The organism is Nonomuraea sp. NPDC049625, from assembly GCF_040675285.1.
Lineage (GTDB): Bacteria > Actinomycetota > Actinomycetes > Streptosporangiales > Streptosporangiaceae > Nonomuraea > Nonomuraea angiospora_A.
Genome location: NZ_JBFAOQ010000004.1, coordinates 322,135 through 378,470 on the forward strand (window position 1 = coordinate 322,135; position 56,336 = coordinate 378,470).

General features: G+C 70.8%; 53 protein-coding genes and 1 pseudogene (1 of these 54 running past the window's edge). 37 read left to right on the forward strand and 17 right to left on the reverse strand.

Annotated features, from left to right (window positions below; all coding sequences use genetic code 11):
- Positions 1-47: 47 nt before the first annotated feature.
- Positions 48-1,598: a glycosyl hydrolase family 18 protein gene (locus AB0J87_RS19855; protein WP_363967855.1), complete on the forward strand. Its 1,551-nt coding sequence runs from the start codon at positions 48-50 to the stop codon at positions 1,596-1,598.
- A gap of 50 nt (positions 1,599-1,648) precedes the next feature.
- On the opposite strand, the gene AB0J87_RS19860 is transcribed toward AB0J87_RS19855, so the two are convergent.
- The gene (locus AB0J87_RS19860; protein ID WP_363967083.1) at positions 1,649-2,506 is read right to left on the reverse strand and encodes an aldo/keto reductase; all 858 of its coding nucleotides are present in this window, start codon (positions 2,504-2,506) and stop codon (positions 1,649-1,651) included.
- A 175-nt stretch (positions 2,507-2,681) separates the two neighbouring features.
- Here AB0J87_RS19860 and AB0J87_RS19865 point away from each other — a divergent pair, with 175 nt between their 5' ends.
- On the forward strand, positions 2,682-3,512 hold the full coding sequence (locus AB0J87_RS19865) for a hypothetical protein (protein ID WP_363967084.1): 831 nt from the start codon (positions 2,682-2,684) through the stop codon (positions 3,510-3,512).
- A 6-nt stretch (positions 3,513-3,518) separates the two neighbouring features.
- Here the strand turns inward: AB0J87_RS19865 and AB0J87_RS19870 are convergent, their stop codons facing one another.
- Both AB0J87_RS19870 and AB0J87_RS19875 read right to left on the reverse strand, forming a co-directional pair.
- Entirely contained in the window at positions 3,519-4,463 is a 945-nt protein-coding gene (locus tag AB0J87_RS19870; protein ID WP_363967086.1) for a hypothetical protein, read from the reverse strand.
- Positions 4,464-4,474: 11 nt separating this feature from the next.
- Positions 4,475-7,936, reverse strand: coding sequence for a serine/threonine-protein kinase (locus tag AB0J87_RS19875; protein ID WP_363967088.1), 3,462 nt, complete (start codon positions 7,934-7,936; stop codon positions 4,475-4,477).
- A gap of 229 nt (positions 7,937-8,165) precedes the next feature.
- Between AB0J87_RS19875 and AB0J87_RS19880 the strand changes: the two genes are divergently transcribed.
- The 9 genes from AB0J87_RS19880 to AB0J87_RS19920 all read left to right on the forward strand — a co-directional run bounded on the left by AB0J87_RS19880 (position 8,166) and on the right by AB0J87_RS19920 (position 17,982).
- Positions 8,166-9,167, forward strand: coding sequence for a LacI family DNA-binding transcriptional regulator (locus AB0J87_RS19880; RefSeq protein ID WP_363967090.1), 1,002 nt, complete (start codon positions 8,166-8,168; stop codon positions 9,165-9,167).
- 15 nt (positions 9,168-9,182) lie between these two features.
- Entirely contained in the window at positions 9,183-10,448 is a 1,266-nt protein-coding gene (locus tag AB0J87_RS19885; protein ID WP_363967091.1) for a sugar ABC transporter substrate-binding protein, read from the forward strand.
- Complete coding sequence (locus AB0J87_RS19890) at positions 10,445-11,320, forward strand: sugar ABC transporter permease (RefSeq protein WP_363967092.1); 876 nt, start codon at positions 10,445-10,447, stop codon at positions 11,318-11,320. The genes AB0J87_RS19885 and AB0J87_RS19890 overlap by 4 nt, the downstream gene beginning before the upstream one ends.
- Entirely contained in the window at positions 11,320-12,126 is an 807-nt protein-coding gene (locus AB0J87_RS19895) for a carbohydrate ABC transporter permease (RefSeq protein WP_363967094.1), read from the forward strand. Before AB0J87_RS19890 ends, AB0J87_RS19895 begins: the two co-directional genes overlap by 1 nt.
- Positions 12,127-12,136: 10 nt before the next feature.
- Positions 12,137-13,507: a sulfatase-like hydrolase/transferase gene (locus AB0J87_RS19900; protein WP_350736728.1), complete on the forward strand. Its 1,371-nt coding sequence runs from the start codon at positions 12,137-12,139 to the stop codon at positions 13,505-13,507.
- A 78-nt stretch (positions 13,508-13,585) separates the two neighbouring features.
- Positions 13,586-15,085: a multicopper oxidase family protein gene (locus AB0J87_RS19905; protein ID WP_363967096.1), complete on the forward strand. Its 1,500-nt coding sequence runs from the start codon at positions 13,586-13,588 to the stop codon at positions 15,083-15,085.
- A gap of 42 nt (positions 15,086-15,127) precedes the next feature.
- Positions 15,128-15,853 carry a TetR/AcrR family transcriptional regulator gene (locus tag AB0J87_RS19910; RefSeq protein ID WP_355201410.1) on the forward strand — a complete coding sequence of 242 codons (726 nt, stop codon included), beginning with the start codon at positions 15,128-15,130 and terminating at the stop codon, positions 15,851-15,853.
- Between the two features lie 124 nt (positions 15,854-15,977).
- A complete protein-coding gene (locus AB0J87_RS19915; protein WP_363967098.1) occupies positions 15,978-17,357 on the forward strand; it encodes an APC family permease in 1,380 nt (459 codons plus the stop codon).
- A 16-nt stretch (positions 17,358-17,373) separates the two neighbouring features.
- The gene (locus AB0J87_RS19920) at positions 17,374-17,982 is read left to right on the forward strand and encodes a GPP34 family phosphoprotein (RefSeq protein WP_363967100.1); all 609 of its coding nucleotides are present in this window, start codon (positions 17,374-17,376) and stop codon (positions 17,980-17,982) included.
- On the opposite strand, the gene AB0J87_RS19925 is transcribed toward AB0J87_RS19920, so the two are convergent.
- Complete coding sequence (locus tag AB0J87_RS19925) at positions 17,979-18,950, reverse strand: YafY family protein (protein WP_363967102.1); 972 nt, start codon at positions 18,948-18,950, stop codon at positions 17,979-17,981. The two genes, AB0J87_RS19920 and AB0J87_RS19925, sit on opposite strands and share 4 nt — an antisense overlap.
- Before the next feature lie 61 nt (positions 18,951-19,011).
- On the opposite strand from AB0J87_RS19925, the gene AB0J87_RS19930 reads away from it, so the two are divergent.
- From AB0J87_RS19930 to AB0J87_RS19945, 4 genes are all read left to right on the forward strand, one after another.
- Positions 19,012-19,584, forward strand: coding sequence for a DinB family protein (locus AB0J87_RS19930; protein WP_363967104.1), 573 nt, complete (start codon positions 19,012-19,014; stop codon positions 19,582-19,584).
- Position 19,585: 1 nt separating this feature from the next.
- A complete protein-coding gene (locus AB0J87_RS19935) occupies positions 19,586-20,023 on the forward strand; it encodes a VOC family protein (RefSeq protein WP_350736709.1) in 438 nt (145 codons plus the stop codon).
- Between the two features lie 73 nt (positions 20,024-20,096).
- Entirely contained in the window at positions 20,097-21,035 is a 939-nt protein-coding gene (locus AB0J87_RS19940) for a hypothetical protein (protein WP_363967106.1), read from the forward strand.
- 152 nt (positions 21,036-21,187) lie between these two features.
- Positions 21,188-22,510, forward strand: coding sequence for a glycoside hydrolase (locus AB0J87_RS19945; protein WP_363967108.1), 1,323 nt, complete (start codon positions 21,188-21,190; stop codon positions 22,508-22,510).
- Between the two features lie 57 nt (positions 22,511-22,567).
- On the opposite strand, the gene AB0J87_RS19950 is transcribed toward AB0J87_RS19945, so the two are convergent.
- From AB0J87_RS19950 to AB0J87_RS19965, 4 genes are all read right to left on the reverse strand, one after another.
- Entirely contained in the window at positions 22,568-23,386 is an 819-nt protein-coding gene (locus AB0J87_RS19950; RefSeq protein WP_350736700.1) for a carbohydrate ABC transporter permease, read from the reverse strand.
- Entirely contained in the window at positions 23,379-24,326 is a 948-nt protein-coding gene (locus AB0J87_RS19955) for a sugar ABC transporter permease (RefSeq protein WP_363967110.1), read from the reverse strand. The genes AB0J87_RS19950 and AB0J87_RS19955 overlap by 8 nt, the downstream gene beginning before the upstream one ends.
- Before the next feature lies 1 nt (position 24,327).
- Complete coding sequence (locus AB0J87_RS19960; protein ID WP_363967112.1) at positions 24,328-25,581, reverse strand: sugar ABC transporter substrate-binding protein; 1,254 nt, start codon at positions 25,579-25,581, stop codon at positions 24,328-24,330.
- Positions 25,582-25,653: 72 nt separating this feature from the next.
- Complete coding sequence (locus tag AB0J87_RS19965) at positions 25,654-26,781, reverse strand: ROK family protein (protein ID WP_363967114.1); 1,128 nt, start codon at positions 26,779-26,781, stop codon at positions 25,654-25,656.
- Between the two features lie 72 nt (positions 26,782-26,853).
- On the opposite strand from AB0J87_RS19965, the gene AB0J87_RS19970 reads away from it, so the two are divergent.
- Entirely contained in the window at positions 26,854-28,137 is a 1,284-nt protein-coding gene (locus AB0J87_RS19970) for a Gfo/Idh/MocA family oxidoreductase (RefSeq protein ID WP_363967116.1), read from the forward strand.
- 24 nt (positions 28,138-28,161) lie between these two features.
- On the opposite strand, the gene AB0J87_RS19975 is transcribed toward AB0J87_RS19970, so the two are convergent.
- From AB0J87_RS19975 to AB0J87_RS19985, 3 genes are all read right to left on the reverse strand, one after another.
- The gene (locus AB0J87_RS19975; protein WP_363967118.1) at positions 28,162-29,274 is read right to left on the reverse strand and encodes a 5-methyltetrahydropteroyltriglutamate--homocysteine S-methyltransferase; all 1,113 of its coding nucleotides are present in this window, start codon (positions 29,272-29,274) and stop codon (positions 28,162-28,164) included.
- A 6-nt stretch (positions 29,275-29,280) separates the two neighbouring features.
- Positions 29,281-30,720 (reverse strand): long-chain fatty acid--CoA ligase, encoded by a 1,440-nt coding sequence (locus AB0J87_RS19980; RefSeq protein ID WP_363967120.1) that lies wholly within the window; start codon positions 30,718-30,720, stop codon positions 29,281-29,283.
- A 96-nt stretch (positions 30,721-30,816) separates the two neighbouring features.
- A complete protein-coding gene (locus AB0J87_RS19985; protein ID WP_363967122.1) occupies positions 30,817-31,623 on the reverse strand; it encodes a PaaX family transcriptional regulator C-terminal domain-containing protein in 807 nt (268 codons plus the stop codon).
- Positions 31,624-31,712: 89 nt separating this feature from the next.
- Between AB0J87_RS19985 and AB0J87_RS19990 the strand changes: the two genes are divergently transcribed.
- The 8 genes from AB0J87_RS19990 (at position 31,713) to AB0J87_RS20025 (ending at position 38,546) form a co-directional block, all read left to right on the forward strand.
- The gene (locus tag AB0J87_RS19990; RefSeq protein ID WP_363967124.1) at positions 31,713-32,894 is read left to right on the forward strand and encodes an ABC transporter substrate-binding protein; all 1,182 of its coding nucleotides are present in this window, start codon (positions 31,713-31,715) and stop codon (positions 32,892-32,894) included.
- A 3-nt stretch (positions 32,895-32,897) separates the two neighbouring features.
- Positions 32,898-33,653: an ABC transporter ATP-binding protein gene (locus AB0J87_RS19995; protein WP_363967126.1), complete on the forward strand. Its 756-nt coding sequence runs from the start codon at positions 32,898-32,900 to the stop codon at positions 33,651-33,653.
- Positions 33,650-34,309: an ABC transporter ATP-binding protein gene (locus tag AB0J87_RS20000; protein ID WP_363967128.1), complete on the forward strand. Its 660-nt coding sequence runs from the start codon at positions 33,650-33,652 to the stop codon at positions 34,307-34,309. Before AB0J87_RS19995 ends, AB0J87_RS20000 begins: the two co-directional genes overlap by 4 nt.
- Positions 34,306-35,166 carry a branched-chain amino acid ABC transporter permease gene (locus AB0J87_RS20005; RefSeq protein ID WP_350736669.1) on the forward strand — a complete coding sequence of 287 codons (861 nt, stop codon included), beginning with the start codon at positions 34,306-34,308 and terminating at the stop codon, positions 35,164-35,166. Before AB0J87_RS20000 ends, AB0J87_RS20005 begins: the two co-directional genes overlap by 4 nt.
- Entirely contained in the window at positions 35,163-36,134 is a 972-nt protein-coding gene (locus tag AB0J87_RS20010) for a branched-chain amino acid ABC transporter permease (protein ID WP_363967130.1), read from the forward strand. Before AB0J87_RS20005 ends, AB0J87_RS20010 begins: the two co-directional genes overlap by 4 nt.
- Complete coding sequence (locus AB0J87_RS20015; protein ID WP_363967132.1) at positions 36,131-37,027, forward strand: alpha/beta hydrolase; 897 nt, start codon at positions 36,131-36,133, stop codon at positions 37,025-37,027. The genes AB0J87_RS20010 and AB0J87_RS20015 overlap by 4 nt, the downstream gene beginning before the upstream one ends.
- A 130-nt stretch (positions 37,028-37,157) precedes the next feature.
- Positions 37,158-37,904 carry a sulfite exporter TauE/SafE family protein gene (locus AB0J87_RS20020; RefSeq protein WP_363967134.1) on the forward strand — a complete coding sequence of 249 codons (747 nt, stop codon included), beginning with the start codon at positions 37,158-37,160 and terminating at the stop codon, positions 37,902-37,904.
- A gap of 162 nt (positions 37,905-38,066) precedes the next feature.
- On the forward strand, positions 38,067-38,546 hold the full coding sequence (locus tag AB0J87_RS20025; protein ID WP_363967136.1) for a S26 family signal peptidase: 480 nt from the start codon (positions 38,067-38,069) through the stop codon (positions 38,544-38,546).
- On the opposite strand, the gene AB0J87_RS20030 is transcribed toward AB0J87_RS20025, so the two are convergent.
- The 3 genes from AB0J87_RS20030 to AB0J87_RS20040 form a co-directional block, all read right to left on the reverse strand.
- The gene (locus AB0J87_RS20030; protein WP_363967138.1) at positions 38,471-40,354 is read right to left on the reverse strand and encodes an ABC transporter ATP-binding protein; all 1,884 of its coding nucleotides are present in this window, start codon (positions 40,352-40,354) and stop codon (positions 38,471-38,473) included. The genes AB0J87_RS20025 and AB0J87_RS20030 overlap by 76 nt on opposite strands.
- Positions 40,351-40,878, reverse strand: a complete 528-nt coding sequence (locus AB0J87_RS20035; protein ID WP_350736651.1) for a TlpA disulfide reductase family protein — start codon at positions 40,876-40,878, stop codon at positions 40,351-40,353. Before AB0J87_RS20035 ends, AB0J87_RS20030 begins: the two co-directional genes overlap by 4 nt.
- A gap of 99 nt (positions 40,879-40,977) precedes the next feature.
- Positions 40,978-41,151, reverse strand: a complete 174-nt coding sequence (locus AB0J87_RS20040; protein ID WP_363967140.1) for a hypothetical protein — start codon at positions 41,149-41,151, stop codon at positions 40,978-40,980.
- Between the two features lie 686 nt (positions 41,152-41,837).
- Between AB0J87_RS20040 and AB0J87_RS20045 the strand changes: the two genes are divergently transcribed.
- The 4 genes and pseudogenes from AB0J87_RS20045 (at position 41,838) to AB0J87_RS20060 (ending at position 46,305) form a co-directional block, all read left to right on the forward strand.
- Positions 41,838-43,229, forward strand: a complete 1,392-nt coding sequence (locus AB0J87_RS20045; RefSeq protein ID WP_363967142.1) for an endo-1,4-beta-xylanase — start codon at positions 41,838-41,840, stop codon at positions 43,227-43,229.
- A gap of 30 nt (positions 43,230-43,259) precedes the next feature.
- Positions 43,260-44,690, forward strand: a complete 1,431-nt coding sequence (locus AB0J87_RS20050) for a non-reducing end alpha-L-arabinofuranosidase family hydrolase (RefSeq protein WP_363967144.1) — start codon at positions 43,260-43,262, stop codon at positions 44,688-44,690.
- A 319-nt stretch (positions 44,691-45,009) separates the two neighbouring features.
- Positions 45,010-45,459: pseudogene (locus AB0J87_RS20055) on the forward strand (SDR family oxidoreductase); the annotation flags it as partial.
- Positions 45,460-45,804: 345 nt separating this feature from the next.
- Positions 45,805-46,305, forward strand: a complete 501-nt coding sequence (locus AB0J87_RS20060; RefSeq protein WP_363967146.1) for a profilin — start codon at positions 45,805-45,807, stop codon at positions 46,303-46,305.
- A 42-nt stretch (positions 46,306-46,347) separates the two neighbouring features.
- On the opposite strand, the gene AB0J87_RS20065 is transcribed toward AB0J87_RS20060, so the two are convergent.
- On the reverse strand, positions 46,348-47,382 hold the full coding sequence (locus tag AB0J87_RS20065) for a DUF5937 family protein (RefSeq protein ID WP_363967147.1): 1,035 nt from the start codon (positions 47,380-47,382) through the stop codon (positions 46,348-46,350).
- Between the two features lie 57 nt (positions 47,383-47,439).
- Here AB0J87_RS20065 and AB0J87_RS20070 point away from each other — a divergent pair, with 57 nt between their 5' ends.
- Positions 47,440-48,693: an MFS transporter gene (locus AB0J87_RS20070; protein ID WP_363967149.1), complete on the forward strand. Its 1,254-nt coding sequence runs from the start codon at positions 47,440-47,442 to the stop codon at positions 48,691-48,693.
- A gap of 221 nt (positions 48,694-48,914) precedes the next feature.
- Here AB0J87_RS20070 and AB0J87_RS20075 read toward each other — a convergent pair whose 3' ends face one another.
- Entirely contained in the window at positions 48,915-49,787 is an 873-nt protein-coding gene (locus AB0J87_RS20075; protein WP_363967151.1) for a winged helix-turn-helix transcriptional regulator, read from the reverse strand.
- A gap of 53 nt (positions 49,788-49,840) precedes the next feature.
- On the opposite strand from AB0J87_RS20075, the gene AB0J87_RS20080 reads away from it, so the two are divergent.
- The 8 genes from AB0J87_RS20080 to AB0J87_RS20115 all read left to right on the forward strand — a co-directional run bounded on the left by AB0J87_RS20080 (position 49,841) and on the right by AB0J87_RS20115 (position 55,837).
- Positions 49,841-51,136, forward strand: coding sequence for an MFS transporter (locus AB0J87_RS20080; RefSeq protein ID WP_363967153.1), 1,296 nt, complete (start codon positions 49,841-49,843; stop codon positions 51,134-51,136).
- Positions 51,137-51,322: 186 nt separating this feature from the next.
- Positions 51,323-51,538, forward strand: coding sequence for a hypothetical protein (locus AB0J87_RS20085; protein ID WP_363967154.1), 216 nt, complete (start codon positions 51,323-51,325; stop codon positions 51,536-51,538).
- 51 nt (positions 51,539-51,589) lie between these two features.
- On the forward strand, positions 51,590-52,429 hold the full coding sequence (locus AB0J87_RS20090; protein WP_363967156.1) for a helix-turn-helix domain-containing protein: 840 nt from the start codon (positions 51,590-51,592) through the stop codon (positions 52,427-52,429).
- Between the two features lie 68 nt (positions 52,430-52,497).
- Complete coding sequence (locus AB0J87_RS20095; RefSeq protein ID WP_363967158.1) at positions 52,498-53,079, forward strand: dihydrofolate reductase family protein; 582 nt, start codon at positions 52,498-52,500, stop codon at positions 53,077-53,079.
- A gap of 279 nt (positions 53,080-53,358) precedes the next feature.
- Positions 53,359-53,670, forward strand: coding sequence for a prevent-host-death protein (locus AB0J87_RS20100; protein WP_363967159.1), 312 nt, complete (start codon positions 53,359-53,361; stop codon positions 53,668-53,670).
- Positions 53,667-54,089, forward strand: a complete 423-nt coding sequence (locus tag AB0J87_RS20105; protein WP_363967161.1) for a type II toxin-antitoxin system VapC family toxin — start codon at positions 53,667-53,669, stop codon at positions 54,087-54,089. Before AB0J87_RS20100 ends, AB0J87_RS20105 begins: the two co-directional genes overlap by 4 nt.
- 386 nt (positions 54,090-54,475) lie before the next feature.
- Entirely contained in the window at positions 54,476-54,949 is a 474-nt protein-coding gene (locus tag AB0J87_RS20110; RefSeq protein ID WP_363967163.1) for a hypothetical protein, read from the forward strand.
- Positions 54,950-55,291: 342 nt separating this feature from the next.
- Positions 55,292-55,837, forward strand: coding sequence for a TIGR04222 domain-containing membrane protein (locus AB0J87_RS20115; RefSeq protein WP_363967165.1), 546 nt, complete (start codon positions 55,292-55,294; stop codon positions 55,835-55,837).
- Positions 55,838-56,051: 214 nt separating this feature from the next.
- On the opposite strand, the gene AB0J87_RS20120 is transcribed toward AB0J87_RS20115, so the two are convergent.
- Positions 56,052-56,336, reverse strand: the final stretch of a protein-coding gene (locus AB0J87_RS20120) for an acyl-CoA dehydrogenase family protein (protein WP_363967167.1). The gene runs 855 nt beyond the window's last position; the window shows 285 of its 1,140 coding nt (coding positions 856-1,140); the start codon falls outside the window, past its right edge; the stop codon is at positions 56,052-56,054.

Consider the following 56,336-nt stretch of genomic DNA (forward strand, 5'->3'; position numbering starts at 1 on the left):
ACAACGTCGCCGTCACCGGCTACGAGATCTACCGAGGCGGCACCCTCATCACCACCGTCACCGGCACCACCCACACCGACACCGGACTGGCCGCCAGCACCGCCTACAGCTACACCGTCCGCGCCCGCGACGCCGCCGGCAACCGCTCCGCCAACAGCAACACCGCCACCGCCACCACGACGGGCGGCGGCGGCACGGACACCAGCCCGCCGACCGTGCCGGGCAACCTGCGCTCGACCGGCGTGAGCGGCAGCACCGTCTCCCTCGCCTGGAACGCCTCCACCGACAACGTCGCCGTCACCGGCTACGAGATCTACCGAGGCGGCACCCTCATCACCACCGTCACCGGCACCACCCACACCGACACCGGACTGGCCGCCAACACCGCCTACAGCTACACCGTCCGCGCCCGCGACGCCGCCGGCAACCGCTCCGCCAACAGCAACACCGCCACCGCCACGACCACGGGCGGCGGAGGCGGCGGGAACAAGGTGCTCGGCTACTTCGTGCAGTGGGGCGTCTACCAGCGCGGATACCACGTCAAGAACATCGACACGAGCGGCTCGGCGGCCAAGCTGACCCACATCAACTACGCGTTCGGCAACGTGCAGAACGGCCAGTGCACGATCGGCGACAGCTACGCCGACTACGACCGCTTCTACCAGGCGGGCGAGAGCGTGGACGGCGTGGCCGACACCTGGGACGCGGGCGCGCTGCGCGGCAGCTTCAACCAGCTGCGCAAGCTCAAGAAGAAGTACCCGAACCTGAAGGTGCTGTTCTCCTTCGGCGGCTGGACCTGGTCCGGCGGCTTCACCCAGGCCGCGCAGAACCCCACGGCCTTCGCCAACTCCTGCTACAACCTGGTCGAGGACCCGCGCTGGGCGGACGTGTTCGACGGCATCGACATCGACTGGGAGTATCCGAACGCCTGCGGCCTCACCTGCGACTCCAGCGGCTCGGCGGCGTTCAGGAACGTCATGTCGGCGCTGCGCTCCCGCTTCGGCTCCGGCAACCTGGTCACCGCGGCCATCACCGCCGACGGCACGAACGGCGGCAAGATCGACGCGGCCGACTACGCGGGCGCCGCGCAGTACGTCGACTGGTACAACGTCATGACGTACGACTACTTCGGCGCCTTCGCGCCGCAGGGCCCGACCGCCCCGCACTCCCCGCTCACCTCCTACTCCGGGATCCCGACCCCGGGCTTCTACTCCGACGCCGCGATCCAGAAGCTCAAGGGCAAGGGCGTGCCGGCGAGCAAGCTGCTGCTCGGCATCGGCTTCTACGGCCGCGGCTGGGCCGGCGTCACGCAGGCCGCGCCCGGCGGCACCGCCTCGGGACCCGCGCCGGGCACGTACGAGCAGGGCATCGAGGACTACAAGGTGCTCAAGACGCGCTGCCCGTCCACCGGCACGGTCGCGGGCACGGCGTACGCGTACTGCGGCGGCCAGTGGTGGAGCTATGACACGCCGAGCACGATCGGCGGCAAGATGAGCTACTCGAAGAACCAGGGCCTCGGCGGCGCCTTCTTCTGGGAGCTCAGCGGCGACACCACGAACGCCGAACTCCTCACGGCCATGAAGTCCGGCCTGAACTGACCACCGCCCCACGGCGGGCCCCTGGAACCAGGAGCCCGCCGTGGGGCCCGTCAGCGGGCGGCCGCCGTCAGCTCGCTCACCTGCTCACCCGTCAGCTCCACGGTGGACGCGGCAAGGTTCTCCTCCAGATGGGCCACCGACGACGTGCCCGGAATCGGCATCATCACCGGCGAACGCGCCAGCAACCAGGCCAGGCTGACCTGCGCGGGCGTGGCCCCGACGGCCTTGGCCACGTGGTCCACGGGACTCCCGGCCACCGCCAGCGCCCCCTTGGCGATGGGGCTGAAGGGAATGAACCCGATCCCCTGCTCCTCGCAGTGCTCCAGCACGTCCTCCGAGAACGCGTTGGTGAGGCTGTAGCGGTTCTGCACGGTGACGATCTCGACGATGCGCCGCGCCCGCTCCAGCTCCTCGACGCTCACCTCCGACAGGCCGATGCTGCCGATCTTGCCCTCGTCCCGCAGCGCCTTCAGCTCGCCGAGCTGGTCCTCCAGCGGCACCTCCGGGTCGATGCGGTGCAGCTGCAGCAGGTCGATCCGGTCCACCCCGAGCCGCCGCAGGCTCATCTCGACCTCCTGCCGCAGGTACGCGGGCCGCCCCACGACCACCCACTGCCCCGGCCCCGGCCGCACGAACCCGGCCTTGGTCGCGATCAGCAGCCGCTCCGGGTACGGGTGCAGCGCCTCCCGGATGATCTCCTCACTGATGTAGGGCCCGTAGGAGTCGGCGGTGTCGATGAGATCGACGCCCAGCTCCACGGCCCGCCGCAACACCCGCACGGCCTCGTCGTGATCGCGCGGCGGCCCCCAGACCCCGGGCCCGGTGAGACTCATGGCCCCGAAACCGAGCCGGTGAACGGTCTTGTCACCGATGGCGAACGTGCCGGTGGACTGAAGCTCTATGGACATGCGGGGTTCCCCGTTTCGCTGTCATCTGGGCCGTCTACGCACCTCCCATCTTCCCGTCAGCCGGATCCCCACCACCTGCCGGGGGCCGCTGCAGCCATCATCCGAAATGGAATTGCCAATTACCACATTTCTCGCCGCTTAGACTAGGAACCCACCCGCCCGGGAGCAAGGAGAGATGGTGCTTCGGACGACGTCCGTCATTGCTTTTTTGATGTGTCTCTCTTTGCCCGCCGGATGCACCGTTGACGTGGACGAGGGCCGACCGGACGATCGGGCACGCCGGCTCGTCTGGGTGAACGCGCTCGCGGTGGCGAACCCGGATTACCGGGTGATCCACGAGAAGATTCGGCGACCCGAGCGCCGCGACAGCCGGTCGATCGACATTCAACTGGAGGCCAGATGGCCCATTCCCGGTGTCACGATACCCACGCGCGGCCGCAGAGACGCCGTCCTCACCGGCACCCGGCCGGGCGGGGTCGAGGCACCCCGGCTGACCTCCTGGAGACTGACCGAGCTTCTGCAGGGCCTCGGCTCCGGCGATGGCCAGAAGGATGTCAAAGAGGCGGCGAGCCAGTTGGAGGCCCTGAAGGACGCCGAGGTCAGAGTCCTGGTCGTCATCGAATTCAAAAAGCCCCTGCCGGAGCGTGACGTCCGAATCATATGGCCGTATCAAATAGACGTCGGACTCTTCTCCCCGGGCCGGCCCATGCCTATTTCATGGGATCAGTCCGGATACTGCGACTCGAGAGGCTTCGACGCGTGCAAACTCGGCATCAAAGACTCCCTTGCCAAAGAGTTCAGCGAATGGGTGGCCATGCTGACCTCTGCGGATCGAACGGCGTTGGATTCCTTCGGACTTGACTTGGCCGAGCTCGAAGAAAGCGCCCAGCAAGGGCTTTATCACGGCATGATTATCAATGCGTATCCTGAGCGCGTCATACCGCTGACCAAGCTTCCCGAGATCCTCTCTGTCAAGATCGCCGATGTGGCGCTTGCCGGGCAGTGAGCGGAATCACGGCGCGGGCTTGGCGTCGCTGACGACGCCCGCCGCCAGGTTGGTGCCGAAGTACTGCACCCGCCACGCTCCCCCGCTCTTCGACCCGGTGCGGGCCTCGAAGCGGCCCTGGCTGAGGACCGGGCTGTCCCGGGTCAGGGTGCTCTTGTTGACCGAGTTGAAAGCCCCGGACGGCGCGCCCGGCTTGCGGTAGAAGACCCAGATGCGCTGGTTCCCCAGCCCCTCCCAGGACGCGCCCGGCTTGCCGCGCAGCCGTCCCGAGTGGACGGTGCTGCCGCCCGCCCGCCGTACCGCGTAATCGAGCTGTGTCGCGTACCGCTGCTCGGCCGTCGCCTCCACGAACACCGCCGCACTCACCGCCCCGATCACCTCGGGGCCGCTGCGGACCTCGGCCCGCCACGCGCCGCTCTCCATGACGGGCGCCTGTGCGAGGAACCGGCCGAGGTCGTCGGTGACCGCGTCGGCGAGCTCGCGCCACCCGCACGTCTCCTGCTCCTGGTACGCGATCACGACGGTCAGGCCGGCCGCCGGTCCGGAGGCGCCGTTCTTGACCAGCTCCAGCCGGCCGATGAGCCGGATCAGGTCGCCCCTGGGGACCTGCCGGGGCTGCGCGTCGAAGGACTCGAACCGCGCCTCCGCCTTCGCCCCGCGCCGGTCCACGTCGAACTCGTGCACGGCCGTCGCCCGGCCGGCCCGCGCCTCGACCTGCCACGTTCCCTCCGGGTCGGCGGGCCGGAGGATGTGCGTGGCCAGCCAGTCGCACGGCGGCGGCTGGGCGGCGAAGTCGAGCGGTACGCGCGTCCCGTCCGGGCTCAGCAGCCGGCCGCGTAACCGGGTGGCGTTCGCGGTGGACACCTCGATCCGGAGCGCGACCTCGCCGGTGTCCAGGACGACCGGCTGTGGCGTCACCTGGATGGCGACGATGTCGGGCGAAGCCTGCATGTCTCCTCCTGTCAGCAGATCTCGCGGTAGGGCGTGCCGGGGATGAGCCGGTCCCACTCGCTCCGGGAGAGCGAGCGCCCGGCCCTGGCGCACAGGGCGGCGGCCACGCCGGCGGCGGTGGCGGGCTGGTCGCCGAGCGTGCCGTCGGTCCGCAGCCAGCGCAGCTGTCCGGCGTCGAAGGCCAGCGCCACCACCTCGCCCGCCGGGTACACGGCGGGCGAGCCGAGCGGGGCGCGTTCGGCGACGTCCCAGAGCTGGACGCGGTTCGAGCCGCCGACGGCCAGCGTCCGCCCGTCGGGCGAGAACGCCAGCACGTCCACCGCCCCGAACCCCTTGAGCGGCAGGTGGGCCAGCTGCCGGCGGTCGGCGGCGTTCCAGAGCGTCACCCCGGCGGCCAGCGCGCCGGTGGCGATGACCTTGCTGTCCGGGCTGTACGCGATGGCCCGCACGCCGTCCGCGCTCTCCCCGAACGGCCTGGTGACGGCCTCGGCGCCGCCCAGCGACGCGAGCGCGCCGTCCGCGCCGTTCACCGCCAGCTCCCGCCCGTCGGGCCGGAAGATCATCCCGGAGCCGCCGGGGACGCTCAGCGTCCGCGTCCTGACCCTGCGGCGGACGTCCCAGAGCTGGACGTCGCGCCAGTTGTTCGCGGGCGGGGTGACGGTCTCCTGGAAGGGCGCCACCGCCAGCGTCGTGCCGTCCGGGGCGAACGCGAGCCCGCCCACCTCGCTCGCGCCTTTGACGGGGAACGTCCGGTCCTTCGTGCCCGTCGTCAGGTTCCAGAGCGTCACCCGCGCGGGATCGGCCGTCCCGACGGCCAGGAGCGTGCCGCCAGGGTTCAGTGCCATCGCGGTCGGGGACACCGGCAGAACCGCCGGCCGCGCCGGCTCATCCAGGCGCCAGACCTCCACCCTGGGCCGCCGCACGATCACCGTCCGCCGCGCGGGGTCGATCAGCCCGGCCTCGGCCCCGGGGGCCAGCGTGCGCGGGCGGGTGAGGTCGGAGACGTCCAGGGTCACGACCGTGCCGTCGAGCAGGCCGAAGGCGAGCGTGCCCGGGCCCAGCCGGAGCCCGGACACGAGCTCGCCGACCGGATGGGACAGCAGCCGGGTGCCGTTCCGCGACCAGAGGACCAGGTCGGAGCCGTCGTAGGCGGCCAGGTGGCGGCCGTCCTGGCTGAAGCGCAGCGCGCGGGCCCCGAATCCCTTCAGCACCGGCTCCCGCCAGCGCCGCGCGGCGAGGTCCCAGAAGCGGACCTCGCCGCCTGCCCGTACCGCCAGCTCGCGCCGCGCCGGGTCGAACGCGAGCGCCGCGCCGGGGAGCCGGGCCAGCACGCCCTGCCAGTCGCGCAGCTCGATCCGGTCGCCGGGCAGGGTCGTGGCCATCAGGGCGTCGTCGGCGGAGAAGGCGACCTCGGTGGCGTCGCCGACTGCCAGCGGGCGCTGGCTGGTGAGGTCCCACACCCGCACGCGGCCCTCGGCCGTGGTGGCCGCCAGCAGTAGCCGCCTGGGGCTGAACGCCAGCCGCTGCGCCCCCTCCCCGAGCTCGGCGACCCGCACCCCGCGCTCGGTGTCCCAGACGGAGATCGACCGCTCGCCGGCCACGGCCAGCCTGCGGCCGTCGGCGCTCAGCGCGATCGCGCTCACGGGCCCGCTCACCCCGCCGAAGGCTCGAGCGGGCCGCCCGGTGGTCGCGTCCCACAGCGTGAACCTGCCGTCGTCCAGCACGGCCAGCCGCGTGCCGTCGTCGCCGAGGTCGAAGCGGGCCGAGCCGGAGACCGGGCCGGGGCGGAAGGCCGAGCGCTCGCGCTGGGCCAGCGAGGCGTACATGGCGGAGCGCGCCTCGGCCACCGGCGCGATCCGCCATGCGGCCACGCTCAGCAGCAGCGCCGTCAGCGGGTCGCCGGCCCGGGTCCGGTTCGCGAGCGCGGCCACCCGGCGGGCGGCCGACGTGTCCCGCTGGCGCGTGCCCAGCACGTCCTGCACGACCACGACCCCCACCGCGGCCAGCAGCACCGCGACGAGCGCCGCGATCGTGCCCCGGACGCGCCGGCGCCGCCTGGCCAGCTCCCGGGTGCGCTCGCGGGAGGCGTCCAGGAACTCCTGCTCGCGCTGGTTCGGCCGGAGCGGCCCGCGCCCGTTCGCGGCCCATTCGACGCTCTCGTCCAGGACCGTGCCCCGGTAGAGGTCGTCGGGGCGGCGGCCGTTCGCGTGCCACACGGTGGCCGCCCTGTTCAGGGCGTCGTGGACGCTCAGCGCCGCGCGGTCGGCCTCCACCCAGTCCCGCAGGCGCGGCCACGCCCGCAGCAGCGCCGCCCCCGCCAGCGTGATCGACTCGCCCTTGTGGACGAGCAGGCCCGCGTCCGTGTACGCCTGGAGCACCCGCTGCACGCCGGCCGGGTCCAGCGCGCCGTCGACGAGATCCCGGGTGGCCGCGTCCCTGAGCGCGGTCTCGGCGCTCTCGTCGGAGCGGACCATGCGCAGCAGCGCCGAGGGGACGAGCGCCTGGTCCTCCGGGCTGAGCCGCCCGTAGACGGTCTCGGCGACCTCGGCCGGCGGCGGCTCGGCCGGATCGGCGGCCAGATCGACGGGGGGCCTGACCTCGACGGCGGCCCGGCTCCCGCTGCTGAGCAGCCCGGAGAGCCCGCCCTGCGAGAGGCCCGGCCCGTTGACGGCGCTGTTCATGGCGATGAGGTCGAGCAGGAGGGAACGCGCCGGCGGGCGGGCCTGCGCGTCCAGCGACATCGCCTCGGTGACCAGGCGCCGCAGCGGCTCCGCCAGCACGGTGAAGTCGGGCCGCGTGCCGGTCACCCGGTAACGCAGGAGTGCGAGGTCGCCGGAGAACGGCGGCCGCCCGGTGGCCGCGTACAGCATCATCGCGCCCCACGCCCACACGTCCACGGCGGATCCGCCGCGCTGCCCGGCCAGCCGCTCGGGCGCCATGTACGGCGGCGTGCCCGCCGCGAACTCGCCCTCGGTCGTCTGCGACATCTCGCCCGTCCTGGCGAGCCCGAAGTCGATCACGCGCGGCCCGTCGGGCCCGAGCAGCACGTTGCCCGGCTTCAGGTCCCGGTGCACCACGTCCGCGTCGTGGATGGCGGCCAGCGCCGTGGCCACCCCGACGGCCAGCCGGTGCAGCCGGTCGGCGTCGAACGGCCCGTGCCGCTCGACGGCCGTGCGCAGGCTGGGCCCCTCGATGTGCTCGCTCACGATGTACGGCGCGGGCCCGTCGAGGTCGGCGTCGATGATGCGGGCCGTGCAGAACGAGGCCACCTTCCGCGCGGCCGTCACCTCCTTGACGAAGTCGGCCCGGGCCCCGGCGTGCTCCAGGAACTCCGGGCGGATGACCTTGATCGCCACCCGCCGGCCGGCGTCGTCGTAGGCGTCGTACACGACCCCCTGCCCGCCCGCGCCCAGCCGGCCCGCCAGCCAGTATTCGCCCAGTTGTGCCGGGTCGCCCGGCAAAAGAGGCGTCACAGGAACCCAAGCTAGCGATTGCCCACGATCGCGCGCCACCGGGTAGTCCCTAGGGAAAACCCGAGCCGATGGGGTTGATCCGGCGAACGTCGGAGGCATACGGTGCTAATCGATTAACACGTCGTCGCACTTCTCGGTGAGAATCATCGACGCGCCGACCTTCCTATCCACATCAGCGGCCAGAGATTTCCCTTTATCTCTATAGGGAATGCTAGGTTATACGACTAACATGAGACCTACAGCGCGACAAGTGGCCGAGCTGGCGAACGTGTCAGTGGCGACCGTCTCCTACGTGCTCAGCGGCCGGGATCGCCCCGTCGCCGCCGAGACGAGGCAGCGGGTGCTCGAGGCAGCCAGGCAGCTCGGCTACACCCCCAACCAGGCCGCCAGGAGCCTGCGCAAGCGCCGCACCCAGCGGATCTGCCTGGTGCTCAGCTCGCTCGGCGGCGTGCCGAGCGACGAGCGCCTGGCCACCGACCTGCACGAGATGGCCGACGCCCGCGGCTACTCCGTGGTGACGCTCGCCGTCTACTCCGAGGCCCGCGCGAAGGCCGCCGTCGACGTGCTGCGCGGCGGCGTCGCCGACGGCGCGCTGATCAACCTCGCCGGCGACCACCTCACCCGCGACCTGGTCACCGGGCTCGCCGGCACCGGGCTGCCGATGGTGGTCCTGAGCAACGAGGACGGGCTCGAGGGCTGCGACGTCGTACGCACTCCGGAGACGGAGGCGTGCGCGGAGGCGGTCGAGCACCTGCTGGCCCAGGGCAGGCGGCGCATCGCGTTCCTGGCGCACCGCCACGAGCTCCACCGGGAGCAGCCCGCGGGCCGGCTGCTCGGCTACACGACCGCCCTCGACCGGCACGGCGTGAGCGAGCGGATCATCACCACGGGCGCGGACGACCGCGTGGCGGCCTACCAGACCGCCGCCGAGCTGCTGCGCTCGCCCGACCGCCCCGACGCGATCTTCGCGGCCTCCGACCGGGCCGCGATCAGCGCGATCTGGGCAGCCAGGGACGCCGGGCTCAGCGTGCCCGGCGACGTCGCGATCGTCGGCGCCGGCAACATCGACGAGGGTCTCATCAGCAATCCGCAGCTCAGCACCGTCGGCCCGCTCCGCCACGACTACACCGACGTCGCACGCCTGCTCTTCGACCGCCTCCAGGGCGAGGAGCAGCCACCCGCCCGCGAGATCGTCCGCTCCTGGACCTTCCTGCGGCGGGGCTCTTCGTAGAAGGGAAAACCCGAGATGTCCTCCCCTCTGTCTCGCCGTGACCTGCTCCGCCTGGCCGCCGCCACCGCCGCCGTACCCGTCCTTTCATCTTGCGCCGGCGCGCCGACCACCCAGGCCGCCGCGCCCGGGACGTTCACCGTCTACTGGAACGCGGGCCACGACTACCAGGCCTACCGGAAGGTGATCACCGAGTTCGAGCAGACCAACAAGGTCAAGGTCAACCTGCAGAAGTACCAGTGGCCCGACCTGCGCACGCGGCTGCTGGCGGACTTCGCCTCCGGGACCGTGCCCGACCTGGTCGAGGAGCCCGGCGGGTGGGTGCAGGAGTTCGCCGTCTCCGGCAACGCCCGCTCGCTGCAGGAGTACGTCGACCGCGACGGCCAGGCGATGGGCTTCCCCTCCGACTGGCAGCCGGTCACCGTGGAGCGCAACTCGTACCAGGGCAAGGTGTACGGCGTGCAGCTCCACCTGACCTGCAACACGCTCTTCTACAACAAGGCCATGCTCAGGGACGCCGGGGTGGAGGTGCCGGCCACGTGGGAGGAGTTCCTGGCCGCCGCCAAGAAGCTCACCAAGGACGGCGTGTACGGCGTCGCGCTCAACCAGGACTACACCTACCTGTGGCCCTGGCTGACCCAGGCCGGCGTCACCCCCTACGACCCGTCGACCGGCAAGGTCATGACGCCGGTCGAGGACGCGGTCGCAGCCCTGCAGTTCCAGGCCGACCTCGTCCACAAGCACAAGGTGGCCCCGGTGCCGGTGTCGGGCACCGACTACTCGGGCCCGCAGAAGCTGTTCTCGGCCAAGCGCGCCGCGATGATCTTCACCGGCCCGTGGGACCTGGAGCCGATCAGGAAGACCAGCCCTGACATCGAGGTGGGTGTCGCGCCGCCGCTCAAGCACAAGACGCAGGCCACGCAGGCGGCCGGGGTCAGCATGTTCGTACCCGCCAAGGCCGCCAGGCCCGACCTGTCGTGGGACTTCATCAAGCGCATCACCGCCATCGAGGTCGAGCAGGCCGCCACCAAGGAGACCGGCATGCTCATGCCGCGCGTCTCCTGGACGAAGCTGCCCGAGGTGGCGTCGAACGAGGTCACCAAGGTCTTCGCCGACGCTCTCCCGTACGCCAAGGACTCCTCCCAGCAGGTGCGCCTCACCGGGCAACTCGGCAAGTGGGAGGAGCAGCTCAAGGTCATGTACCAGCAGGTGCTCATCCAGAACCAGCCGGCCGCCGAGGCGCTCGCCGCGTTCACCAAGTCGGCCGAGGGCTTCCTGCGGTGATCAGGCCCCGCACGCTCGCCGGTCGTTACGCGCGGACGGCCTACCTGTTCCTCCTTCCCGCCATCCTGTTCTTCGCGGCCTTCTTCTACCTGCCGATCGGCAACGTCGTGGCCACCAGCCTGCGCTCCGGGCCGCAGGCCGACCAGTGGGCCGGGCTGGGCAACTACACGCAGGCGCTGGCCGACCCGGCGGTGCGGCACTCGTTCCTGGTCACGGTGGCCTTCGCGGTGGCCGTGGTCGTGGGCTCGATCGTGCTCGGGCTGGCCCTGGCGATGGCGCTCGACCAGCCGCTCAAGGGGCGGGTGGCGTTCCGGGTGCTGCTGCTGGTGCCGTACCTGACCTCCGTGGCGATCGTCGGCCTGCTGTGGCGCAACATCCTCGACCCCGAGCTGGGCGTGCTGAACCGGGTGCTGCTCGCGGCCGGGCTGCCCGCGCAGCAGTGGCTCAACACCGCGCCGCTGCTCACGATCGCCGCGGTGACGCTGTGGCAGAGCGTGGGCTACACGATGGTGCTGTTCCTGGCCGGGCTGCAGGGCATCCCCGAGACGTACCACGAGGCCGCCAAGATCGACGGCGCCGACTCGTGGCGGCGCTTCTGGCGCATCACGCTGCCGCTGCTGGCTCCCACGACGCTGTTCGTGTCGGTGATGGCGGTGATCTCGGGGCTGCAGGCGTTCGGGCAGGCCTACATCATCACGGGCGGCGGGCCAGGCGACGCCACCGACCTGTCCGTCTTCCACATCTTCAACGTGGCCTTCCGCACCAGGGACTTCGGCTACTCCTCGGCGCAGTCGGTGCTGCTGCTGATCGTGATCGTGGCGTTCACGCTGGTCCAGCTCCGGGCGGGGCGGCGCGGGGAGGTCGTGTACTGATGCGCAGGACGCTGCTCTACCTCCTGCTCGGGCCGGCCTCGCTGGTCATGGTGGTGCCGCTGCTCTACATGCTGTCGCTGTCGCTCCAGACCGAGGCCGAGACGTTGTCGGCCGAGGCCGTGGTCTGGCCCGAGTCGCCGCAGTGGGGCAACTACGCCGAGCTGTTCGCCCGCGCGCCCTTCGGGAACTTCATCGTCAACAGCCTCGTCGTGGCCGGCGCCATCACGCTGGCGCACCTGATCTTCGACCCGCTGGTCGGGTACGTGTTCGCCAAGTTCCGCTTCCCGCTGCGCAACACCCTGTTCGTGGCGCTGCTGGCCACGCTCATGGTGCCGTTCTTCGTGCGGATGATCCCGCTGTACGTGCTCATGGCCAACCTGGGATGGCTCAACACGTACCAGGGGTTGATCACGCCGTTCCTCATGGACGCGTTCGGGATCTTCCTCATGCGGCAGTTCATCCAGCCCATCCCCGACGACCTGATCAGCGCGGCCCGCATCGACGGCGCCTCCGAGCTGGGCATCTACCGGCGGATCATCCTGCCGCAGACGCGGCCCGCGCTGGCCGTGCTCGGGCTGTTCACGTTCGTCTTCCAGTGGAACGAGTTCCTCTGGCCGCTGGTCGCCACCACGACGCCCGAGATGCGCACCATTCCCGTCGGGCTCACCCTGTTCAACCAGGAGTACTTCACGTTGTGGCACCTCACGGCCGCGGGCTCGGTGATCCTCTTCGTCCCCACCGCCGTCCTTTTCATCTTCACCCAGCGATACTTCGTGCGCGGCATCGCGCTGACCGGCCTCAAATAGGAGTCATTTCTTGCGTCCGAACGTGATCGTCGTCTTCACCGACCAGCAGCGGTGGGACACCGTCGGCCCCTTCACCCCCAACCTCGACAGGATGGCCAGGCACGGCACGCAGGCCACGGTCGCGCTCACGCCGCAGCCGGTGTGCGCGCCCGCCCGCGCCGCGCTGCAGACGGGCCGCTACCCGACCACGACCGGCGTCCACCGCAACGGCCGCGTGCTGCCGCCCGAGGAGCGCACGCTGGCCCACCACTTCGGCGCGGCCGGCTACGCCACCGGCTACATCGGCAAGTGGCACCTCGGCGGCGGCGAGCCCGTCCCGGCCGACCGGCGCGGTGGTTACCGGTCGTGGCTGGCCGCGAACGCGCTGGAGCACACCTCGGACGCCTACCGCACGATCGTGTACGACGAGGCGAACGAGCCCGTGATGCTGCCCGGCTACCGCTCCGACGCCCTCGTGGACGCGGCCATCAGGTACGTCGCCGACCACCACGAGGAGCCGTTCTTCCTGTTCCTGTCGTTCCTGGAGCCGCACCACCAGAACGAGGTGGACAACTACCCGGCCCCCGACGGCTACGAGGAGCGCTACCAGGGCCGCTGGATGCCGCCGGACCTGGCCGCCCTCGGCGGCACCGCCCACCAGCACATGGGCGGCTACCTGGGGCAGGTCAAGCGGCTGGACGAGGGGCTCGGGCGGCTGCTGGACGCGCTGCGCAGCATGGACCTGCTGGACGACACGATCGTGGCGTACACCTCCGACCACGGCAACCACTTCAAGACCCGCAACGGCGAGTACAAGCGCTCGTGCCACGACGCCTCGCTGCGCGTGCCCCTGGCGCTGCGCGGCCCCGGCTTCGACGGCGGCGGCGCCGTCTCCCGGCCGGTCAGCACCATCGACCTGCCTCCCACGCTCCTGGAGGCCGCCGGGCTGCCCGTCCCCGACGGGATGCAGGGCCGCTCGTTCCTTCCGCTGGTCCGGGACCCCGGGGCGGCGTGGCCCGAGGAGGTGTTCTTCCAGGTGAGCGAGTCGGAGGTGGGACGCGGGATCCGTACCTCGCGCTGGAAGTACTACGCCGTCGCCGAGGACGCCCACCCGTGGGACGACCCCGCCTCCGACCGCTACCGGGAGCAGGCGCTGTACGACCTGGAGAACGACCCGCACGAGCTGGTCAACCTGGCGGGGTTCCCGTCGCACGCCGGGGTGGCGGCGGAGCTGCGGGAGCGGCTCGTCCGCCGGATCGCGGAGGCCGAGGGGGCCGAGCCGGTCATCGAAGCGGCCGTCGAGCGACCGGCGCCGCCGCAGGCGATGACCGACCCGGAGGTGCGGCTGAGCGGCTCCAAGCCGGTCCGCTTCGGCCACCAGCGCCCGCCCGGCACGCGCTAGGGATCTCCATCGGCGTGGCGAGGGGATTTCGCCCGTTACCCTCCGTAATCTCGCCTGGTGAGCGGAGGGAGAGGTGTCGTGGGTGGTTGGTCGAGTTCGTGGGGTACGGGCGGGCGGGTGTCCCGCCGGGCGTTCGTCACCGGCACATTCGCCAGTGCGCTGGCCGGCGCCGTTCCCCTGCTGGGGGGCCCGCCCGCGGCGGCGCAGCCGCGGCCCCGGGCGATGGTGCTGCGGGCCCGGCCCGCGACGGTCACCTTGGGGCGGCGCACGGTGCGCACCTGGACGTACAACGACGAGGTCCCCGGCCCGCAGATCAGGGTCATGGCCGGTGAGCGGGTCCGCGCGAAGCTGGTCAACGACCTGCCCGCGGCGACCACCGTGCACTGGCACGGCATCAGGCTCGACTTCCCCATGGACGGCGCACCCGGGTTCAGCCAGGAGGCGACCCAGCCGGGCAAGACGTTCGACTACGACTTCACCGTGCCCGATCCCGGCACGTACTTCTACCACTCGCACGTCGGCACCCAGCCCGACCGCGGCCTGTACGGCACCCTGGTCGTCCTCGACCCGCGGGAGCCGCTCGACTACGACGAGGAGTTCACCGTCGTGCTCGACGACTGGCTGGACGGCATCGACGGCACTCCCGACGACGCCCTGGCCCGGCTGAACGCCTCCACCGACCACGACGACACCCTGCGCAGCGAGGCGCTCGGCGGCGTGGCGGCGGAGATGGTGCACCCGCTCTACCTGGTCAACGGCCAGGCGCCGGACGCCCCCATGACCTTCCGCACCGCGCCGGGCCGCACGGTCAGGTTCCGGGTGATCAACGCGGCGTCCGACACCGCCTTCCGGGTGGCGCTCGGCGGGCATCGCATGACCGTCACCCACACCGACGGGTTCCCGTGCCGGCCCGTGGACGTGGACACGTTCCTCATCGGCATGGGCGAGCGCTACGACTTCCTGGCCCGGCTCGACTCGGGCGCGTTCCCGCTGGTCGCGATAGCGGAGGGCAAGCGGGGGCGGGCGTTCGCGGTGGTGCGGACGGATCGGCGGGCGGAGGCGCCGGCGAGCACCGTCCAGGTGCCGGAGCTGACCGAGCGGATGCTGGCGTACCGGGACCTGGAGGCCCCGTCGTCCCTCGATCTCCCCCGCCCGTCCAGGGCCATCACGGTGACGCTCGGCATGCGCCCGTCCGGCAACGAGTGGACGATGAACGACAAGGTCGCCGGCGACCACCTGCGGCTGCGCGTGGACCGGGGGGAGACGGTCCGGCTGATCCTGGACAACCAGTCGCCCATGTGGCACCCGATGCACCTGCACGGCCACACGTTCCAGCTGCGCCTGGCCGACGGCAGCGGGCCGCGCAAGGACACCGTGAACATCAAGCCGCGCCAGCGGCTCCACCTGGACGTGCTCGCCGACAACCCCGGCGAGTGGATGTTCCACTGCCACAACCTGTATCACCAGGAGCAGGGCATGATGGGCGCCATCGGCTACGGCCCCGCCCGGACCCCGGCCCCGGCCCACGCCGGCCACCGTCCCCAGCAGCACGACCGCAAGCGGAAGCGTCGTCGCTAACACTGTTCGCACATGCGTACAACGTGCGCTATGGTGAGGGGCATGGCGAAAGACGAGCAGTCCATCCCCTCGGTGTGGGCGCGGCCCCGCCGCGAGCGGGAGCAGCCGGCGCTGAGCCGCGACCAGATCGTGGCCGAGGCCGTCCGGCTGCTCGACGAGGAGGGCATCGACGCCCTGAGCATGCGCCGCCTCGGCAGCCGGCTCAACGCCGGGGCGACCTCGCTCTACCGCCACGTGGCCAACAAGGACGAGCTGATCGAGCTCGCCGTGGACGCGGTCTACGGCGAGCTGCCCCTGCCCGAGGAGACCGACGCCACCCGGTGGCGGGAGGTCATCGCGCGCATCGCCCACGGCCTGCGCGCCACGATCCTGCGCCACCCGTGGATGGCCGCCAAGCTCGGCGAGGTGGGGCTGGCCTACCTGGGGCCCAACATGCTGCGCCAGACGGAGCACATGCTCGGCGTCTTCGAGTCCGCCGGGTTCCCGCTCGACGAGGCCGACCAGGCGATGAGCACGCTCGTCGCGTACGTGCTCGGCGTCACCACCAGCGAGGCCGCGATCCTGTCCATGATCGCCCGCAGCGGTCAGACCGAGCAAGAGTGGGTGGAGCACCTGTGGCCGGCGGCCGAGCGGGCCGTGCAGGACTACCCGCGGCTGCGCGCCCGTTACGCCGCGCAGCGCGGCCAGCTCTCCTCCCAGGCCGACCAGGACGGCTTCGAGTACGGCCTCCAGCGGGTCCTCGACGGTCTCCAGTCCCGCCTCGGCTGAACCCCATTTCGAGCCCTGCTCACGTGTGACATAAGCCTGCCATCGGTCTTGCGACGCGGCCTCGGGCTACGGAAGGATCGCCCAATCGAACCCCCCGTTCCCGCATGACCTTGGAGTGGCCGTCGTGCCCACACAGCACGCGAACGTCGAGCAGTTCGGATACCGGCAGGAGTTACGTCGCGGGGTCGGGATGACCGACCTCGTGTCCTACGGCCTGGTGTTCATGGTGCCGATCTCCCCATTCGCGATCTTCGGCTCCGTCTACGCCCGTTCGGGCGGCATGCCGGCCCTGGCGTACCTCGTCGGGATGATCGCGCTGCTGTTCACGGCAGCCTCGTACGCGCAGATGGTCAAGGCGTTCCCGCTGTCCGGCTCGGTCTACAACTACGCCGGCCGCGGCATCGCGCCGCCGGCCGGGTTTCTGACCGGGTGGATGGTGCTGCTCGACTACATCCTCGTCCCGTGCCTGCTCTACCTCGTCGCCTCGATCGCCATGCACGCCATCGTGCCGGAGATCCCCGTGTGGATCTGGCTGATCGCCTTCGTGGCGCTCAACACCGCGATCAACCTCCGGGGCATCCGGATGACGGTCAAGCTCACCCGGATCATGATCGTGTTCGAGCTGGTCGTGCTGGCGCTGTTCCTCGTGGTCGGCGTCTGGGCCCTGCTCCAGGGCAAGGGCCGCGGGTTCAGCCTCTCCCCGCTGTTCAACCTGGAGACGTTCTCCTGGCCGGTGGTGTTCGCCGCGGTGTCGGTGGCCGTGCTGTCGTTCATCGGCTTCGACGGGATCAGCATGCTGGTCGAGGAGTCCACCGGCGGGTCCGAGCAGGTGGGCAGGGCCATGCGGCTGGCCCTGGTGCTGGCGGGCGTGCTGTTCATCGTGCAGGTGTGGGTGGCCGCGCTGCTGGTGCCCGACCCGGCGGGCCTCCTGCGCCACGGAGGCGACACCGCGTTCTACGACGCGGCCGCGGTGGCCGGCGGCCAGTGGCTCAGGCACCTCACCTCGACCGCCACCGCGCTCTCCTGGGGCGTGGCCAACACCATGGTGGCCCAGGTCGCGGCCTCCCGCCTGCTGTACGCGATGGCCCGCGACCGGCAGCTCCCGTCGTTCCTGGCGAAGGTGTCGGTCAGGCAGTCGGTGCCGGCCAACGCCATCGCGCTCGTCTCCCTGCTGTCCGTCGGCCTCGGGGTCTGGATGTCCACCCGCTCCGACGGCGTCGACCTCCTCAGCAGCCTGATCAGCATGGGCGCCATGGTCGCGTTCATCGTCCTGCACGCGTCGGTGATCGTGCACTACTCGCTGCGCCTCGGCTCGGACGCCATGTGGACACACCTCGTCGCGCCGCTGATCGGGATGGGGATCCTCGTCTTCGTCGTGATCAACGCCCATGTGATGGCGCAGCTGGTGGGCCTGATCTGGCTCGGCGTCGGCGGCCTGGTGCTGGCCGGCCTGTACGCGCTCGGCCGCCGGCCCACCCTCCAGGGCCTGACCGGACGTCTCTGACGGGCGAGGGGACACCATGAACCGGCTGCCGCTCCACGAGGACCTGTATCTCATCGCGCACGACCAGTCCGGCAAGCCCCTGATCCACCAGTCGTCGATGGCTCTCGGGCTGGCCGGCGCGGTGGTGCTCGAACTGGCCGTCAGCGGTCGCGTCACCGTCGCCGACGGCCGGGCGACCGTCTCCCGCCCTCCGGCCGGCGACACCCCCGTCTCCCTGGCGGACGGCGACGTCAGGCTCCTGATCAAGAAGGCGGCGAACGGCCTCTACGACCGCACCCGCGAGGCCCTGGTCGCCTCGGGCGTGCTCGTCAGGGTGAGCAGGCGCCGCCTGGGCATGCTGCCGTACACGCGTCACCAGCTCGCCGACATCGCCTCGGTCGTCCGGGCCTCTTCGGGGGTGCGCTCGGCGGTCGAGGGCTGGAAGCCGCCGGACGCGCGGTGCGCCGCGCTCTGCGGGCTGGTGGCGGTGCTGCGGCTGGAGTCGGAGCTCTACCTCGACCAGCCGGCGAACCGGCTGGTCGGTCGCCTCCGCGAGATCGCCTCGGCCGCCCCGCCCGTGGTGGGTGAGCTGGTCGCGGTCGTGGACACCCTGGTCGGGGAGGCCGCCGTGGCGGTGTACCGCTAGCCGCGACCTGAGCCGGGCCCGGCCATCGCCGCGAGGCGGCGGGCGAGCCGGGCGACGGCCTCCCGCAGCTCGGCGGGCTCCAGCACCTCCGCCTCGAAGCCCAGCCGGGCAACGTGCACGGCGAGCCAGTCGAGGTCCTGCCCGCCGGCGACGAGCACGCACCACCCGTCGCGATCGTCCTCGACGCGCCCCACCTGGGGCGGCACCAGCTCCCGCACGCGGTCTGGCGGCGCGTGCAGGCGCACCCGGGCGAGATAGCGGTAGGGGGCCTCGGCCACGGACCGCTGCACGTAGGCGGCCGGGTCAGGATGCTCCCTCGCCCGGAAGCGCCAGGTCGTCGCCTCCGCCTCGTGCATCCGGTCCAGCCGGAAGGTGCGCCAGCCGTCGCGGTCGACGTCCCAGGCCATCAGGTACCAGCGGCGGCCGGTGGAGACCATCCGCACCGGCTCGACCGTGCGCTCGCGCTCCCCGCCGTCGTGCGTGGCGTACCGGAACCGCACCCGCACGGCGTCGCGGCAGGCCCGCGCGAGCATCATCAGCAGCTCCGCGTCGATCTCGACCCCGGGGTCGGCGAGGGTCTCGGTGGCGCCGTACACCGCCCGGACCTCGGCGCGCAGCCGGGGCGGCATCACCTGGTCGAGCTTGGCGAGCGCCCGCAGCGCCGCCTCGCCCGCCCCGGCGACCGTGCCTCCCGCCGCCAGCCGCAGGGACACCGCCGTCGCGATCGCCTCCTCGTCGTCGAGGAGCAGCGGCGGCAGCCGGGTGCCCGCGCCGAGCTGGTAGCCGCCCCCGACGCCCGCCGTCGCGTGCACGGGATAGCCGAGCGCGCGTAGGCGCTCCACGTCGCGGCGCACCGAGCGGTCGGTGACCCCCAGCTCGGCGGCGAGCTCGACAGCGGTCCAGGACGGCCGGCGCTGCAGCAGCGCCAGCAGCCGCAGCACCCGCTCGGTCGTCGACTCAACAGACACGCGCTCATCGTTCCACAGATCACGGACCGATCCTGTCCGCTATATGCGAGAGGCTTGAGCCATGAACGACCTGCCCTGGAACACCCTGCTCCGAGATCAGACCGACTGGCACTGGACCCATCAGCTGCGCGATCGCCTCGACGGGCTCACCGATGACGAGTACTTCTGGGAGCCGGCGCCCGGCTGCTGGAGCGTGCGGCCGCGCGGCACCGGCGCCGCGCCGGTGCAGGCCGGGGCCGGCGCGATGACCATCGACTTCGAGTTCCCGATGCCCGAGCCGCCGCCGTTGACGACGATCGCCTGGCGGCTCGGGCACGTGATCGTCGGCGTGCTGGCGATGCGTAACGCCTCGCACTTCGGCGCCACGCCGACCGACTACGGGTCGTTCGAGTACGCTCCGACCGCGGACGCGGCGCTGGCCCAGCTCGACGCCGAATACGCCACGTGGCTGGCCGGGGTCGAGTCCCTCGGCGAGGCCGGCCTCGCCCGCCCGTGCGGGGAGGCGGAGGGGCCGTACGCCGAGTTTCCGCTGGCGGCCTTGGTGCTGCACATCAACCGCGAACTGATCCACCATCTGGCGGAGGTCTGCCTGCTGCGCGACCTCTACCTGCACACTCACCGGGAGGCGAGCTGACATGGCCCGCGACGTTCAGATCACTTTCGACTGCGCCGATCCGGCCGGGCTGGCCGCGTTCTGGGCCGAGGCCCTCGGCTACCGGGTGCAGGACCCGCCCAAGGGCTTCGAGTCGTGGGAGCAGGCCCTGGAGGCGATGGGCGTGCCGCCCGAGCGCCGCAACGACGCCTCCGCGGTGATCGACCCCGACGGGGCCGGACCGCGGCTGTTCTTCCAGCGGGTGCCGGAGGGCAAGCAGGTCAAGAACCGCGTGCACCTCGATGTGCGGGCCGCCCCGGGGTTCGAGGGCGACGCGCGGATGGCGGCCCTGGAGGCGGAGGCCGAGCGGCTCGTCTCCCACGGCGCCACGCGGCTCCAGCGCCACGAGCCCGCTCCCCCGCTCGGCGCCGGTCACATCGTGATGGCCGACCCCGAGGGCAACGAGTTCTGCCTCGACTGATCGGCCGCGCCCCCCATGGACGGCGCGAAGTGCGCGGGTTACGCTCCGCTCGCCACATGATGGGGGGCAATCCATGACTTACACGCTTTTACGCGGGAACTTCGTGATCCGGTACGCGGATCTCCCGCGGCAGGGCCCCGAGCCCGACGGCGACACCGTGAAGTTCCTGCCCGACTCACCCGCGCTGGTGGAGGGGCTGCCGCGGCGCTCCGGCCACCCGCCGAAGATCAACCGCCGCGGCGTCTCCGTGCGTCTGGAGGCCATCGACGCGCTGGAGACCCACTTCGAGGAGACGCATCAGCAGCTCGCCGGGGCCAACGCGGCCAGGGACGAGCTGCTGCGCCTGCTCGGGTTCACGAACGTGCGCTACTGGGAGGACCTGCCCAACAAGGTGCAGTCGGCGGACCAGGACTCCATCCGCGGGCACGTGCTCACGAACGGGGTCGACGCGAACGGCCGGCTGATCGGGTTCGCCTACGCCGGTGAGCATCCGGGGGCCGACGGGACCTCGGTGTTCCTGGACCCGGCGCTCGTGGACGCGTCCGCCAACGGCACGCTGCTGGCCGGCGGGCTGGTCTATCCGGCGTTCTACGCGACGCTGCCGGCGCAGCTGCGTACGCACCTGGCGGAGGTGTCGCAGCCGGCCAGGGGGAAGGCCGCCGGCATCTGGCCCGGCTCGACCGCCGACCCCGACGGCGCCGCCACCGTCACCGGCCTGGCCGACGCCGAGGGCCTGGTGATGTGGCCGAAGCTGTTCCGCCGCCTCGTGCCGTACCTCGCGGCCGGTTTCACGGACTTCGACGGCTTCGACGCCTGGCTGCGCGCGGACCCGGTCAACCGGGACGACGAGGTGTTCCTGCTCACCAAGCTCGAACGCGGCAACCTGCACGACGTGATCAAGGGGGCCGGGCAGCAGATCCAGCTCACGGTGTGGCCGGAGGAGTTCATCATCGCCCCGGACCCGGCGCCGCCGGGCACCGTCGTCAATCCGCCGCCGGTCGCGAGCCGCTGACGCACCGGAGTGGGGGCCGGGGCGCGCACAGCGCCCCGGCCCTGCCGTGTCCGCGCGCTGAACATCGGTTGACGGGAGGCCTCCGGACCGCTTACGGTTCCGGCGATATCGGTGAAATATATCGATATGTATCCGAAACTTTCGGAGGCGTCATGTTTCGTGGAGTCGTCGCGGTCGCCTTGCTCGGCCTCCCTGCGGTGAATCCCTCCCAGCCCCCCGCCATCACCGTGAACGAGCACGTCAGGCACCAGGAGATCGACGGCTTCGGCATCTCCCAGGCGTTCCGGCGCAACGAGCTGCTCAAGGCGCTGCCGGAGTCGCAGCAGCGCGAGGTCCTGGACCTGTGGTTCGACCGCGAGAAGGGCGCCGGGCTCAGCATCCTGCGGCTCGGCATCGGCTCCTCCCCCGCCGGGAGCCCGTACGACCACATGGTGTCGATCCAGCCCGAGGACCCCGGCGGCCCGGACGCCCCGCCCAGGTACGTGTGGGACGGCGACGACAACAGCCAGGTGTGGGTGGCCAAGGCGGCCCAGGCGTACGGCGTGAAGCGGTTCTTCGCCGACGCCTGGAGCGCGCCCGGCTACATGAAGGACAACGGCGACGACAAGGGCGGCGGCACGCTGAAGCCGGAGTGGCAGCGGGCGTACGCGAACTACCTGGTGGCGTACACGAAGTTCTACGCCAAGGAAGGCATCAAGATCACCGACCTGGGGTTCACGAACGAGCCCGACTGGACGGCCACGTACGCCTCCATGCGCTTCACCCCGGAGCAGGCCGCCCAGTTCGCCAAGGTGCTGGGCCCGGTGGCCAAGGGCGTGCACGTGACCTGCTGCGACTCCTTCGGCTGGAACCAGGCGAAGGCGTACACGGCCGCGATCGAGGCCGACCCCGAGGCCCGCCGCTGGGTGAAGACCCACACCGGGCACACCTATGCCAGCCCCGTGGACGCGCCGCTGCCGACGACCAGGAAGACCTGGATGTCGGAGTGGAACCCGAACGGCAGCACCTGGAACGAGAGCTGGGACGACGGCAGCGGCTACGACGGCTTCGCGATCGCGCAGGCCGTCCACGACGCGCTCACGCTGGGGAACGTCAGCGGCTACGTCTACTGGCTGGGCGGCTCGCGCGGCGCGACCCGGGCGCTGCTGCAGCTCGACGACACGGCGAAGACGTATCGCGTGTCGAAGCGGCTGTGGGCGCTGGCGGCGTACAGCAGGTTCATCCGGCCGGGCGCGGTCAGGCTGGAGACGGCGGCGGCGGATCCGGCGCTGAAGGTCTCCGCGTTCCGCAACCCGGACGGCTCGCGCGTCGTCGAGGTGCTCAACACGGGCACCGCGCCGGTCACGTGGCAGGGCGTGCGCGGCCGGGCGACCGCGTACCTCACGGACGGCGCCAACTCGCTCACGCCGTCCGCGGTGACGGGCCGCACGGTGACGCTGCAGCCGCGGGCGCTCACCACGATCGTCCTCCGCTGAGGAGGCCGCGGGAGCCCGGGCAGGTGCCGGCCCGGGCTCCCGTCACGAGCGGGGCGGTCAGCCCTTCGAGCCCGTGGTGGCGATGCCCTGGATGAACTGCCGCTGCAGGAACACGAAGACGGCGATCACCGGGAGCGAGGCGATGAGCGAGCCGGCCATCAGCACCGGATAGTCCGTCTGGTACTGGCCCTGGAGCGCGGCCAGCCCCGCCGACAGCGTCATCTTGTCCGGGTCGGTGTTGACCACCAGCGGCCAGAACAGGTCGTTCCAGGCCCACAGCAGCACCAGGATGGCCAGCGCCACCAGGCCCGGCCGGGCCAGCGGCAGCATGATCGACCAGTAGATGCGCACCGGCCCGGCGCCGTCCAGCCGGGCGGCCTCCTCCAGCTCGCGCGGCAGACCGAGGAAGAACTGCCGCAGCAGGAACACCCCGAAGGCGCTGAACAGCCCCGGCACGATGATCGCCTGCAGGCTGTTGAGCCAGCCGAGCGACGACATGATCTGGTACTGCGGGATCACGAAGAGCTGCGGCGGCACCATGAGCACCGACAGGAAGACGCCGAAGAGCAGGTTCCTGCCGGGAAAGCGCAGCCGGGCGAAGGCGTAGGCGGCCATCGAGCAGAACAGCACCTGCCCCGCCACCCGCCCCGCCGCCATCACCACCGTGTTGAGGAACTGGTCGCCGAACGGCAGCAGCTCGAAGACCTTCGCGTAGTTGTCCCACCGCCACTCGGGCAGCAGGCTCGGCGGCACCCGGGTGGCGCCGCTGAGCGTCTTGAGCGAGGTGACGGCCTGCCACACGAACGGGGCCACCATCGCCAGCGACGCCGCGGCCAGCACCGCGTGCACCCCGAACGACCGACGACGCTCAGACATAGTGCACCCACCTGCGCTGGAGCCGGAACTGCAGGACCGTCAGCGCCGCGATGAGCAGGAGCAGCGCGATCACGATGGCGGCGGCGTAGCCGCGGTCGTCGGTGACGAAGGCGCGCTCGTAGAAGAGCTGCACCACCGTCTGGAGCCGCGAGTACGCCGGGTTGGCCCGCGCCGCCTGCCCGGACCCGGTCATCACGAAGACCAGGTCGAACAGCTGCAGCGAGCCGATCACGGACACGATCGAGATGAAGAACGCGGTCGGCGACAACATCGGCAGCGTGACCGAGAAGAACTGCCGGACGCGACCGGCCCCGTCCAGGCTCGCCGCTTCGTACAGCTCCTTCGGGATGGCCTGCATCCCGGCCAGGAAGATGATCAGGTTGTAGCCGATGCTGCTCCAGATCCCCACCACGACCAGCGCGTACATGGCCGTGTCCGGATCGGCGATCCAGTTGGGCCCGTCCACGCCGACGACCGCGAGCACCTGGTTGACCAGGCCGTAGTCGCCGTTGTAGAGCCACCGCCAGAGCATGGCGACCGCGACCGGCATGGTGACCACGGGCAGGAAGAAGGCCGTCCGGTACACGGCCACGCCCCGCAGCCCCGGCAGGTTGAGCAGCGCGGCGAACACGATGGCCAGCGGGATCCCCACCAGGCCCAGCCCGGTGTAGGCGAGCGTGTTGAACACGGCCCGGCCCACTTCCGGGTCGGCGACGAGCCGGACGTAGTTGTCCAGACCCGTCCAGGTGTGCCCCCCGAACGCGCCCCACTCCGTGAAGGAGAAGTACGCGGTCTGGAGCACCGGCCAGAGGTAGAAGATCGCGAGCCCGAGCCCGGTGGGGGCGATGAACACGTACCCCCACAGGGCCTCGGTGCGCGGCGGACGTCTCCTCGCCGCGTGAGCCGCCCTGGTGAGGCGCTTCTCGGCGGTGGCGGTCACGTCACTCCTTGGCCAGCAGCTCGTTCATCCCGGCCGCGAGGTCCGCGGCCGCCTTCTCGATCGGCACCTCGCCGGTCCACGCCTTGGTGAGCTGGGTCAGCTCGGCCTCCTGCCAGGCGGCGGTGTTCTTGGAGACGGGGTACGGCACCGCGTACGCGACGGCGTCGAGGAAGACCTGCAGCTTCAGCTCGGGATGGGCGGCCGCCCACGCGCTCTGCGTGCCGTTGTACGCCGGGATCGGCCCCTTCTTGCCCAGCAGGTCGGCGGCCGGCTTGGAGCCGAGGAACTTGACGAACTCCCACGCCTCGGCCGGATGCTCGGTCTTGGCCGACATGACGTTGGCGACGCCGTGGATGATCGTGGCCTGTTTCTCGCCCTTGGGGAGCGGGGCCACGTCCACCTTGTCCTTGGTGTAGTCGTTCTTGGTGAACTCGGCCACGTCCCAGGAGCCGCCCCAGTACATCGCCAGCTTGCCGGCCTCGAAGAGCTGGATCGGGGCGGTGTCGGTCATGGTCTTGAGGTCGGGCGACTGCCCGCCGGCGATCAGGTCGGTCCAGAACCGCAGGCCCTCGATGGTCTTGGGGTCGTCGTAGCCGGACTTGCGGCCGTCGGGCGAGATCACGTGGCCGCCGGCCTGGTAGATGGTGTTGTACTGGTACTCCTGGAAGCTCGTGAGCTCCGCGCCGATCGCGTGGACGCCCTTCTTGGCGTCGGTGAGCTTGGCGGCGGCGGCCTTGAAGTCGGCCCAGGTCCAGTCGGCTGCCGGATATTTCACCTTCGCGGCGTCGAAGAGCGTCTTGTTGTACCAGACGCCGATGGTGTCCATGTCCTTCGGCAGGCCGTACAGCTTGCCGTCGTAGGTGTAGAGGTCGACCAGCGGCTTGGGGTAGACGGAGCTGTCGACCTGCTCCTCGATGGGCTTGATGACGCCGTTGGAGGCGTACAGCTGGAAGTTGGGGCCGTTCATCCAGAAGACGTCGGGGGCCGCGCCGCCGGTCACCGCCGCCTTGAGCTTGGTCCAGTAGTCGGCCCATGGCGTGACCTGGACGTCGACGGCGATGTTGGGGTGCGTCTTGGTGAACTCGGCGGCCAGCTCCTGCATGACCGCCTGCTGGGTGGCGTCCCAGACGCCGTAGGACAGCGTCACCTTCTCCTGCGACCGCGCACCCGTGCCAGCCTGCTCACCGCCCGCGCACGCGGAGGCCAGCAACGCCGCGCAAAGGAGCGCCGCACCGCTCCGTGCCGACTTCCACATCTCCCGTGTCCTCTCCTAGAACGTGGGAGTAATGATGGAGTCCAGTGAAATTTTCTTCAAGGGCCTCCTTTGTTACAGATGGCTCACGAGCGGGGTGCGGCCGTCGAGCAGGCGGTCCTCGACGTCGTCGAGCGCGATCCGTACGGCGCCGAGCACCACGGCCTCGTCGCCCAGCGCGGACATGAGGACCTCGGGCGTGCGGATGCACCAGCGGTCCAGCTCGCGCTTGAGCGGCTCGATGAGCACGTCGGCCGAGCGGGAGTAGCCGCCGCCGACCACGACCATCTGCGGGTCCAGCGCCAGGACCAGGGCGGACACGCCGAGCGCCAGGTCCCTGACGTAGCGGCGCACGGCCGTGACGGCCGCCCGCTCACCCGCCCGGGCCGCCGCGAACACGTCGCCCGCCTCACCGCTGGCGGCCTTGAGGTGCTCCTGGGCGCGGATCCAGCCGAGCGCGGGCAGCGCGCCGATCTCGCCCGAGGCGTTGGCGAAGCCCCGGTGCACCTTGCCGTCGATGACCAGGCCGGCGCCGGTGCGGAGCCCCGCCAGCAGGAACACCATGTCCTTGGCGTAGCGGGCCACGCCGCGCCAGCACTCGGCCCTGGCGGCGAGCTTGCTGTCGTTCTCGACCAGGACGGGGCCGGGGACCAGCCGGCGCACGTGGGCGGCCAGGTCGACGCCGGTCCACTCGGGCAGCGCCTCCGACAGCATCACCCGGCCCACGCCGTCCACCAGGCCCGTCGTGCCGACGCCGGCGGCCCAGACGTCGCCCGCGGCCAGGCCGGCGCCCTCCAGGCACGCGGCCACCGCGGCGTCCACCGCCTCCAGCCGCTCCGGCCTGCCCATCTCCGGCGTCACCGGGACGGCGGCCCGGTCGCCGACGTTCCCGTCGAGGTCGGCGACGACGGCGCGGATCTTGTGGCCGCCGATGTCGACGCCGAGCACCCGCCCCGCGTCCGCCCTGAAGCGGTAGCGCCTGGCCGGGCGGCCCACGCTGCCCGCGGTGGCGCCCGCCTCCGCCACCCAGCCCTTCTGCAGCAGCTCGCGGACCACGTCCTCGGCGGACGCGCGCGACAGGCCGGTGCGCTTGGCGACCTCGGTGAGCGTGAGCGAGGGCCCGCCCCGCAGCGCCTTGATCACGGCGAGCGCGTTGAGCTGCCTGAGCCGCGACAGGTCACCGCCGCTCAGATCCTCGCCCATGGACCCCCCTTGCCGTCAGCCAGCCGACTCCTAATAATGATGGTCTCCATGATATTTCGCCGGGAAGGTTCCATGACTGAGGTGACTCTAGCCGTCGTCGGCGGCGGCCTGCGAGGGCTGACCTACGCCCGCCACGCGCACGCCACGGGCGCGGGGCGGGTGGTGGCGGTCGCGGAGCCCGACCCGCGGCGCCGCGCCGCGTTCGCGGCGGAGTTCGGCGTCCCGGCCGAGTCGGCGTTCCCCGGGTGGAAGGAGCTGGCGGCGGCGGATCGGCAGGCCGACGCGGTCGTCATCGCCACGCAGGACCAGCTGCACACCGACCCCGCAGTGGCGCTGGCGGACCTCGGTTACCACATTCTCCTGGAGAAGCCGATGGCGCCGGACGAGCGGGAGGCGGCACGGATCGCCGAGGCCGCCAGGCGCAACGGGATCATGCTGGCCGTCTGCCACGTGCTGCGGTACACGCCATACACGAAGGCCGTGCGGGACCTGCTCGACTCCGGCCGGATCGGGCGGCTGATCAGCGCCCAGCACCTCGAGCCGGTGGGGTGGTGGCACCAGGCGCACTCCTTCGTCCGCGGCCACTGGCGCCGCCAGGACACCTCGGCGCCGATGCTCCTGGCCAAGGCGTGCCACGACATCGACTGGCTCGTACACCTCTTCGGCCGGCCGCCCGCGCGGGTGTCGTCGTTCGGCTCCCTGTCCCACTTCCGCGCCGAGGACCGCCCCGCGTCGGCCGCGGACCGGTGCGTGGACTGCCCCCTGGAGCCGTCCTGCCCGTACTCGGCGCCGCGGCTCTATCTCGGGTGCCTCGGGGACCCGTCGAGCGAGTTCTGGCCGCTGTCGGCCGTCACGCCCGGGCGGACGCGGGAGGCCGTGCTGGAGGCGCTCCGGGTGGGGCCGTACGGGCGGTGCGTGTACGCGTGCGACAACGACGTGGTCGATCACCAGGAGGTGGTGATGGAGTTCGACGACGGGGCGACGTGCTCGTTCACGATGAGCGCGTTCACGCCGATGGAGGACCGGCGGACGCGGTTGTTCGGCACCCACGGCTACGTCGACGGCGACGGCCGCACCCTGCGCGTGGTGGACTTCCGCACGGGCGAGGAGGAACTCGTCGACACGACCGCCGCCCACGCGCACGCGCGGGAAGCCTCGGAGGGGGCTTCGGCGGCGGACGGGCACGGCGGCGGGGACGAGGGCCTGGTGGACGCCTTCCTCGCCGCCGTCGCCTCGGGAGACCCGTCGCCGCTGCGCTCGGACGCGTTCGAGAGCCTCATGACCCATCGCGTGGTGTGGGCCGCCGAGCAGGCCCGCCGCACGGGTTCGGTCGTCACGTTCGCCCCCCACGCGTGAAGCGCCGCCGGGGGCGGGTGGGGGCTAGCCCCAGACCTCCTGGGCTGTCTCGACGATCAGGCGGAGCTTGGCGAACTGCTCGTCGGACGTGAGCTGGTTGCCCTCCACTGTCGAGGAGAACCCGCACTGCGGCGACAGGCAGATCTGGTCGAGGTCGACGAACTTGGCGGCCTCGTCGATCCGCCGCTTGAGCGTGTCCTTCGACTCCAGCTCGCCCCGCTTGGTCGTGACCAGCCCCAGCACCACCATCTTCCCCGGCGGCACGAAGCGCAGCGGCTCGAAGCCCCCGGACCGCTCATCGTCGAACTCCAGGAAGAACCCGTCCACCTTCAGCTCGCCGAACAGCGCCTCCGCCACGAAGTCGTACCCGCCCGAGGCGGCCCAGGAGGAGCGGAAGTTCCCCCGGCACATGTGGGTGGTGATCGTCATCCCGGCGGGCTTGGCGGCCAGGGCGGCGTTGATCTGCTTGATGTAGCGCAGGTGCATGTGCTCGGCGTCGTCCCCGCGCGAGCTCAGCTCCGCCCGCTGGGCCGGGTCGTTCAGGTACGCCAGGCTCGTGTCGTCGAACTGCAGGTACGTGCACCCCAGCGCGCCGATCCTGCGCACCTGCTCGGCGTAGGCCGCGCTCAGGTCCCGCCAGAACTCCTCCACGTCCGGGTAGACCTCGGGGTCGATGGCGGCCGGACCACCCCGGTAGTGGACCATGCTCGGCGAGGGGATGGTCAGCTTCGGCACGACCCCGCTGTTACGGCTGGTGACGGTGTCGCGCAGGAACGTGAAGTCGTCGGCGAAGATCGGCTCGTTCAGCCGGATCCGCTCGTGCACGCGCAGCGCCGCCGGGGTGAACTCGATGTCCCCCTGCTCGTTGTGGAAGCGCACCGTGATGTGCTCGTCACTGGCCTGGCCGATGCCGCCGAGCCGGTAGATGAAGTCCATGTGCCACGAGGCCCGCCGGAACTCGCCGTCGGTGGCGCTCTGCAGCCCGACCTCCTCCTGGCGGCGTACCACCTCCCTGATGGCCTCGTCCTCGGCCTCCCGCAGCGCGTCGCCCGTGAGGGTCTCGCGGGCGCGGAGCAGCGCGGGCGGGCGGAGCAGGCTGCCGACGTGGTCCGCGCGGAACGGTGGCGAGGTGCGCATCGAAGATCATCTCCTCTGGTCGTCAAGGTTGTGCCCGTAGAGCTGTCTGAGGTGGGCTTTGAGCAGCTTGCCCGCCGCGTTCTTCGGCAGCTCAGGGACGAATTGCAGATATTTCGGGATCTTGAAGCGGGCCAGGCGGCCGTCCAGGTACGCCAGCAGCTCATCGGGCTCGATCGCGGCGTCCGGGGCCGGCACGACCAGCGCCTTGCCCACCTCGCCCCACATGTCGTCCGGCACGCCGATCACCGCGCACTCGGCGACCGCCTCGTGCCCGAACAGGACGCTCTCCACCTCGGCGGGATAGATGTTCTCGCCACCGGAGATGATCACGTCCTTGAGGCGGTCGGAGATGCGCACGTAGCCGTCCTCGTCGGCGACGCCGACGTCGCCCGAGCGAAACCAGCCGTCCGCCGACAGCACCTTCGCGCTCTCCTCCGGCCGCCGCCAGTAGCCGGTCATGACGTTGGGCCCCTGTACGTACACCTCGCCCGGCTCACCGGGACCCGCCGGGGAGCCGTCGGGCGCGACCAGCCGTACGTCGGAGAAGAAGCACGGCACCCCGGCCGAGCCCGCCTTGGCGATCGAGTGCTCGGCCCCGAGGAAGAGAGCGCCGGGCGCCGTCTCGGTCATGCCGTACCCCTGCAGGAACGTCAGCCCCCGATCCTGATAAATCCGGATCAGCGGCTCGGGCACCGGCGCTCCCCCGCACAGCAGGTGCCGCAGGCTCGACAGGTCCGCGCCCGCCCAGCGCGGCGACCGCGTGAGGAAGCCGAACATCGACGGCACCCCGAACATCACGGTCACCCGCTCCGCCTCGATCAGGTCGAACGTCCGGTCCACGTCGAAGGAGGGCTCCAGGATGACCCGGCCGCCCTTGAGCACGGTCGGCACCAGCGTCTGGGCCAGCGCCGCGATGTGGAACAGCGGCGCGCCGACCAGCGTGACCTCGTCGTGCGCGAGCGGCACGTCGACCAGCAGGTTGAAGGTGTTCCAGGTCAGGTTGGCGTGGGTGAGCATGGCCCCCTTGGGGCGTCCCGTCGTCCCGGACGTGTACATGATCAGGCACACGTCGTCCTGGCGCACCGGCTCGTCGATCGGCTCGGGCGAGCCGGAGGCGAGCAGCGCCTCATAGTCGGTGACGTGCCGCCCCGGCAGCCCCTCGCCGTCCTGCTCCTCGCCCAGCACGAGGACCGACGCCTGCGCGTCCTCCAGGATGTAGCGCAGCTCCGGCCGGGCCAGCCGGGCGTTGAGCGGCACGAACACGGCCCCCACCAGCCCCGCCGCGAAGAACGTCTCCACCAGCGCGGGCTGGTTGACCCCGAGGAAGGCGACCCGCTCGCCGCGCCCCACGCCGAGCGCCGAGGCCAGCCGGTACGTCCGCTCGCTCAGCTCACGGTACGTGCGGTCATGTCCCCGGTACGTCACCGCCACCCGTTCGGGCGTCATGCGGGCCCGGCGTGCGGGCCATGAGCCAATCCCCTGATTCCGCATCGGCGCTCCTTGACGCTCAAGCCATCAAGTTAGGCCACTGGGCGATGGCTGTCACCGTTCTGCCCAAGTTTCATCCGGCACAACGTCGAGGAGCCGCTCCGCGATCCGCCCCGCCTCCGGCCTGAACCGCTCGTGCAACGTGTGGCACACCCGCTGGGCCTTCTCCGCCGGCCAGTCGTGCGGCAGGTACCGCAGCGGCAGCCGCGGATCGGCCCTGATGATCTGCAGCCAGCCGGTCAGCAGCGTCAGCGAGCGCGCCAGGTCGTCGGGCGCGTCCGCCGCCGGGTCGGCCCGGTCCCAGCGGCGCAGGAACTCCCGGTAGCGCTCGCCCAGGCCCGACAGGTCGTAGGCGTCACCGACCAGCGCCTGCATGTCGGTGGGGTGCCGGGGCTCGGCGGAGAAGACCTTCACGTTCGCGCCGAGGTCCTCGATCACGTGCGCGGCGTCCACGTCGCCGGGAGCGATCCACAGGCCGTTCTGCAGCGGCCCGAACCCGGCCCAGACCAGCCGCGAGCGCAGCTCGTGCCGCTCCCGCTGCCAGGACTCGGGCAGCGAGAAGCCGATCAGCGTCCAGCGGTCCTCGTCCGCGTCGTTGACGACGCCGCTGTGCCAGATGCGCCGCTCGCCGTCCTTGAGCACCTCGGTGCTCGTCGGGGTGAGGCCGAAGTACATGCGGCGGCCCGAGCGCTGGCGGCGCAGCAGGCCGCGGCGGACCATCCGGGTCAGCGTCGAACGCGTCGCCTCCTCCGAGATCCCGACCTTGGCGAACGCCTCGATGAAGCTGCCCGAGGACACGCAGATCCCGCGGCCGTACACGTGATCGCCGAGGAACGTCAGAATCACCGACTGAGGCCGCATCTCAGCCCTCCCCGCATCTTGGGCATTCTCTTGACACCCGTAATATATCTGCCTACATTCAGGGCCACATCCCGGCTTGGAGGGTCCTGATGCGCAGGCTGCTCCCGTCTCTGGTTTGTCTCGCGTTGGCCGCGACCGCCTGCGGCGGTGATTCAGGCGGCGGTGCTCAAGACCCGATCAAGGTCGGCCTCATCGTCTCCCTCACCGGCAACTACACGCCGCTGGGCAGCGAGGACAAGAAGGCCGTCGAGCTGGCCGTCGAGCAGGTCAACGGGCAGGGCGGGCTACTCGGCCGCAAGGTGGAGCTGGTCGCGCGCGACGACAAGACCGCCCCCGACCAGGGCATCGTGGCCTACAACCAGATCAAGGGCGACATCGACGTGCTGATCGGCCCGGTGTTCTCCAACTCGGCGCTGGCGGTCGAGCCGCTCGCGCAGCGTGACAAGATGCCGTACCTGTCGCTGGCCCCCGCCCAGGAGCAGGTCGAGCCGATCAAGTCGTACATCTTCGTCACCCCTGCCCTGTCCGGTATGTACGCCGAGCGCTACCTGCAGTACATCCAGGCCAAGGGCATCAAGACGATCGCCGTGGCCTGGGACTCCAAGAGCGCCTATTCGGTCTCCGGCCACAAGTCGATGATCGCGCTCGCGTCCAAGTACGGCGTGAAGGTCGCCGTGGACGAGCCGTACGAGACGACCACCTCCGACTTCAGCCCCCTCTTCACCCACGTGCGCGACTCCGCCGCCGAGGCGCTGGTGTTCTGGGGCTCGGGCGCGCCCGGCGTGACGGCGGCCAAGCAGTACGTGGCCTCGGGGCTCAAGACGCCGCTGTTCCTGACCGCGTCGCAGGCCAGCAAGCTGTGGCTGGAGCCGATGGGCGGCGCGGCCGAGGGCATGACGGTGCAGAGCGCCATCGGCGTCGTCGGCGAATATCTGCCCGACGGCAAGCAGAAGCAGGTCATCGAGCAGATGGCCAAGCCGTACCAGCAGAAACACGGCTATCCGCCACCGCAGTTCGCGCAGGACGGCTACAGCGCGAGCCTGCTGCTCTTCGAGGCGATCAGGAAGGCGAACAGCACCGACAAGGCCAAGGTGCAGCAGGCCCTGGAGAGCATGGACCTGGTCACGCCCAACGGCCGCTTCCGCTACTCCCCCACCGACCACTCCGGGCTCTCCCCCGAGTTCATCTCGGTCAACACGGTGCAGAACGGGAAATTCGTTCCCACCGACTGGGCCAAGGAGCAGCTCACCAAGACCGTCGGCGCGGGGTAGCGGGTGCTGACGGTCACCGGGCTCTCCCGCTCCTTCGGGGGCGTCTACGCCGTCCGCGACGTGTCCCTGGCCGTCGCGGACGGCGAAGTCTGCGGCGTCATCGGGCCGAACGGGGCGGGCAAGTCCACGCTGTTCAACCTCATCACCGGGCATCTGGCGGCCGACCACGGCCAGATCTCGTTCCGCGGGCACCGGGTGGACCGGCTCGCGCCGCACCGGCGGGCCAGGCTCGGCATGTCGATCGTGTTCCAGGCGGCCAGGGTGTTCCGCGGCATGACGGTCAGGGAGAACGTCATGGTCGGGATGCACGGCCGTACCGGTGCGGGGTTCGTGTCGGCGGCGCTGCGGCTGCCGCGGCACCGGCGCGACGAGCGCGAGATCACCGCCGAGGCGGATGCCGTGCTGAGCCGCGTGGGGCTGGCCGAGTGGGCGGACCGGCCCGCCGACCTGCTGCCCATCGGGCAGCAGCGGGCGCTCCAGCTCGCCCGCGCCCTGTGCGCCCGGCCCCGGCTGCTGCTGCTCGACGAGCCCGCCTCGGGGCTGCGCGGCCAGGAGCGCGAGCGGCTCGCGGCGCTGGTGGAGGAGCTGCGCGCGGACGGGCTGACGATCCTGCTCGTGGAGCACGACGTCGCGTTCGTGACCCGGCTGGCCGACCGCGTGGTGGTGCTCGACCTGGGCCGGGTCATCGCCGACGGCTCGCCCGCCGAGGTGCGGGCCGATCCGCTGGTGCTCGCCGCCTACCTCGGGCAGACCGCATGATCGACGTCAAGGACCTGATCGTCTCGTACGGCACCGCGACCGCGCTCGACCACGTCACGCTCACGGTGGGGCGGGGCGAGATGGTCGCCCTGCTCGGCCCGAACGGCGCGGGCAAGTCCACGCTGGCCAACACCCTCGCCGGGCTGCTCCGGCCCGCCGCGGGCACGGTCGGGATCGGGGGCAGGCTGGCGCTCATCCCGGAGGGCCGCCAGCTCTTCCCGGACCTGTCGGTCGCCGACAACCTGGCCCTGGGCGGGTGGCGGTCGGGTCTGCGGGATCCCTCGTCCGTGTACGACCTGCTCCCCCGGCTGGCGGAGCTGGCCGGGCGGCAGGCCGGGGTGCTGTCGGGAGGCGAGCAGCAGATGGTGGCGTTCGGGCGGGCCCTGATGTCACGGCCCGAGGTGCTCGTGGTGGACGAGCTCTCCCTGGGCCTGGCCCCGAACGTGACCGCCGACCTGGCCGGCCACCTCGCCGAGCTGAACCGGGAGCAGGGGCTGACCGTGCTGCTCATCGAGCAGAACGCGCGGCTGGCGTTCGACCTGTGCGGGCGGGCGTACGTGCTGGAGTCCGGCCGGATCGTGGCCGAGGGCGAGTGCGCGGAGCTGGCCGGCGACCCTCGGGTCGCCAGCGCGTACCTGGGCGGGGCGATCACATGAGCGCCTTCCTCACGTACCTGCTGAACGGGCTCGCGGTCGGGTGCGCGGTCGCGCTCATCGCCAGCGGCCTGGTCGTGATCCACCGGGTCACGGGCGTGGTGAACTTCGCGCAGGGCACGTTCGCGGTCGTGGCCGGGCTGTGCGCGTCGTCGCTGCTCGGGCTCGGGTTCCCGCACGGGCTGAGCGAGCTGGCCGCCGTCCTGGTCGCGGCGCTGGCGGGGCTGCTGACCGGCCTGGCCGCCATCGGCCGGCGCGGCACCACGCCGCTGTCGTCCCTGATCGTGACGCTCGGCGTGGGCGTGCTCGCGTACGCCGTCGAGATCGTCCTGTGGGGCGACCAGCCGCGCTCGGCGCCCGGCCTGGCGGGCTCGGTGACGCTGGCGGGCGCGCGCGTCCAGACGCAGCACCTGCTGGTCATCGGCGTGACGGCGGCCGCGTTCGCGCTGCTGGCGCTCTTCTTCGGGCGCACCTACCTGGGCAAGGCGCTGACAGCGTGCGCCTCCAATCCGTACGCCGCCCGCGTGGTCGGGATCGACACGCGGCTGATGGGGCTGCTGGCGTTCGCGCTGGGCGGGCTGCTCGGCGGGATCGCCGGGGTGCTGGTGACGCCGCTGCGGCCGATCTCGTTCGACACCGACGTCACGCTCATCGTGAACGCCTTCGCCGCGGCCGTCTTCGGCGCGCTCACCCGGCCCGTGATCACGCTGGCCGGAGCGCTGCTGCTGGGCGTGGCCGAGACCATGGCCGCCGGGTACGGCTACGGATCGCACCAGCTGGAGGTGGCGCTGGGTCTCATGATCGTCGTCATGATCGTACAGGCGAGCCGGCGCTCGGCCATCTCCCAGGAGCAGACATGATCCGCCTGGTGGCCGGGCTGCTGGTCGCGGCCGTGACCCTGGCCCTGCCCGCGGTGCTCGACGACAGCGCGCTGGCCGTGTACATCCTGCTCGGGCTGGCCGCGATGGTCACCGTCGGGGTGTCGCTGCTGATGGGCTACGCCGGGCAGGTGTCGCTGGGCCAGGGCGCCTTCTACGCCGTCGGCGCCTACACCGCCGCGCTGCTGTCCCTGCACGGCGTGCCGCCCCTGGCCGGGCTGATCGCCGCACCCGTGGTGGCGGCCGCGGCGGCGCTGGTGATCGGCGTGCCGCTGCTGCGGCTGCGCGGGCACCATCTGGCGTTCGCGACGCTGGCCATGCAGCTCATCCTGCTCTCGCTGGCCGGGCAGCTGGAGGTCACCGGCGGGGACATCGGGCTGCAGGCCATCCCGCAGTTCTCGGTGGGGTCGTTCGAGGCGGGCGGCGCGTCCGCGTACGCGTACCTGACCTGGATCGGGCTGGCGCTGGTGATGCTGGTGACCCGGAACGTGATCACCTCGCGGCCGGGCCGCGCCCTGCGCGCGCTGGCCACCAGCGAGACCGCCGCCGCGTCCTCGGGGATCCCGGTCGGGCGGTACAAGCTGGTGGTGTTCGCGCTGTCGGCGGCGTTCGCGGGGCTCGCGGGCGGGATCTACTGCTTCTACACGGGGTACGTGGCGCCGGGCTCGTTCCCCGTGCTCATCTCGATCCAGTACATCGTGATGGCCGTGGTCGGAGGGCTGGGCACGATCTGGGGCGCCGTGGTCGGCGCGACCGCGATCACGCTGCTCGTGCAGGGGCTGAACAGCCTGGCCGCGCTGCCGGGGATGCCGTCGTACGCGCCCGGCGTGCTGTCGTACGCCGTGTACGCGCTCGTCCTCATCCTGGTCGTGCTCTTCCTGCCCCGCGGCCTGCTCCCCGCCGTCTCCGGCCGCATCGACCGGGACCGCCGGGGAATGATCCATCGGTGACCGTTGAGAAGGCGTCGAACGTCGGTCCGTCGGGCATCGAGGTCGCGTACGAGCGCCTCGGCGACCCCCAGGCCCCGCCCGTGCTGCTGGTGATGGGCCTCGCCGGGCAGCTGATCAACTGGCCGGACGGCCTCTGCGCGGAGCTCGTCGACCGCGGCCTGCACGTCGTCCGGTTCGACAACCGCGACTCCGGCCTGTCCACGCACCTCCACGACGCGCCGCCGCCCGACCTGCCGGCGGCGCTCGCGGGCGACGCGTCCTCGGCCTCCTACACGCTCTCCGACATGGCGGCCGACACCGTCGGCCTGCTCGACGCGCTCGGCCTGGACAGCGCCCACGTGGTCGGCGCCTCGATGGGCGGGATGATCGCCCAGACGATCGCGATCGAGCATCCCGGCCGGGTCCGGTCGCTGACGTCGATGATGTCCACCACGGGCGACCCGTCCGTGGGCCAGGCCCGGCCCGAGGCGATGGCCGCGTTCGCGGGGCCGCCGCCGACGACCCGCGAGGAGGCGGTCGAGCGGTCGGTCCTGATCTTCCGCCTGGCCGGCTCGCCCGGTTTCGCGTTCGACGAGGCCGCGCTGCGCGACCGCGCCGGCCTCTCGTACGACCGCGACCACGACCGGGTCGCCGTCGCCCGCCAGGCCGTCGCGGTCGTCGCCTCGGGCGACCGCACCTCCCGGCTCCGCTCCATCGACGTCCCCACGCTGGTGATCCACGGCGCCGAGGACGCCATGTGCGACCCGAGCGGCGGCCGCGCGACCGCCGCCGCCATCCCGGGCGCGGAGCTGGTGATGATCGACGGCATGGGCCACGACCTGCCCAGGCCGCTCTGGCCCGACCTCGCCTCCCGCATCGCCACCCTCGCCCACCACGCCGACGCCACCCGATAGCCGCTCGCCCCCCTGTGAGCGCCGACACTTCGCCGGGCGTCGAAGCTTTTCCCGTCTAACGTCGCCGCATGACGACGACCCCGCCGGCCATGAGCAGCGCCTCCCCTGACCGCTGTCCGTCGGGAACGTCGTGACCCCCTGGGAGATGCTCGCCGTCTTCGTGACGAGCATCTGCGCCGGCGCACTCAACACCGTCGTCGGCTCCGGAACCCTCATCACCTTCCCCGTACTGCTCGCCATCGGCCTCCCGCCCGTCACCGCCACGGTCACCAACGCGCTCGGCCTGATCCCCGGCTCCATCAGCGGAGCCATCGGGTACCGCCGAGAGCTCCGCGGCCAGTCCCGGCGCCTGCTGAAACTGAGCGTCGCCGCCCTGCTCGGCGGCCTGTGCGGCGCCGTGCTCCTGCTGACCCTGCCGGCCGCGGCGTTCGAGCGGATCGTCCCAGTCCTGGTGGCCCTGGCCCTCGTCCTGGTCATCCTGCAGCCCCGCATCAACACGTACCTGCGCCGCCGCCACCGTGAAACGCCCGGTCGCGGGCTCTTCGCCGGGCTGCTGCTCGCCGGCGTCTACGGCGGCTACTTCGCCGCCGCCCAGGGGATCATCTACATGTCCCTCATGGGCATGCTCCTCGACGAGACGCCCCAGCGCCTCAACGCCGCCAAGAACGTCCTGGTCGCCGTGGTCAACGCCGCAGCCGCGCTCCTCTTCCTGTTCGTCGCGGACTACGACTGGACGGCCGTCGCGCTCATCGCGACCGGCTCCGCCCTCGGCGGCCGGCTCGGCGCCGAGGCGGGCCGCCGCTTCAGCCCTGCGACGCTACGCTTCCTGATCGTGGCCGTCGGCGGGGTCGCCCTCGTCCATCTGCTCGTCCGCTGAAGCGGGCCGCCTCGCCTCCGCAAGTGTGCGGATCCGGTCACGCTCCTCCCCGTCGTCCTGATCGTGCTGGCGGTACGGGTGCGCCGGGCCCCCGCCCCGGCGGAGGCGATCGGGCGTTAGTGTCGGCAGTCCACCCATGGTGATCGACTTTGGAGGGCAGCCGTGCGGCGCGTCATGATCCTGCTGGCCCCGATCGCGGCCCTGGCCGCCGCTCTGGCCGTCGCCCGGCGGCGGTTCGTCGTCGTACGGATCAGCGGGGCGAGCATGCTGCCGACCTACCGCACGGGCGACCGGGTGCTCGTCCGCAGGACCACGGGGTCGGGTGTCAGGCGCGGCCAGGTCGTGGTGCTGCAGACCGCGCTGCCCGGGGGGAAGTGGCGTACGGGGCCGCTGCCTCGGCCGGGGGCGGCCATGTGGTTCATCAAGCGCGCGGTGGCCGTGCCGGGTGACCCGGTGCCCGCCCAGGTCATGGCCCGGGTGGAGGCGTCGCCGGGCGACACGGTGCCGGCACGCCGGCTGGTCGTCCTCGGTGACGGGCCGGTCAGCGAGGACTCGCGGGCATGGGGTTACGTGCCGTTCGACCGCGTGCTCGGCGTCGTCGTCCGCCGGCTCGCCCCCTCCTCCGACTCCGTCGGCTCGTAGCCCTGCGCCTGCAGGGTGAACAGCCCCGCGTACTCCCCTTCCAGCGCCATCAGCTCCGCGTGCGAGCCGCGCTCGGCGATCCGCCCCTCGGCGAGCACGACGATCACGTCCGCTTCCCGCACCGCGCCGAGCCGGTGCGAGATCAGCAGGCTGGTCCGCCCCGCGCGGTGGCGGCGCAGGCTCTGGTGGATGGCGTGCTCGGCCTGCGCGTCCAGGCCGGAGCTCGGCTCGTCGAGCACGAGCAGGTCCCGCCCCTTCCGCATCAGGGCGCGGGCCAGCGCGAGACGCTGCCACTGCCCGCCGGACAGCACCACTCCGGCCTGGGGGTCGTCCCGGTCGCCGAAGAAGATCCGGCTCAGCAGCGTGTCGTAGCCCCGCGGCAGCCCGGCGACCGTCTCGTGGACACCGGCCAGCCTGGCGGCGGCCTCGACCCGGTCCCGGTCGTCGAGCGCCGCGACGTCGCCGAGCCCGATGTTCTCGGCCGCGGTCAGGTCGTACGACATGTAGTCCTGGAACACCGCGCCGATGCGGCCGCGCAGCTCGGCGGGGTCCATCTCCCGCAGGTCGACGCCGTCCCAGCGGATGGACCCGCGTACCGGGTCGTACAGCCGGCAGATCAGCTTGACCAGGGTGCTCTTGCCCACGCCGTTCAGCCCGACCAGGGCGAGGGAGCCGCCGCGCGGGATGAACAGGTCGATTCCGCGCAGCACCCACGGATGCGCGTCGTCGTACCGGAACCACACGTCGCGCACCTCGATGCCCTGGCGCAGCGCGGGGACGGGGCGCGGACGCCGCGGGACGGGCAGGTCCGGCGCGTCGGCGACGACGTCGAGGTAGTGCCCGAACATCAGCAGCGCGTTGTGCGCGTCGGCGGACTGGCCGACGATCGAAGCGAGCGCGGACTGCACCCCGGCGACGGCCGCGACGAACACGGCGACGTCGCCGACGCTCAGCGTGCCCGACGCGGCGCCGCTGATCGCCCAGAGCAGGCCGAGCGCGGCGACGGCCGCCCCGAGCAGCGACAGCGTCCCCTGGGTACGCAGTGTCCTGCGGGCGAGCCCCTGCTCGGCGGCGTTGACCGCGCGCAGCTCGCCCAGCATCCTGGCGCGCAGGAAGTCGCCGAGGCCGAACAGCCGGATCTCCTTGGCCGCGTCGGGGCTGGTGAGCAGGCCGGCGAAGAAGATCTGCCGCCGGCTCCTCGAGCTGACGCCCCACATCATCCCGGCGCGGCGCCGGGACAGGTCGAGCTGGGCGCGGACCGAGGGGAGCGCGGAGAGCGCCACGACGAGGATCATCCCCGGCGCCAGCACGGCCAGCGCCGCGGTGAACCCGGCGAGGGTGACGGCTCCCTGGGCGATGCCCAGGGAGGAGCGGACGATCCGCTGCGGCGCGTTCTGGCCGGCGTCCTGCGCCAGCCGTACCCGGTCGTGGAAGGCCGGGTTCTCGAATCGGCTCAGCCCCGGGTGTGCGTTGACGGCCTGGAAGAGCCGGTCCTGGATCAGCACCTGGAGCGCGCGGCGCAGCTGCTCCTGGGCGTACTCCGCGGCCGCGGGCAGGGCCGCGCCCGCCAGGCCGGTCACGCCGAGAGCCACGCCGTACGGGAGCAGCTCGGCAAGGCCCGCCCCGGCCGCCAGCCCGTCGAGCACGAGCTTGGTCAGCCACGCGGTGACCACCGGGACCAGGCCCATGAGCAGCACCGTGATCCCGGATGCCAGGACGGCGGCCGGGTGCGCCCGCCAGGCCGACGCCGCGGCCGCGCGAAAGCGCCGTCGCGGCGTGGCGCCGCCGTGCCCGGCAGGAGAGGTCATCGGCGCGTGGCCGCCGGCAGCCTGCCCGGGGCGGTGTCGGCCGCGACGACCACCCCGTCCCCGTCGACCAGGTAGAAGCTGGGGAACCGGGAGACCTGCAACGCCCTGCTCACCGGGCCGCCCATCGGCTCGACCACGACGGTGGCCGAGGTCAGCTCGCCGGTGAACAGCCGGGCCTCGTCGGGGTCGCCCGTGACCACGGCCAGCACGCGTTCGGGACGGGTGTCGGCCAGGTAGGACGCGAACTCCGGCAGCCGCTCGTGGCAGGACGCGCATTCGGTGGAGAACACCGCCACCACGGAGGGCCCCGAGAAGAACGCGCGCGACACGGTCTCGCCGCCGAGGGCGGTCGCGCTGAAATCGCCGAGCGTCGTTCCCGGCTGCACCATCGGGGCACCCGTCGGCGCCAGCTCGGCCAGCCGCAGCGTGTGCACGCGCAGCCGGCGGATCACCGCCAGGGTCAGCACCAGATCCACCAGGCACAGCAATCCGACAACGACGACGGCGGCCACGAGATACGGCATGCGAGCTCCTCAGGGGTGGGCGGCGAAGCACGGAAAACCCACCAGGACGGTGCCGGCCCGGTGTCGGCCCGCACTGTCCTGGGGGCTGTCGGTAGGGCGTCAGCAGTAGTCGAAGCTGCCGCAGCTGGTCGTGCCGGTGGAGTCGTGGTAGCAGCAGGTCCGGCAGAACTTGCCCTGGCAGCACCAGTCGGTCCAGCACGCGGCCGAAGCGTTGGCCGACGGCAGGAACTTGTCGAGGAGGCGGTCTCCCAGCTTGTTGAGTGCGCGGATCATGGCGACCTCCTTGCATGGGGATCTTTACGCGCTCACCGTCACCCAGCAAGAGCACCGTGTTAATAGAGAGATTGGCCGACACTCCGGAACATCGTTCGGCGGTTCAGGATCTTGACAGAGCCCACTTGGCCAGGTGACCAGGCGCTGGATATTACGGCGGCGCCTTGCCTCGGTGTACCTCCTCATCGGCGACTCTCCGAGAGGGGCGGCTCCAGGGACGTGGTGTCTGTCCGCCGGACCGCCCCGCGCCATGGCCGCCGGGTGGTGGCTCCGGGTCGGCTGTTAGCGCTCACACTTCTTCTTCCCTGTCGCGTTTCCTTCTCTGTCAGATGGCTGTGGTGGCAGGTCGAGCCAATACGAGACGAAGAGGCGACGTCAAGGAGGGCACCTCGCGCCCGCGGCGGGGCGACGGACGCGCGTGCGGCTCATCAGGCGTTATCAGGGGACGCCTGACGTGACGGCGAGAGCGCCACTCTGAAACTTTCGCCGTTACTTGACAACTTTCGGAGCGGTTTCCAGACTGGGTGTCCGAGAAGGCTTCCTCCCGCCATGTGGTGGTGCGCGGCGAGGACCGCGTTCACGATGCCCTGGTGGTGTGCGTTCCCCGATCACGGGACGCGGCGTCGATCGCGTGGGGAGGACCCCGCGTGTCCGCTTTTCCGTGATTCAGTCTGGAGCACTCAGTCATGGGCGACACAGCCAAACTTCCGCCGCGGCCCCTCAGGCGCCCGCGGGTTCTGATCGCCGCCGCCGTCGGCGCTATCGCCGTGGCCACCGCGGTGACCGTACCGATCACGCCGGCCGGTGCGGCGGCGAGCACGCTCGGCGCGGCCGCCGCGCAGAGCGGCCGGTACTTCGGCGCCGCCATCAGCGCGGGCAGGCTCGGCGACTCGCAGTACACCACCATCGCCGCCCGCGAGTTCAACATGGTGACGGCCGAGAACGAGATGAAGATCGACGCCACCGAGCCGAACCGGGGCCAGTTCAACTTCACCAACGGCGACCGCGTCTACAACTGGGCCGTGCAGAACGGCAAGCGGGTCCGCGGCCACACCCTGGCCTGGCACTCCCAGCAGCCCGGCTGGATGCAGTCCCTGTCCGGCAGCACGCTGCGCCAGGCCATGATCGACCACATCAACGGCGTCATGGCCCACTACAAGGGCAAGATCTACGCCTGGGACGTGGTCAACGAGGCCTTCGCCGACGGCAACTCCGGCGGCCGGCGCGACTCCAACCTGCAGCGCACCGGCAACGACTGGATCGAGGTCGCCTTCCGCACCGCGCGCGCCGCCGACCCGGCCGCCAAGCTCTGCTACAACGACTACAACATCGACAACTGGACCTGGGCCAAGACCCAGGGCGTCTACAACATGGTCCGCGACTTCAAGCAGCGCGGCGTGCCGATCGACTGCGTCGGCCTGCAGTCGCACTTCAACAGCGGCAGCCCGTACAACAGCAACTACCGCACCACCATCTCCAGCTTCGCCGCCCTCGGGGTGGACGTGCAGATCACCGAACTGGACATCCAGGGCGCCTCCGCGCAGACCTACGCCGCCGTGACCAACGACTGCCTGGCAGTGGCCCGCTGCGCCGGCATCACCGTGTGGGGAGTGCGCGACCAGGACTCCTGGCGCTCGGGTGACACCCCGCTGCTCTTCAGCGGCGGCAACAAGAAGCCCGCCTACGACGCCGTCCTCAACGCCCTCAACGCCGCCTCGCCGGGCGGCCCCACCCCCACACCCACCCCGACCCCGACACCCACCCCGACTCCGACACCGGTCCCGGGCGCGTGCGCGGCGACCATCACGACGACCAACAGCTGGTCGGGTGGCTTCCAGTCGACGGTGACCGTCCAGGCGGGCAACGCGGCGATCAGCGGATGGACCGTGCAGTGGACCTGGCCCGGCGGGCAGAGCATCAGCAGCCTGTGGAACGGCCAGCAGAGCGTGTCCGGCTCCAGCGTCACCGTACGCAACGCCCCCTACAACGGCTCCATCGCCGCCGGCGGCTCCACGACCTTCGGGTTCACCGCGAACGGCACCGCGGCCACCCCGACCGCCACCTGCACCAGCCCCTGACGGCGGCCGGACATGATGAGGAGAATACAGATGCGACTGCCCTGGCGAGCGCGGTCACCGCGCCCCTCCGCCGTCACGACCGCGGCGCCGCCCCGGCGGGCCTCTCACCGCGGCCTCGTGATCGGCGCCGTCGCAGTCCTGCTCGCCGGAGCGGGCCTGCTGACCGTGCAGCCCGCCCAGGCCGCCGTCGCCTGCCGGGTCGACTACGCCATCAGTTCGAGCTGGTCAGGGGGCTTCAACGCCACTGTCACCATCAACAACCTCGGTGACGCGGTCAACGGCTGGCGGCTGACCTGGTCCTTCGGCGCCGGCCAGCAGATCACCCAGATCTGGAACGCCACCCAGACCCAGTCCGGCTCGTCGGTGACCGCCACCAACGTCTCCTACAACGCCTCCATCCCCTCCGGCGGCAGCGCCAACTTCGGGTTCAACGGCTCGTGGACCGGCAGCAACCCGGTGCCCACGTCGTTCGCCCTGAACGGCGTGACCTGCGGCAACCCCGGCACCCCCACGCCCACCCCCACACCGACCCCCACCCCCACACCGACCGGCACGTGCACTCTTCCGTCGACGTACCGCTGGACATCGACCGGCGCGCTGGCGAACCCGAAGTCGGGGTGGGTCTCGCTCAAGGACTTCACCACCGTCGTCTACAACGGCAGGCATCTCGTCTACGGGACGACGCACGACACGGGAACGGCGTGGGGTTCGATGAACTTCGGCCTCTTCACCAACTGGTCCGACATGGCCTCGGCCGGCCAGAACACGATGTCCTCCTCCACTGTCGCGCCCACCCTCTTCTACTTCGCCCCGAAGAACGTCTGGGTGCTCGCCTACCAGTGGGGCGGGACCGCCTTCTCCTACCGGACCTCCAGCGACCCCACCAATCCGAACGGCTGGTCATCGCAGCAGGTGCTCTTCTCCGGAAGCATCTCCGGCTCCGGAACAGGCCCCATCGACCAGACCCTCATCGGTGACAGCACCAACATGTACCTGTTCTTCGCCGGGGACAACGGCAAGATCTACCGGGCCGGCATGCCCATCGGGAACTTCCCGGGCAGTTTCGGCTCGACCTCGACGGTGATCATGAGCGACACGACGAACAACCTGTTCGAGGCCGTTCAGGTCTACAAGCTCCAGGGCCAGAACAAATACCTCATGCTCGTCGAGGCGATCGGCTCGCAGGGCCGCTACTTCCGCTCGTTCACCGCCACCAGCCTGGACGGCTCGTGGACACCCCAGGCCGCCACCGAGAGCAACCCCTTCGCAGGCAAGGCCAACAGCGGCGCCACCTGGACCAACGACATCAGCCACGGCGACCTGGTCCGCAGCAACCCCGATCAGACCATGACCGTCGATCCCTGCAACCTGCAGCTGCTCTACCAGGGACGCAACCCCAACTCCGGCGGCGACTACGGCCTCCTGCCCTACCGGCCGGGCCTGCTGACACTGCAACGCTGATGACGTGACACGGATCCGTCCCTGAGAGCGGGCTTTCCGGTTGGCAACGGTGGTCATCCCAGCCCCCGTCACCAACCGGAAGGCCCGCCCGCCGACTTCCTGGCGCACGGCCCATGCGACCTTCACTCGCCGGCGGCAGGACGTGCTCTCCGCAATGACCTCATCGGTCGTGGAGTCGCGAAGTCGGCCCGGCCACACACCCGTCGCAAGCATGTAGTTCCAGGGGTCGTGGCGTCCCGGTGCAACCAGCGGAGGCAGCACGGGGTTCAAGGGGCGCATCAGGGACGGTGAACCGCCGTGATGGAGCAGGTCAAGACGGGCCCTCCAGGCAGACGCCGGTGACCCCGCGGCGGTCACGGACGCCGTTCAGCGGACGGCCGGCGAGTTCGGCCGGTTGGACGTCCTGGTCAACAACATGACCGAAGGCGGACGGATCATCAACATCGGCAGCTGCCTGTCCGGCCGCACGCCTTTCCCCGGCATCACCCTGTACGCATTGAGCAAGACCGCCCTCACCGGACTGACCAAGGGCCTTGCACGCGACCTCGGTCCGAGGGGCATCACCGCCAACGTCATCCATCCAGGCCCGATCGACACCGACATGAACCCCGCCGACGGGCCGGGCGCCGACGCTCAGAGCGCCTACACCGCCCTCGGGCACTACGGGGAGCCCGCGGACATCGCCGCGACCGTCGCGCACCTGGCCGGCGAGGGAGGCCGATACATCACGGGCGCCTCCATAGCAGTGGACGGCGGCGTCACCGCCTGACTCCTTGCCGGTCCGCGAGGAAATACAAGGGCCAAAGGGCCGTCGGGAATCCGCCATCCTCCCGGCGACCTGCGCGCATCGCCGACCCAGCGACGAAGATCCGTTACGAGCACCTCCACCGTCCAGGCGTGGATCAGTGACCTGAGCAGCCGCCTCGGCACCGCTGGCGCGTCCGCCCCAAGCCGACCTACGACCAGGGCATGGCCTGGGCACCGCTCGCCTTCGCCGTCGAACGAGCCGAGGAGCCGGGACGCGTTCTCGTGGTGTCCTCCTGCGGGCGGATCACCAGCGCTCATGGTAGGACTGGGGGCATGGCCGAAGAGAGCGCCCCTTGATCAGGGGCTCATGTTGATCGACGATAACGAGCAGGCGGTGGCCACCGCGACGGGTCCCGCATCCGGCAGGGCCACACGGGAGGGGTTGAACGTGTCGAAAAGCGACTTGCAAACCGCGCTGGAACAGGCGGTGCAGTTCGCCGGGTACACCAAAATAGCTGTCTACGGACTGGACGGCCGACTCTGGGCCGTCAGTCCCGATGATTTCAGTCTCCAGCCCGAGGAATTTCAAGCGATCGTCAGCGCGGTCAATGACGTCACCCTCCTGTGGAACGACAACTATCTCTACTTTGAAGGCGTCCCGTACGAGTTGTCGGAAGGCGAGAACCTGTTGACATATACCGTCCCACAGTTCGTGGTCAGAGGCCTGGACGAAAGTGACGGTGACGGCATTGGCTGTGCCCTGGTTGAGCAGGGCCTCATCATCGCGCTGTTCAACGCGGACACGTCGGACGACGATTACACGTACATCGAAATTTTGGCCAATCTAGTCGGCACCCGGCGTAACTGACTGCGCCCGGTCTCCATCAACGGCCCCGACCGCACCACCGTCTCAGGTCTCCTGGCCGAACCGACCGGGACCCGGGTGGGCAGCGTCCTCCGCTGCGCGGTCGACACCGACAGGCCGAAGTCCTGATCCGGCGACGAGGGCGTCGCCGAGTTCCGAGCGTAGATAGAGGACCGAGCGACCGTGGCGGGCGCTGGCGAGGAGGCCGGCGGCACGGAGGGTGCGGAGGTGCTGGTTGACGGCCGAGGGGGTGACGCCCAGGCGGCCGGAGAGTTCGGTCGATGAGGCGGGGGTCTCAAGCATGGTGAGCAGCCCTGCCCGGGTGGCGCCCAGAAGGTCGGTGAGCACCCCCGGGGAGTGACGGGGCTCCGCTTGCCAGAGCGTGCCCACGCCCCGAGTGCCGTACATGATCAAAGGGGGCTCGGACGGGGAGATGGGGACGGTAGCCGCCCGGCTGAAGAGGGTCGGGACCAGGGTGAGGCCCTCGCCGCTGGTGGAGCGCCGGTAGCGGGCGTCGCTGATCAGCCGCATGGATACGACGCCGTCCTTCAGCTGAACGCGCTCGCTGAGGTCGGCGAACATCGCGGCCAGGCCGTGGGCCGAGATGACCTGGCCGCGGTGGACCACGTCGGCCTGCAGGACCGCGCGCATCCTGGGCCACCAGGGTGCGAAGCAGGTGCGCCAGTAGTCCCGCAGCGCGTCCAGGATGCGGGCCGACGGGTCACCGCGCAGCGGCTCGGGGAGCCGCGGGTGGATGGCGCGCAGGTCGTCGATCACCCGGTCCACGGGCACGCGGGCGACCGTGGCGAGTTCGTCGTCGATGCGGGTGAGCGGGGCATGGGGGCGGGGTGACAGGTAGTCCGGCGTCCACATGTCGTCGTTGGTGAGCGCCTGCAGCAGGGGCACGTCCAGCGTGGATCGGGCCTGCTCCGTGCGGCGCAGCCAGGGCAGGTGCACGGGATAGCGGCCAGGGTCGCGGAACGTGCGCAACGACAACGTGAGCTCGTTGAGCGGCGAGATGGCGAAGCGGACGTCGGCCACGTCCATCCCCGCGAGCTCGTACTCGATCAGCCCTGCCATGAAGCCATACGCTACATCAATTGGCGACAAAGGCCCTATTACGGGATAAAGGCCCCCGTGATCCAGACCTTCTTCCCTCAGGACCGTGTCGCCCGCTCACTGACTGTCAGCACGATGGCGTTCGCGCTCTCCAGCGGCGTCTTCTACACCGTCAGCACGCTGTACTTCACGCTCGTCATCGGGCTCAGCGCGACGACGGTGGGTCTCGGGCTGGGCATCGCGGGCGGCACCGGGGTGCTGGCCTCGTACGCGGGAGGGTGGCTGGCTGACCGGGTCGGCGCGCACCACGTCCAGACGGTGGCGACAGGGCTCAACGGGGTTGCGCTGCTCGCCTATACGTTCGTCTCCGACGCCGTCGTGTTCACCCTGATCGCCTGCCTGGCCGTGATCGCGCGTTCGGTGGGCTCCACGTCGAAGCAGGCGATGCTGGCGCGGTGGTACACCGGCCCGGAGCGGGTCGAGGTCCGGGCCCGGATGCGCGTGGTCACGAACGTCTTCATCGGCCTGGGCACGGTGGCCGCTGCGGCGGCGCTCCTGATCGGCACCGCGTCGGCGTACCGTGTGGCGGTGGTCGTCGCCGGCATCTTGCTGCTGGCGGCCACCGTGCCGCTGGCCGGGCTCGGGCGTCAGGTGCCGGAGCTCGCCGCCAGGATGACCGCCGTCAGGGAGCGCACCGCGTCCGCCGGGCCTTCGCCGCTCAGGGACCGTACGTACATCGCGAGCGTGGCGTGCAACGCCGTGGTGGCCACGCAGTTCGGCCTGCTGACCGTCGGCATGCCGCTCTGGGTGGCCACCACCGACGCGCCCACCGCCATCGTCTCCGCGCTACTCGTCCTCAACACCGTGGTCGTGGCCGCACTCCAGGTGCGCGCCTCGCGCGGCACCGACGACGTGCGCAAGGCCGGGCGCACGGTCAGGCGCGCGTCGTGGCTGCTCGCGATGGCATGCGGTCTGTACGCTCTGGCCGGCTACGGAAACATGATCGTCGCCTGCGTCCTGTTCGTCCTGGCCGCGTTCGCCCACACCATGGGTGAGATCCTGGGCGAGGCGGGCGGCTGGGGCATGGCCTTCGAACTGGCCGACCAGCGCAGCGCCGGCGCCTACCAAGGCCTCAGCCAGACCGGCTACGCGATCGCCGCCATGTTCTCCCCGATCCTCGCCACCACCGCCGTCGAACACGGCACCGCGGGCTGGGTCGGCCTGGCCGCCCTCTTCGTCCTGGCCGGCACGGGCGCCGCCGCGGTGGCCCGGCACGCAGCCGCCAGGGATCGAGCGGGACGTGGGGGCTCTTCGATGGTAGGCGCAAGTTGAGCGCGTCCGCGGCGGGTGGTGGCGTATCGGGTGCGTCGGGCCACCGGGTCTCAATGGCGGTGGCCAGGCGTTCGAGTTCGGGCAGGCCGGAGACGGCGCAGCGGTCGTAGAAGCGAAACAGCCGCTCAGCGATGACGGTGCGGTCAGTGACATCCCCACGATGCCGTGTCCCTGTCTCGCTCGATGCTTGACGGTCCTGCCTGCGAGCCGAGGGGTCTTTGTTAGTGAGCGCGGACGAGGGCGAGCATGTCTTCCACCGAGCCGGCCGGGTCGCTGATCGGAAACTGCACCGCACGGATGATCGCATCGGGGTCGACCAGCAAGGTGAGGCGCTTGAAGCGGTCGACGCCGGCCGCCCGGAAGGTCGGCAGCAGCAGCCCGGCCGCGAGCTTGCTGTCCTGGTCGGACAGAAGCGGGTAGGGCAACCTCGCGTGCGTGACGAAGGCGGACAGCTGGTCGGGTCGCTGGGTGCTGACGCCTCGGATCACGGCACCCGACGCCTCGAAGTCGGCATGCCGTGACGCGTAGGTGAGGGACTCCAGAGTGCAACCCGTGGCGCCCGGGATGTCGGCCCAACCAGGCGGGTAGCCCTGGGCGCCGGGCGCGAAGGCGCCGGGGAAGAAGTAGAGCACCGTCCAGGCACCGGGTGCGTTGGGCGCGGCCCGTTCGCCGTCGTGTCGTTCCAGAACGACATCTGGCATTTTCCGATCGACCAGCTCATGCACCCGGCGGGTCTCGGCGGACCCGTCCTCGCTGGTCGCGGTCAGCGCGCCATCGCCCATCACATGTCTGGTGCCCCAATCCTGTAGCGCGATGAGCGCCGGCAGCAGGCCCTCGCCCTTCGCGGTCAGCAGGTAGTCGTAACGCGGCGGGCGATCGGAGTAGGGCCGCTTCTCCAGCACCCCGTGTTCGACGAGCCCAGCCAGGCGCTCGGCCAGAGCTCGGCGGCTGACACCGAGCTCACGCTGAAGGCCGTCGAAGCGGGTGGTGCCGCCGGCGATGTCCCGCACCACCAGGAACGTCCACCAGTCACCGATCACTCCAAGCGCCTGCGCGATGCCGCAGTCGGCGTCGGGTAGATCAGCACGCTTCACATGCCCCAGTATATAGTGCATTCCATTCTGGAACTTACCTGGGAGATGTCGAGATGGCAGTCGACAGTGCGCGCGGCGCGAGCGTCTTCTGGCGGTGGTGGACGGCCGGCACGACCAGCGCGGTCGGTTCGGCGATGGGCGCGGTGGCGTTGCCACTGACGGCGTTGACGGTGCTCGACGCCTCCGCGTTGGAGATGGGCATGATCGCCGCTGCCGGTTACGTCGCCTGGATCGTGATCGGCCTACCCGCCGGGGTGATGGTGCAGCGACTACCCATGCGAAGGGTTCAGGTCGGCGCTGACCTGGCACGCGCGGCGGCGGTCATCTCCATTCCTCTGGCGTGGTGGCTGGACCGTCTGACGGTCGCCCAGTTGGTGATCGTGGCCCTCGTGATCAGCTTCGCGGACGTCATCTTCGACGTCGCCAACTCGACCTTCCTGCCGTCGATCGTGAGCAAGGAGCAGTTGCAGTCCCGTAACAGCCTGACCTCCGGCACCCAGGCCACAACTCAGCTCGGCGGACCATCCGTTGGCGGTCTCATCGTCCAGGTGCTCGGGGCTGTGCCTACCCTCCTCGTCGACGCGGCCAGCTACCTTGTCTCAGCCCTGCTGCTGCGGACCCTGCCCGAACGCCGCTCAGAGACCCCCGAGCGCTGGCCACCGGTACGCGCGATGATCCGGGAAGGCTGGCGTTTCGTCGTGCACCACCCGGTGATGGGGCCGTGCATGTGGGCCGCCACCGCGGCAAACACAGTCTGCGGGGCACAGCACGCGCTCTACGCGTTGTACCTCGTGCGTGAGTTGCACGCCGAGCCCGGCCTCGTCGGCCTGCTGCTAGCGGCCGACGGCGTCGGCACGCTGATCGGCGCGGCTTTGACGAACCACATCACAGCCAGGCTCGGGACCGCCCGCGCCCTGATCGTCGCCGGATTCGTCTCGCTCGCCGGGGCGCTTGTCGTACCCCTCGGCACCGGCTGGCAGGCCTTCGTCGCCTTCGCCGTCGGCAATGTGGTCTTCTCCGCCGGCGTGGTGGTCTTCAGCGTGGTCACCCGCACCTACCGGCAGATCGCCAGCCCGCCCGACCTGCTGCCCCGGGTGATGGCGACGGTCCGCTTCGTCTCCTGGGGTGCGATCCCGATCGGCGGGTTGATCGCCGGAGCCGTTGCCGGGGTCCTCAGCGGCCGCGTCACCTTGATGATTTTCGTCGTCGCGGCCGCCTGCATGCCGTTGGTCCTGCTGGCGTCACCGATCCGGCACCTGCGCAATCTCACCGACTATCAGCAGCGCGACGACTCAACCGGCTCGCCAACCGCATCGTCGGAACTCGCCGCCGACGCCGAACCGGCCTAGCCTCCGGAGCTGATGACCAGGCGCTGGATCTGCATGTTCTCCGATGCGCGATCCGGTCACCGGCGAAAACAACTCGATCATGTCAGTGAGCAGCGGTTACGCCTGCGGGCGTCTCGCGTCGCTTCTCCCTGGTTCCGATGCTCCCACGGAACAGCGACGGAACAAGAGCGGAGCTTGGAGGCGGCTGTGGCGATACCGAAGAAGGGCTCGCCGCTCATCACCGTCGACGGCACCGTCATCCGCTGGCGCGTCCGCCACAAGCCGACCTACGGACGCCGCGGTCCTGGAGCAGCACATGCCCAGCGAGGGCGTGGGCCGGCTGCTGGTGCGGCTGCTGACCGGTATTTCGAGGAGGCCGCGGCCGGGCGCAAGGAGAAGCGCCCGCCGCAGTTCCGCGACTGACGGCGTACGAGGACCTGGCGGCCCGCCCGTGCATCGGCGATGCTGTGACGCGTGGAGTACGTGTCCAGAGTGCCGCGACCGCCACTGGACGGGCTGATCGACGACCTCTACTACCTGGAGGGCGCGCCGCCGTACCCCCGGCTGACGCTGCCGCCGATGCCGTCAGCGGTGCTCATCCTCAACCTCGGGGCGCCGTTCCACATCCGCGCCGGCACCGACATCAAGACGGCCGAGTACGCCGACGGCTGCGTGGTCACCATGCCCACCCGCGCCTTCGAGTTCGGCTACCCACCGGGGACCCGGTCAGTCGGCGTGCACTTCAAGCCGTGGGGGCTGGCGCCGTTCCTGCCGATGCCTGCGGCCGAGCTGTGTGACCGGCCCGTGACAGTGGAACAGGTCTGGGGCCGTCCCGCCATTGCTGAGCTGCGAGACCGACTGGCCACGGCGGCCGGGCCGCACGAGATGCTGACGCTGCTCGAGGACGAGCTGATGCGACGGCTCTGCGAGACCGCCGGGCTGGGGCTGGTCCGCCACACGAGCAGCGTCATCGCGGCGGCCACGGGAGCGGTGGCGATCGGCGACCTGAGCGTGGCGGCCGGCGTCAGCGGCACCCATCTGGCGCAGCGGTTCAAGGAGCTCATCGGCGTCACGCCGAAGCGGCTCGCCCGCACCTACCGCTTCGCCGCCACCGTGCTCGCGATCGACCCCGCCGGACCGGTCAACTGGGTCGACCTCGCCGGTCGCGCCGGCTATTTCGACCAGGCCCACTTCGGGCACGAGTTCCGGGCGTTCACGGGGCTTACGCCGACCCGGTACGTCGAAGTCCGGCGGCGGTTCCTGCGCGAACATCCCGGCCATGCGCTCGACGTCGGGCCGCTGCCGGCCGTTTGATTTCTTACAAGAGCCGGCAACTCCCGATACGCCAGTATGGGCACTTCCCGAGCGGAGGAGAGAGCCCTATGGGCAAGGTGGTCATGTACAGCACGGTGTCGGTGGACGGCTTCATCGCGGACGAGAACGACCAGGTCGGACCGCTGTTCGACTGGATGTCCAGCGGTGACGTCCCCTTGGGCGAGACCGGGGAGGCGAAGGTGTCGCAGGCGTCCTACGACTACACCCGGCCGTACTGGGACCAGATCGGAGTGACGATCGTCGGCCGCCACGTCTTCGACCTGACGGACGGCTGGGGCGGCAAGCCTCCGGGCGGGATCGACCACGTGGTCGTCGTGTCCCACCGGCCGATGCCCAAGGGCTGGAACCCCGAGGCGCCGTTCCACTTCGTCGACGGTGTCAAGGCCGCCATGGCCAAGGCACAGGAACTTGCGGGCGACCGCACGGTCGAGGTCGCCGCCGGCGACGTCGGCGGCCAGGTGCTGGCCGCAGGGCTCGTCGACGAGGTCGCCATGGACGTCGCGCCCGTGGTGTTCGGATCTGGCAAGCGCTACTTCGGGTCAGTCGACGCACAGCACCTGCTGGAGGATCCTGACGTGGTGATCCAGGGCAACCGGGTGCTCCACCTCCGCTATCGGGTGCGCCGATGACCGATCTGAGCGGGTACGCGAAGAAACTCGCACCGCCGGCGGGCTGGCCATCGCGACCGAACTTCCGATCCCAGCGCCGATAGCGGTCCCGATCACGCCGATGCACCGAGGGGCCACAAAGGCGTGGGAGCCCATCAAGAGCATGGCGTTGGAGACCGTCTGCCCTCCCTGCGGCTCCAAACTCCCAGGACAAGCCACCGTACAAAGGGCCGATGTGGAGGGTCACGCCGAGAGTGCCACCCCGTAGCACCAGATAGCACGCTGAGATAGAGTTGACGAGTGAGCACTCCTGAGCCCGACCATTCCCATCAGATCTCCCAACGCGACCTGCGAAACCGGTCAGCGGAGATCATGGACGGCCTGGAACGCGGCGAGCGGTACGCCGTCACACGCAACGGTCATCACATCGGCGACCTGGTCCCCATCCGCCGTCGGCGCCGGGCCGTCTCGCGCGCCGAGTTCGCCGCCGTGTCCCGCGGCATGCCGCGACTGGACGACCAGAAATACCTCGAGGACATGAACCGCCACGTCGACGACGACCCCTACGATCGCGCCTACGGGAGAGGCGAGTTCGCAGAGGACGGGGAATGACTCTCGCTCAAGGGCTCCTCGACACCAACATCCTCATCCTGCGTGCCGGAATCGACCCTGACGAACTGCCCGACGAGATGATGATCAGCGCCATCACCACTGCCGAGCTGTCAGCCGGCGTACTGGTGGCCACTGGGGCACAGGAACTCGCGCAGCGAATGAAGATCCTTCAAACCGCCGAGGCCGAGTTCGACCCCCTTCCCTTCGACGACACCGCCGCCCGCGAGTACGGCCAGTTGTGGACCGCCGTCATCGCCTCAGGACGCAAACCCCGCCCCCGAACAGCAGACCTGATGATCGCCTGCGTGGCCATCGCGAACCGCCTCCCCCTTTACACCTGCAATCCCGAGGATTTCAAAGGCCTGGACCACCTGCTCGCCGTGGTCCCGGTCACACGGCCACGGTGGGTCAGTGCATGAAGGAGGCTGACCCTGCGGCCAGGATGAAGAAGCTTCACCGAACCAGCCTTGATTGAGCGCGACGCACACTTCGCCGACCCGGTCCTCCCGTCGGCCGGCCCGCTCGGCTTGTCCCGGGAAGGGAGAGGGCGGTGTTCGTCCTTCACGGTCCGGCCTCGTGCCGGCCGTGTCTCTTGCTCTGCGGCTGGTGTGCGCCTGGTGCCGCTGACTGATGCTGAGATCGCCGCCCAGCTCGCGCCGGCTGGGGCTGCTCGACACGAGGATGGCCGATTCGACTCTCGCCCGGACGAGATTCCCGATGTCGACGACCCGGACATGCCCGTCAAGGTCAACGCGAGTTGGTTCCCTCGGAACCCGGGTTCGAAGACGCCCACTACGATCAGGCCATGGGCATCCAGCGCACGCAGTTTCGTTTATATCGGTACACGTGCGCCGAAGAATGTCAGCACAAATTGCTGGTCCGGGTGAATCGGCCAAGCTACCCGAACTACGATCAGTCGGCCGAAGACGCGGCTGAGGCTTTCGCGGATTCCGCGGCCAATCACCTTCGGACCTGGTGGCAGCGCTGGCTGCTGCCCCGTGACTGCCGCCGTGAACACGAGTCCCGGCTGATGAACGTCTTTCACGAGGCCATTTCCGAAGAACTCGACGGCCCGGGCCTGAGAGAAATTTTGGTGTGGGAGACGGTGACCGATGATGATCCGATCATCGGCGCAGCCTCTACGGAAGAAGAGTTCTGGCGCCGGCTGAACGACTACTACGGGCCGGACGACCTACCCACGTCCGCGCGGCAGGTTGTCTCCCACTCCGTCTATTTCCTGACCGAGCAGGACGGAGCAGGCGATCTCCGTGACGCCTGACTCCTGAGCGGGATCATGCGGTCGACCAAGGAACGTCCGCCATCGGTTCTACCCCGCCACCGCCACACTGCGGCACACGGGGAGCAGCCGCAAGACATCCAACCGCGCCACTCCTCATCAGCCAGATCAGACAGCTCGGCCCCTCACCCACTCGACGTGCCGACACTGACAACAAGATCTAAGCGACAGCCCTTGAGGCCCGCTCATGGCGCAGCGCTCAGGCGGCTGTTCTCTCGCGCGACGCGCACACCCGGCGTACACCTTCGCCCGCTGCAATGCCCCGGCCGAACGCTCCTCGTGACCTATGGTCGGCCCTTGTAGGCGTGACCTGCACTCATTAGCGTGATCGGTCAAACGGCCGAGCCACACGGGGGATGCGCTGTGGATCGTGATGAGTTGGCCTATCTCAGTGACGGCCGCCGCAGGGTCGCTCTGGCGGCTCTGGCAACCCTGCTGCTGGAGGGGCGAATGCGGTTGTCCCACGCGGGCAAGCTCTATCCGGTCGCGGGCGCCGAGGCGGGCGATCCCGTGCTGGAGGCGGCGCTGGCGCAGCGGGCCACCCTGAAGGAGTCGCTCGCCGCGCTGGCCGAGCACGAGAGCGTGCGCGCGGTGGAGGAGGACCTGTTGCGCCGCGGGCTCGTCACGCGCGGATTGCTGGGCCGGTTCCGGCGTCCCACGCCGGAGGGCATGCGAATGGTCGAGGAGGCCAGAACGGTCAAGGGGAGAGGACAGGCGATCGCGGTCGCGCTCAACGGCCTGGCCGGGATCTCCGACGACTCGATCAAACGGCAGTTCGGCGCGGCCAAGGCGGGCCCGCTCCGAGGGCAGGGGCAAGGCGGCTGGGACGCCCGGGATTACGACAGCGGGTCTCCCGGGGGATCCATGTGACACCCGTCCCGCAGCCGGGCGGTGCCGACGTGAATCCCTGGACCTACAGGTGCGACTCCGATGCACTTCGTTGCGGCGCCGCGCGGGTCAAGGTCTACGAGCAACACCTTTCTGCCTCATTCGGCCGCGGCCACCGAGATGGACATCGCGGTGGCAGCCCCGATCACGGGAGTGGCCTTCGCGCCCGCCAAGGCCATCGATGACCGTCTGCAGCTCACTTGGCAAGGTGGCGGCTGATCACCAGGCGCTGGATCTGATTGGTGCCCTCGAAGATCTGCATGATCTTGGCCTCGCGCATGTAGCGCTCGACGCGGAACTCGCGCGTATACCCGTACCCGCCGAACACCTGCACCGCATCCGTCGTGACCTTCATCGCCGCGTCCGTCGCGACCAGCTTGGCGATGCTCGCCTGCCTGCTGTACGGCAGGCCGGCATCGCGGCGCCGGGCAGCGTCGAGGTAGGTGGCCCGCGCGCTCTCCACCCCCGCCGCCATGTCCGC

Coding starts and splice junctions, on each gene's coding strand:
- AB0J87_RS19880 (WP_363967090.1), top strand. CDS start 8,166: ATGAGACCTACAGCGCGACAAGTGGCCGAGCTGGCGAACGTGTCAGTG.
- AB0J87_RS20110 (WP_363967163.1), top strand. CDS start 54,476: ATGGGCATCCAGCGCACGCAGTTTCGTTTATATCGGTACACGTGCGCC.
- AB0J87_RS19980 (WP_363967120.1), bottom strand. CDS start 30,720: ATGACGCCCGAACGGGTGGCGGTGACGTACCGGGGACATGACCGCACG.
- AB0J87_RS19940 (WP_363967106.1), top strand. CDS start 20,097: ATGACTTACACGCTTTTACGCGGGAACTTCGTGATCCGGTACGCGGAT.
- AB0J87_RS20105 (WP_363967161.1), top strand. CDS start 53,667: ATGACTCTCGCTCAAGGGCTCCTCGACACCAACATCCTCATCCTGCGT.
- AB0J87_RS19945 (WP_363967108.1), top strand. CDS start 21,188: ATGTTTCGTGGAGTCGTCGCGGTCGCCTTGCTCGGCCTCCCTGCGGTG.
- AB0J87_RS20050 (WP_363967144.1), top strand. CDS start 43,260: ATGCGACTGCCCTGGCGAGCGCGGTCACCGCGCCCCTCCGCCGTCACG.
- AB0J87_RS19965 (WP_363967114.1), bottom strand. CDS start 26,781: ATGGGCGAGGATCTGAGCGGCGGTGACCTGTCGCGGCTCAGGCAGCTC.
- AB0J87_RS20060 (WP_363967146.1), top strand. CDS start 45,805: ATGTTGATCGACGATAACGAGCAGGCGGTGGCCACCGCGACGGGTCCC.
- AB0J87_RS19990 (WP_363967124.1), top strand. CDS start 31,713: ATGCGCAGGCTGCTCCCGTCTCTGGTTTGTCTCGCGTTGGCCGCGACC.
- AB0J87_RS19865 (WP_363967084.1), top strand. CDS start 2,682: ATGGTGCTTCGGACGACGTCCGTCATTGCTTTTTTGATGTGTCTCTCT.
- AB0J87_RS19985 (WP_363967122.1), bottom strand. CDS start 31,623: ATGCGGCCTCAGTCGGTGATTCTGACGTTCCTCGGCGATCACGTGTAC.
- AB0J87_RS20080 (WP_363967153.1), top strand. CDS start 49,841: ATGGCAGTCGACAGTGCGCGCGGCGCGAGCGTCTTCTGGCGGTGGTGG.
- AB0J87_RS20035 (WP_350736651.1), bottom strand. CDS start 40,878: ATGCCGTATCTCGTGGCCGCCGTCGTCGTTGTCGGATTGCTGTGCCTG.
- AB0J87_RS19910 (WP_355201410.1), top strand. CDS start 15,128: ATGGCGAAAGACGAGCAGTCCATCCCCTCGGTGTGGGCGCGGCCCCGC.
- AB0J87_RS19920 (WP_363967100.1), top strand. CDS start 17,374: ATGAACCGGCTGCCGCTCCACGAGGACCTGTATCTCATCGCGCACGAC.
- AB0J87_RS19935 (WP_350736709.1), top strand. CDS start 19,586: ATGGCCCGCGACGTTCAGATCACTTTCGACTGCGCCGATCCGGCCGGG.
- AB0J87_RS20040 (WP_363967140.1), bottom strand. CDS start 41,151: ATGATCCGCGCACTCAACAAGCTGGGAGACCGCCTCCTCGACAAGTTC.
- AB0J87_RS19885 (WP_363967091.1), top strand. CDS start 9,183: ATGTCCTCCCCTCTGTCTCGCCGTGACCTGCTCCGCCTGGCCGCCGCC.
- AB0J87_RS19960 (WP_363967112.1), bottom strand. CDS start 25,581: ATGTGGAAGTCGGCACGGAGCGGTGCGGCGCTCCTTTGCGCGGCGTTG.
- AB0J87_RS20045 (WP_363967142.1), top strand. CDS start 41,838: ATGGGCGACACAGCCAAACTTCCGCCGCGGCCCCTCAGGCGCCCGCGG.
- AB0J87_RS19930 (WP_363967104.1), top strand. CDS start 19,012: ATGAACGACCTGCCCTGGAACACCCTGCTCCGAGATCAGACCGACTGG.
- AB0J87_RS20005 (WP_350736669.1), top strand. CDS start 34,306: ATGAGCGCCTTCCTCACGTACCTGCTGAACGGGCTCGCGGTCGGGTGC.
- AB0J87_RS20065 (WP_363967147.1), bottom strand. CDS start 47,382: ATGGCAGGGCTGATCGAGTACGAGCTCGCGGGGATGGACGTGGCCGAC.
- AB0J87_RS19950 (WP_350736700.1), bottom strand. CDS start 23,386: ATGTCTGAGCGTCGTCGGTCGTTCGGGGTGCACGCGGTGCTGGCCGCG.
- AB0J87_RS19895 (WP_363967094.1), top strand. CDS start 11,320: ATGCGCAGGACGCTGCTCTACCTCCTGCTCGGGCCGGCCTCGCTGGTC.
- AB0J87_RS20000 (WP_363967128.1), top strand. CDS start 33,650: ATGATCGACGTCAAGGACCTGATCGTCTCGTACGGCACCGCGACCGCG.
- AB0J87_RS19970 (WP_363967116.1), top strand. CDS start 26,854: ATGACTGAGGTGACTCTAGCCGTCGTCGGCGGCGGCCTGCGAGGGCTG.
- AB0J87_RS20095 (WP_363967158.1), top strand. CDS start 52,498: ATGGGCAAGGTGGTCATGTACAGCACGGTGTCGGTGGACGGCTTCATC.
- AB0J87_RS19860 (WP_363967083.1), bottom strand. CDS start 2,506: ATGTCCATAGAGCTTCAGTCCACCGGCACGTTCGCCATCGGTGACAAG.
- AB0J87_RS20010 (WP_363967130.1), top strand. CDS start 35,163: ATGATCCGCCTGGTGGCCGGGCTGCTGGTCGCGGCCGTGACCCTGGCC.
- AB0J87_RS20030 (WP_363967138.1), bottom strand. CDS start 40,354: ATGACCTCTCCTGCCGGGCACGGCGGCGCCACGCCGCGACGGCGCTTT.
- AB0J87_RS19870 (WP_363967086.1), bottom strand. CDS start 4,463: ATGCAGGCTTCGCCCGACATCGTCGCCATCCAGGTGACGCCACAGCCG.
- AB0J87_RS19975 (WP_363967118.1), bottom strand. CDS start 29,274: ATGCGCACCTCGCCACCGTTCCGCGCGGACCACGTCGGCAGCCTGCTC.